Origin of the sequence: Streptococcus suis, from assembly GCA_022354845.1 — a bacterium.
Lineage (GTDB): Bacteria > Bacillota > Bacilli > Lactobacillales > Streptococcaceae > Streptococcus > Streptococcus suis_AA.
This window is the reverse complement of sequence record CP031970.1, coordinates 807,403-865,073: the sequence shown is the minus strand read 5'-3', so window position 1 is coordinate 865,073 and position 57,671 is coordinate 807,403. Positions and strand designations below refer to the sequence as shown.

Annotated in this window: 53 protein-coding genes and 11 pseudogenes (1 of these 64 running past the window's edge); 8 read left to right on the top strand and 56 right to left on the bottom strand. The window is 37.3% G+C overall.

Going from position 1 to position 57,671, the window contains the following annotated elements:
* Positions 1-116 precede the first annotated feature (116 nt).
* The 12 genes and pseudogenes from D2A30_04595 to D2A30_04540 all read right to left on the bottom strand — a co-directional run bounded on the left by D2A30_04595 (position 117) and on the right by D2A30_04540 (position 13,246).
* On the bottom strand, positions 117-1,067 hold the full coding sequence (locus D2A30_04595) for a 2,6-dichloro-p-hydroquinone 1,2-dioxygenase (protein ULL20920.1): 951 nt from the start codon (positions 1,065-1,067) through the stop codon (positions 117-119).
* Positions 1,068-1,198: 131 nt separating this feature from the next.
* Positions 1,199-1,906, bottom strand: a complete 708-nt coding sequence (locus D2A30_04590) for an aquaporin family protein (GenBank protein ID ULL20919.1) — start codon at positions 1,904-1,906, stop codon at positions 1,199-1,201.
* Positions 1,907-1,919: 13 nt separating this feature from the next.
* A complete protein-coding gene (gene glpO / locus D2A30_04585; protein ID ULL20918.1) occupies positions 1,920-3,749 on the bottom strand; it encodes a type 1 glycerol-3-phosphate oxidase in 1,830 nt (609 codons plus the stop codon).
* A 75-nt stretch (positions 3,750-3,824) separates the two neighbouring features.
* Positions 3,825-5,339, bottom strand: coding sequence for a glycerol kinase (gene glpK, locus D2A30_04580; protein ULL20917.1), 1,515 nt, complete (start codon positions 5,337-5,339; stop codon positions 3,825-3,827).
* 212 nt (positions 5,340-5,551) lie between these two features.
* Positions 5,552-7,018: an HTH domain-containing protein gene (locus tag D2A30_04575; protein ID ULL20916.1), complete on the bottom strand. Its 1,467-nt coding sequence runs from the start codon at positions 7,016-7,018 to the stop codon at positions 5,552-5,554.
* Positions 7,008-8,357, bottom strand: a pseudogene (locus tag D2A30_04570) (NAD(P)/FAD-dependent oxidoreductase). Before D2A30_04570 ends, D2A30_04575 begins: the two are co-directional and overlap by 11 nt.
* Positions 8,358-8,806: 449 nt before the next feature.
* Positions 8,807-9,742, bottom strand: a complete 936-nt coding sequence (locus tag D2A30_04565) for a 4-hydroxy-tetrahydrodipicolinate synthase (GenBank protein ULL20915.1) — start codon at positions 9,740-9,742, stop codon at positions 8,807-8,809.
* 70 nt (positions 9,743-9,812) lie between these two features.
* Positions 9,813-10,889, bottom strand: coding sequence for an aspartate-semialdehyde dehydrogenase (locus tag D2A30_04560; protein ULL20914.1), 1,077 nt, complete (start codon positions 10,887-10,889; stop codon positions 9,813-9,815).
* A 287-nt stretch (positions 10,890-11,176) separates the two neighbouring features.
* A pseudogene (locus D2A30_04555) lies at positions 11,177-11,468 on the bottom strand (DUF1905 domain-containing protein).
* 8 nt (positions 11,469-11,476) lie between these two features.
* Positions 11,477-12,129 (bottom strand): annotated as a pseudogene (locus D2A30_04550) (DNA alkylation repair protein).
* A 1-nt stretch (position 12,130) separates the two neighbouring features.
* Complete coding sequence (locus tag D2A30_04545) at positions 12,131-12,628, bottom strand: N-acetyltransferase family protein (protein ULL20913.1); 498 nt, start codon at positions 12,626-12,628, stop codon at positions 12,131-12,133.
* Complete coding sequence (locus D2A30_04540; protein ID ULL20912.1) at positions 12,629-13,246, bottom strand: DUF5052 family protein; 618 nt, start codon at positions 13,244-13,246, stop codon at positions 12,629-12,631.
* Positions 13,247-13,577: 331 nt separating this feature from the next.
* Here D2A30_04540 and D2A30_04535 point away from each other — a divergent pair, with 331 nt between their 5' ends.
* Positions 13,578-14,354, top strand: coding sequence for a hypothetical protein (locus D2A30_04535; protein ID ULL20911.1), 777 nt, complete (start codon positions 13,578-13,580; stop codon positions 14,352-14,354).
* A gap of 233 nt (positions 14,355-14,587) precedes the next feature.
* On the opposite strand, the gene D2A30_04530 is transcribed toward D2A30_04535, so the two are convergent.
* From D2A30_04530 to D2A30_04515, 4 genes are all read right to left on the bottom strand, one after another.
* Positions 14,588-15,766 carry a restriction endonuclease subunit S gene (locus D2A30_04530; protein ULL20910.1) on the bottom strand — a complete coding sequence of 393 codons (1,179 nt, stop codon included), beginning with the start codon at positions 15,764-15,766 and terminating at the stop codon, positions 14,588-14,590.
* Positions 15,759-17,375 carry an SAM-dependent DNA methyltransferase gene (locus D2A30_04525; protein ID ULL20909.1) on the bottom strand — a complete coding sequence of 539 codons (1,617 nt, stop codon included), beginning with the start codon at positions 17,373-17,375 and terminating at the stop codon, positions 15,759-15,761. Before D2A30_04525 ends, D2A30_04530 begins: the two co-directional genes overlap by 8 nt.
* 4 nt (positions 17,376-17,379) lie before the next feature.
* Positions 17,380-20,433, bottom strand: a complete 3,054-nt coding sequence (locus D2A30_04520; GenBank protein ID ULL20908.1) for a type I restriction endonuclease subunit R — start codon at positions 20,431-20,433, stop codon at positions 17,380-17,382.
* A gap of 290 nt (positions 20,434-20,723) precedes the next feature.
* Positions 20,724-22,394 carry a formate--tetrahydrofolate ligase gene (locus D2A30_04515; GenBank protein ID ULL20907.1) on the bottom strand — a complete coding sequence of 557 codons (1,671 nt, stop codon included), beginning with the start codon at positions 22,392-22,394 and terminating at the stop codon, positions 20,724-20,726.
* 191 nt (positions 22,395-22,585) lie between these two features.
* Between D2A30_04515 and D2A30_04510 the strand changes: the two genes are divergently transcribed.
* From D2A30_04510 to D2A30_04495, 4 genes are all read left to right on the top strand, one after another.
* On the top strand, positions 22,586-23,287 hold the full coding sequence (locus D2A30_04510; protein ULL20906.1) for a phosphopantothenate--cysteine ligase: 702 nt from the start codon (positions 22,586-22,588) through the stop codon (positions 23,285-23,287).
* Complete coding sequence (coaC, locus tag D2A30_04505; GenBank protein ULL20905.1) at positions 23,280-23,828, top strand: phosphopantothenoylcysteine decarboxylase; 549 nt, start codon at positions 23,280-23,282, stop codon at positions 23,826-23,828. Before D2A30_04510 ends, coaC begins: the two co-directional genes overlap by 8 nt.
* On the top strand, positions 23,815-24,384 hold the full coding sequence (locus D2A30_04500; GenBank protein ID ULL20904.1) for an ECF transporter S component: 570 nt from the start codon (positions 23,815-23,817) through the stop codon (positions 24,382-24,384). The genes coaC and D2A30_04500 overlap by 14 nt, the downstream gene beginning before the upstream one ends.
* Positions 24,385-24,474: 90 nt before the next feature.
* Entirely contained in the window at positions 24,475-26,193 is a 1,719-nt protein-coding gene (locus D2A30_04495) for a phospho-sugar mutase (GenBank protein ID ULL20903.1), read from the top strand.
* 154 nt (positions 26,194-26,347) lie between these two features.
* On the opposite strand, the gene D2A30_04490 is transcribed toward D2A30_04495, so the two are convergent.
* The 10 genes and pseudogenes from D2A30_04490 to D2A30_04445 all read right to left on the bottom strand — a co-directional run bounded on the left by D2A30_04490 (position 26,348) and on the right by D2A30_04445 (position 34,175).
* Complete coding sequence (locus D2A30_04490) at positions 26,348-27,262, bottom strand: magnesium transporter CorA family protein (GenBank protein ULL20902.1); 915 nt, start codon at positions 27,260-27,262, stop codon at positions 26,348-26,350.
* Positions 27,263-27,776: 514 nt separating this feature from the next.
* Positions 27,777-28,742: a DNA/RNA non-specific endonuclease gene (locus D2A30_04485; protein ID ULL20901.1), complete on the bottom strand. Its 966-nt coding sequence runs from the start codon at positions 28,740-28,742 to the stop codon at positions 27,777-27,779.
* 300 nt (positions 28,743-29,042) lie between these two features.
* Complete coding sequence (locus D2A30_04480) at positions 29,043-29,318, bottom strand: hypothetical protein (GenBank protein ULL20900.1); 276 nt, start codon at positions 29,316-29,318, stop codon at positions 29,043-29,045.
* A gap of 549 nt (positions 29,319-29,867) precedes the next feature.
* Positions 29,868-30,101, bottom strand: a complete 234-nt coding sequence (locus tag D2A30_04475) for a copper chaperone (protein ID ULL20899.1) — start codon at positions 30,099-30,101, stop codon at positions 29,868-29,870.
* Between the two features lie 79 nt (positions 30,102-30,180).
* Entirely contained in the window at positions 30,181-32,034 is a 1,854-nt protein-coding gene (locus tag D2A30_04470) for a heavy metal translocating P-type ATPase (protein ID ULL20898.1), read from the bottom strand.
* A gap of 22 nt (positions 32,035-32,056) precedes the next feature.
* A complete protein-coding gene (locus D2A30_04465) occupies positions 32,057-32,395 on the bottom strand; it encodes an iron-sulfur cluster repair di-iron protein, ric (GenBank protein ID ULL20897.1) in 339 nt (112 codons plus the stop codon).
* A gap of 149 nt (positions 32,396-32,544) precedes the next feature.
* Complete coding sequence (locus D2A30_04460) at positions 32,545-33,291, bottom strand: Crp/Fnr family transcriptional regulator (GenBank protein ID ULL21986.1); 747 nt, start codon at positions 33,289-33,291, stop codon at positions 32,545-32,547.
* A 14-nt stretch (positions 33,292-33,305) separates the two neighbouring features.
* Entirely contained in the window at positions 33,306-33,551 is a 246-nt protein-coding gene (locus D2A30_04455) for a hypothetical protein (GenBank protein ULL20896.1), read from the bottom strand.
* A 15-nt stretch (positions 33,552-33,566) separates the two neighbouring features.
* Positions 33,567-33,791, bottom strand: coding sequence for an XRE family transcriptional regulator (locus D2A30_04450; protein ULL20895.1), 225 nt, complete (start codon positions 33,789-33,791; stop codon positions 33,567-33,569).
* Positions 33,792-33,933: 142 nt separating this feature from the next.
* Positions 33,934-34,175: pseudogene (locus D2A30_04445) on the bottom strand (site-specific recombinase).
* A 437-nt stretch (positions 34,176-34,612) separates the two neighbouring features.
* Between D2A30_04445 and D2A30_04440 the strand changes: the two are divergent.
* A pseudogene (locus tag D2A30_04440) lies at positions 34,613-34,849 on the top strand (IS3 family transposase).
* 166 nt (positions 34,850-35,015) lie between these two features.
* Here D2A30_04440 and D2A30_04435 read toward each other — a convergent pair.
* From D2A30_04435 to D2A30_04400, 8 genes and pseudogenes are all read right to left on the bottom strand, one after another.
* On the bottom strand, positions 35,016-35,963 hold the full coding sequence (locus D2A30_04435) for a DUF1722 domain-containing protein (GenBank protein ULL20894.1): 948 nt from the start codon (positions 35,961-35,963) through the stop codon (positions 35,016-35,018).
* An 18-nt stretch (positions 35,964-35,981) separates the two neighbouring features.
* On the bottom strand, positions 35,982-37,397 hold the full coding sequence (locus D2A30_04430) for a deoxyribodipyrimidine photo-lyase (protein ULL20893.1): 1,416 nt from the start codon (positions 37,395-37,397) through the stop codon (positions 35,982-35,984).
* Between the two features lie 74 nt (positions 37,398-37,471).
* Positions 37,472-38,272, bottom strand: a complete 801-nt coding sequence (locus D2A30_04425) for a tryptophan-rich sensory protein (GenBank protein ID ULL20892.1) — start codon at positions 38,270-38,272, stop codon at positions 37,472-37,474.
* Positions 38,273-38,398: 126 nt separating this feature from the next.
* On the bottom strand, positions 38,399-38,623 hold the full coding sequence (locus tag D2A30_04420) for an XRE family transcriptional regulator (GenBank protein ID ULL20891.1): 225 nt from the start codon (positions 38,621-38,623) through the stop codon (positions 38,399-38,401).
* A 143-nt stretch (positions 38,624-38,766) separates the two neighbouring features.
* Positions 38,767-39,000 (bottom strand): annotated as a pseudogene (locus D2A30_04415) (recombinase family protein).
* A 156-nt stretch (positions 39,001-39,156) separates the two neighbouring features.
* Complete coding sequence (locus tag D2A30_04410) at positions 39,157-39,300, bottom strand: conjugal transfer protein (GenBank protein ULL20890.1); 144 nt, start codon at positions 39,298-39,300, stop codon at positions 39,157-39,159.
* 671 nt (positions 39,301-39,971) lie between these two features.
* Entirely contained in the window at positions 39,972-40,202 is a 231-nt protein-coding gene (locus D2A30_04405; protein ULL20889.1) for a hypothetical protein, read from the bottom strand.
* Between the two features lie 622 nt (positions 40,203-40,824).
* A pseudogene (locus D2A30_04400) lies at positions 40,825-40,893 on the bottom strand (adenylyltransferase).
* Positions 40,894-40,982: 89 nt separating this feature from the next.
* Between D2A30_04400 and D2A30_04395 the strand changes: the two are divergent.
* A complete protein-coding gene (locus D2A30_04395) occupies positions 40,983-41,180 on the top strand; it encodes a hypothetical protein (protein ULL20888.1) in 198 nt (65 codons plus the stop codon).
* Here D2A30_04395 and D2A30_04390 read toward each other — a convergent pair.
* The 4 genes and pseudogenes from D2A30_04390 to D2A30_04375 form a co-directional block, all read right to left on the bottom strand.
* Entirely contained in the window at positions 41,148-41,807 is a 660-nt protein-coding gene (locus D2A30_04390; GenBank protein ULL20887.1) for a RibD family protein, read from the bottom strand. The genes D2A30_04395 and D2A30_04390 overlap by 33 nt on opposite strands.
* A 110-nt stretch (positions 41,808-41,917) precedes the next feature.
* Complete coding sequence (locus tag D2A30_04385; protein ULL20886.1) at positions 41,918-42,325, bottom strand: WYL domain-containing protein; 408 nt, start codon at positions 42,323-42,325, stop codon at positions 41,918-41,920.
* The gene (locus D2A30_04380) at positions 42,298-42,513 is read right to left on the bottom strand and encodes a WYL domain-containing protein (GenBank protein ID ULL20885.1); all 216 of its coding nucleotides are present in this window, start codon (positions 42,511-42,513) and stop codon (positions 42,298-42,300) included. The genes D2A30_04385 and D2A30_04380 overlap by 28 nt, the downstream gene beginning before the upstream one ends.
* Positions 42,411-42,870 (bottom strand): annotated as a pseudogene (locus D2A30_04375) (HTH domain-containing protein). Before D2A30_04375 ends, D2A30_04380 begins: the two are co-directional and overlap by 103 nt.
* Between D2A30_04375 and D2A30_04370 the strand changes: the two are divergent.
* Positions 42,850-43,038, top strand: a pseudogene (locus D2A30_04370) (hypothetical protein). The pseudogenes D2A30_04375 and D2A30_04370 overlap by 21 nt on opposite strands.
* 107 nt (positions 43,039-43,145) lie before the next feature.
* Here D2A30_04370 and aph(3')-IIIa read toward each other — a convergent pair.
* From aph(3')-IIIa to mef(A) (D2A30_04280), 18 genes and pseudogenes are all read right to left on the bottom strand, one after another.
* Positions 43,146-43,940, bottom strand: a complete 795-nt coding sequence (gene aph(3')-IIIa, locus D2A30_04365; protein ID ULL20884.1) for an aminoglycoside O-phosphotransferase APH(3')-IIIa — start codon at positions 43,938-43,940, stop codon at positions 43,146-43,148.
* Between the two features lie 92 nt (positions 43,941-44,032).
* Positions 44,033-44,580, bottom strand: a pseudogene (gene sat4 / locus D2A30_04360) (streptothricin N-acetyltransferase Sat4).
* Positions 44,577-45,485, bottom strand: coding sequence for an aminoglycoside nucleotidyltransferase ANT(6)-Ia (locus tag D2A30_04355; GenBank protein ULL20883.1), 909 nt, complete (start codon positions 45,483-45,485; stop codon positions 44,577-44,579). Before D2A30_04355 ends, sat4 begins: the two are co-directional and overlap by 4 nt.
* A 32-nt stretch (positions 45,486-45,517) precedes the next feature.
* Positions 45,518-46,252: a class I SAM-dependent methyltransferase gene (locus tag D2A30_04350; GenBank protein ID ULL20882.1), complete on the bottom strand. Its 735-nt coding sequence runs from the start codon at positions 46,250-46,252 to the stop codon at positions 45,518-45,520.
* Positions 46,233-47,102, bottom strand: a pseudogene (locus tag D2A30_04345) (nucleotidyltransferase domain-containing protein). Before D2A30_04345 ends, D2A30_04350 begins: the two are co-directional and overlap by 20 nt.
* 19 nt (positions 47,103-47,121) lie before the next feature.
* A complete protein-coding gene (gene mef(A) / locus D2A30_04340) occupies positions 47,122-48,339 on the bottom strand; it encodes a macrolide efflux MFS transporter Mef(A) (GenBank protein ID ULL20881.1) in 1,218 nt (405 codons plus the stop codon).
* Positions 48,340-48,531: 192 nt separating this feature from the next.
* The gene (locus D2A30_04335) at positions 48,532-48,747 is read right to left on the bottom strand and encodes a peptide-binding protein (GenBank protein ULL20880.1); all 216 of its coding nucleotides are present in this window, start codon (positions 48,745-48,747) and stop codon (positions 48,532-48,534) included.
* A 91-nt stretch (positions 48,748-48,838) separates the two neighbouring features.
* Positions 48,839-49,735 (bottom strand): chromosome partitioning protein ParA, encoded by an 897-nt coding sequence (locus D2A30_04330; GenBank protein ID ULL20879.1) that lies wholly within the window; start codon positions 49,733-49,735, stop codon positions 48,839-48,841.
* A 102-nt stretch (positions 49,736-49,837) separates the two neighbouring features.
* Positions 49,838-50,122, bottom strand: a complete 285-nt coding sequence (locus D2A30_04325; protein ULL21985.1) for a topoisomerase — start codon at positions 50,120-50,122, stop codon at positions 49,838-49,840.
* A 9-nt stretch (positions 50,123-50,131) separates the two neighbouring features.
* Positions 50,132-50,263 carry a hypothetical protein gene (locus tag D2A30_04320; protein ID ULL20878.1) on the bottom strand — a complete coding sequence of 44 codons (132 nt, stop codon included), beginning with the start codon at positions 50,261-50,263 and terminating at the stop codon, positions 50,132-50,134.
* 4 nt (positions 50,264-50,267) lie between these two features.
* Positions 50,268-51,005, bottom strand: a complete 738-nt coding sequence (erm(B), locus tag D2A30_04315; protein ULL20877.1) for a 23S rRNA (adenine(2058)-N(6))-methyltransferase Erm(B) — start codon at positions 51,003-51,005, stop codon at positions 50,268-50,270.
* A gap of 124 nt (positions 51,006-51,129) precedes the next feature.
* Positions 51,130-51,225: a 23S rRNA methyltransferase attenuation leader peptide gene (locus D2A30_04310; protein ULL20876.1), complete on the bottom strand. Its 96-nt coding sequence runs from the start codon at positions 51,223-51,225 to the stop codon at positions 51,130-51,132.
* A gap of 108 nt (positions 51,226-51,333) precedes the next feature.
* Positions 51,334-51,504 (bottom strand): DNA recombinase, encoded by a 171-nt coding sequence (locus D2A30_04305; protein ID ULL20875.1) that lies wholly within the window; start codon positions 51,502-51,504, stop codon positions 51,334-51,336.
* 1,188 nt (positions 51,505-52,692) lie between these two features.
* On the bottom strand, positions 52,693-53,352 hold the full coding sequence (catA, locus tag D2A30_04300; GenBank protein ID ULL20874.1) for a type A chloramphenicol O-acetyltransferase: 660 nt from the start codon (positions 53,350-53,352) through the stop codon (positions 52,693-52,695).
* Between the two features lie 202 nt (positions 53,353-53,554).
* Positions 53,555-54,961: an ISLre2 family transposase gene (locus D2A30_04295; protein ULL20873.1), complete on the bottom strand. Its 1,407-nt coding sequence runs from the start codon at positions 54,959-54,961 to the stop codon at positions 53,555-53,557.
* Between the two features lie 196 nt (positions 54,962-55,157).
* The gene (locus D2A30_04290) at positions 55,158-55,712 is read right to left on the bottom strand and encodes a GrpB family protein (GenBank protein ID ULL20872.1); all 555 of its coding nucleotides are present in this window, start codon (positions 55,710-55,712) and stop codon (positions 55,158-55,160) included.
* 117 nt (positions 55,713-55,829) lie between these two features.
* Complete coding sequence (gene msr / locus D2A30_04285) at positions 55,830-57,293, bottom strand: Msr family ABC-F type ribosomal protection protein (protein ID ULL20871.1); 1,464 nt, start codon at positions 57,291-57,293, stop codon at positions 55,830-55,832.
* A 119-nt stretch (positions 57,294-57,412) separates the two neighbouring features.
* Positions 57,413-57,671, bottom strand: the 3' portion of a protein-coding gene (mef(A), locus tag D2A30_04280) for a macrolide efflux MFS transporter Mef(A) (protein ULL20870.1). The gene runs 959 nt beyond the window's last position; 259 of the gene's 1,218 nt are visible here — the last part of the coding sequence; its start codon lies beyond the right edge, outside the window — the gene reads right to left on this strand; its stop codon occupies positions 57,413-57,415.

The window sequence follows — 57,671 nt, the reverse complement described above, 5'->3', positions numbered from 1 at the left end:
TCCAGCTGTTGGCGGAGAAAGAGCATTGATTCCTTGTTGCCACCTGTACCGTGGAAAAAGACCAAGAGACGGGGTCTGGTCCCTTTGATAAAGCGATAATCCATACAAATTTTCTCCTAATAACGTTGATCGAGTATTTTTTCAATTTCTAATCGTTCTTGCTCTAAGAAACTTGGTAGAAATAATTCAACTTCATCTAATTTGGATGATTGATTTGGCATTGGAGCTTCTTTATCACCATTCATCGTTGCAACCTCAAACATGAGATAATTTGGTGCTCGGAAGTACAAGGAATGCATGAAATCTCGATTGATAATACCAGAGTGCGGACGATTATGAAGATTCAAATGGTCAACCATTTCTTCTAAATCAGATTCATCTAGCACGCCGAAAGCCACATGATGGATACCACCAACACCGATTACACTGATTTTTGATTCCTTATCGACCATAACCTGCACTCGGTGTTGAAACTCGTTATCAAATACTAGTGAAATAACTTCTTGTCCTTGGTATTCAAATCGATTTTCTTCCACAAAACCAAAACGGTCCTCAAGTAATTCAATTAGAGCTTTCTCTTTACGAACCCGCATTTGTATGCCAGCTATGCCTACAATTGCTGCAGCCGCAGGAATGTCCTTGATCTCAACAGGTAGCATCTTTCCTATGGATTCATGGTATGTTAAACCAAGCAACTGACCATCCTCATCTTGGAAATTCAAGATATGCCCGCTTCCAAAAGCCTGAATCCCTTCGTTTACCACTTCAAACTCTGTCAATCTTTTCTGCCAAAATTCCAAGGCAGTTAAATCTTTGACTAGAAAAATGGTTCTCTCCAATCGATTTGCTCCCTCCCGTTGTCGAGCTAGTGTCGGCATATCAAAAATAGTGAATTCCGTTCCAAATCGACCTTCTGCATCTCCAAAAAACAAATGATACATAGAAGAATCGTCCTGATTCACCGTTTTTAAGGTTAATTTCAAGCCTAGAATATGGTAATAAAAATGATAGGCTTGATGAATATTTCCTACCAAGCTTGAAATGTGATGAATACCTGTATTGTTCATAAGAATACCTCTTTGATGATGATACAAGTATTTTATCACTAGTTATTGATATCTTAAACTATCTTGCTTACAATTGTTATCCAAATACCAAAAAACTTCCCTAACCATTGCTGATTAGAGAAGGATATTTCTTAAAAAATGAGACCATATAGGACAGCAGCAAGCAAGCCTCCGATGATTGGACCAACAACTGGTACCCAAGCATAGCCCCAATCCGAATCGCCCTTGTGCTTCAACGGAAGAATGGCATGCATGATACGAGGACCAAGGTCACGCGCAGGGTTTAGGGCATATCCTGTTGGACCTCCTAATGATACTCCTAGAGATAGGATTAAGCCACCAACAATTATGGTACCAAGCCCTGTTGGAAAATCATACTGACCGAAAGCCAATAATCCCAAGACCAAAACAAAGGTTCCAATTGCTTCGCTAATTGTATTGGAAACAAGGTTGCGGATGGCAGGACCAGTAGAGAAAGTTGCCAATACAGCGCCTGTGTCCTCAGTAGCGTCGTAGTGATCTTTGTACATAAGGAAAACTAGGATACTACCGATAAAAGCTCCGATAAATTGAGCAAGGATATAAGGGACTACAGACCCCCATGGGAGATTTCCTGCAAAGGCCATTGCAATTGATACAGCTGGATTGAGGTGGGCAGGTCCCAATAAGCCACTCACAAAAGCTGCCATGGCTACTGCTAGACCCCAACCAATTGTGATTACAATCCAACCAGCATCCTTAGCCTTACTCTTATCTAGTACTACTCCTGCTACCACACCATTACCTAGTAAGACAAGTAAGGCGGTACCCAACACTTCACCGATTAATTCATTTGTCATCATGCACCTCTTTCTATTTTTCTTTCAAATAGGTCAAATCATTCTTAACAAGTGTATCTGCCAACAATTGTTCCTGTTGTGCTAGTTCTTCTTCTGACCAAGCATAGTATGCAGCCATCTCTTTCAAAATGTCTGGTGCCACCGCATCCAACTGCTCACGCATAAAGAGCATGTAGTTGGTACGACGGAGAAGATAGTCAACGGCAGTCAAGGTCATCTCTTCCTTCATAGCATAGTGAAGGGAAAGCAAATCACGCTTGTTCAAGCCATAAACGGCCTCTACTTTATGGTTTAATGCAAAGACTTTTGGCGCATTTGAGCCGTACAAGTTTGCCAAGTAAAGCGCATCATCATAGACAAGACCTTTCTTCACACCTAGTTGAGCAAGATGTTCGATTTCTTCTGCAACGTTTGCCGGGTTCAATTCACCACCAGAGACTGGATAGGTCTTAGAATTGATGAGTTTAAAGCTGCGACCATGTTCTTCTTTGAGGATGTCTGCAACCTTTTCTATTGCTCCTTCGGCCATCTTACGGAAGTCTGTGATTTTACCACCTGCAAGAGTCAGCAAACCATTGTCATCGCGATCAAGTGCAGAACCGCGTGATACAGCAGATGGATCCATGTGTTTTTCAGAAACACTGCCTTCCAAATGTGTCAAATCTTGCTCCACATCGTCACGACTCTTTTCATTGTTCAAATAGCCTTTAACTGTTTCAATCAAGCTATTGAAGCTCTCATCGCTGAGTTTTCCGCTGTTTCCACCGTTGTAGTCAGAAGCTCCATTTCCAGACAAGAGGGGACGAAGACCTGCCCAACCGCTCTCAATGTCATCCAAGGTCAAGTTTGCTTCTGGGAAGCGATTGTTGACAATATCAAGCAGATAGTCAACGTCTTCTTGGGTTACCATCGGATTCGCCAAATCGCCAGTGTAGTCTGTATCTGTTGTACCAAAATAGGTTTTATTTTCACGTGGAAGGACAAAGACCATTCGACCATCTGCGTGACCAGTATCAAAGTAAGTTGGCTGAGGAACAGACAAGCGAGTGCTATCGACAACTAGGTGTACACCTTTGGTTGGACGCATCTGGAGAACGCCTGAGCCCTCGCCACCCAGATTACGCACTTCATCACTCCATGGTCCTGTTGTATTGATGACCAAACGAGCATGAATTTCAAAGGTGCTATCTGTCAGCAAATCACGAGCAACAATGCCGATAACTTTACCTGACTCATCCTTGATAAATTTCTCAGCTTTGACACGGCTGGCAATCAAGGCGCCGTCTTTGGCTGCACGTTTGATGTTCTCAATGACCAAGCGGGCATCATTGTTGCGGAAGTCGAGGTAGACACCGCCACCAATCAATCCTTCTTGCTTCAAGTTTGGTTCACGTTCAATGACTTCTTCTTTAGTCAAGACCTTATTGGCCATTGCAGTATTGTTGACACCAGCTAAGAGGTCATATAAGTCCATGGCTACTTTCAAACGGAAGAGGCTGAAGGTTGAACCTGGCTCATCATACACTGGTAAAAGCATTGGGTCTGGCTTTGGAATATGTGGGGCAACATTTTGTACTACAGTACGTTCAGATACGGTATCGGATACCACTTCCACGTCAAATTGTTTCAAATAACGTAATCCACCATGCACCAATTTTGTTGAGCGACTGGAAGTTCCTTCTGCAAAGTCTTGCATTTCAATCAAGGCTGTTTCCATGCCACTTGCTGCTGCCTGTAAAGCCACGCCAGCACCCGTAATACCACCACCGATAATGAGGAGGTCTAGTTGACGATCCTGCATTCGTTCAATGGCTATGCGTCTTGTTTCTTTTGAAAATTCCATTCTATTCACTTCCTAACTTTCGAATAGGACTGTCTAGCAAGAGGAAAGCCTTCTCTCCCCTCGCTAACAAGTCCTTTATTGCTCTTCATCCACTTCTGCAAATAGTTGAGTTGCTGCGACAGCTTTTTTCCATCCCTTGTAAAGTTTTTCTTTACGAGCTTCGTTCATGGTTGGTTGGAAAGATTGGCCGACAGCGTTGAGTTCTTTCAATTCATCCAAATCTTTCCAGAAACCAACTGCTAAACCTGCCAAGAATGCTGCTCCAAGAGCTGTAGTTTCAAGGTTTTGAGCGCGTGCGATTTCAATACCCAAAATATCTGCTTGGAATTGCATGAGGAGGCTGTTCATGGCTGCACCACCGTCAACCTTCAACACAGAAATATCAATACCCGTATCCAATTGCATGGTATCAATAACATCACGAACTTGGTAGGCAATGGATTGAAGAGTTGCTTTGACGAAGTCTTCTTTTGTTGTACCACGTGTCAATCCAAAAACAGAGCCACGCGCATCTGAATTCCAATACGGAGCTCCAAGTCCTGTAAAGGCTGGAACAACATAGACTTCATCATTGCTGGTAGATTTGCGTGCCAACTCTTCTGACTCAGGCGAGGTTGTCACCATTCGCATGCTGTCACGGAGCCATTGAACCGCCGAACCAGCGATAAAGATAGAGCCTTCCAAAGCATAGTATACTTTACCATTGATACCATAGCCAATCGTCGTTAATAGATTATTACGAGACAACTGCATCTCCTCACCTGTATTCATCACGATGAAAGAACCAGTTCCGTAAGTATTTTTCACCATACCTGGCTCAAATGCCAGTTGTCCAAATAGGGCAGCCTGTTGGTCACCTGCCATGCCAGAGATTGGCACTTCTGCGCCATAGAAATGGAATGGAGCTGTCTTTCCATAAACTTCAGAGTTTGAACGAACTTCTGGCAACATGGCTTTTGGAATGTTGAGAAGAGATAAAATTTCATCATCCCATTTCAACTCTTCAATATTGAAGAGCATTGTACGAGCTGCGTTTGAATAATCTGTCACATGCTGTTTGCCATCTGTTAACTTCCACACTAACCAAGTATCAATGGTTCCGAACAGAATCTCACCTTTTTCAGCACGTTCCTGCGCTCCAGGGACTTGGTCCAAAATCCAACGAACTTTGGTTGCTGAGAAGTAAGCATCCACTACAAGGCCTGTTTTTTTATGAATCATATCTGCGTGACCATCCGCTTTCAGCTGGTCAGCAAGATGAGCTGTTTGGCGAGATTGCCAGACAACGGCATTGTAAATTGGAAGACCTGTTTCCTTATCCCAGACCACCGTTGTTTCACGCTGGTTGGTAATACCAATTCCTTCAATCTGATCAGGACGAACACCACTTTCGATAAAGGATCCTGCAATGACTGACTGGACCGAATTCCAAATTTCATTGGCGTTATGTTCAACCCAACCTGGTTTAGGGAAAATTTGCGTAAACTCTTTTTGGTAACTGCCAACTTTCTCACCTTTTTTATTAAAGATGATGGCACGTGAACTTGTAGTTCCTTGGTCAATAGCCATGATGTATTTTTCAGTAGACATAGGTCTCCCTCCTGTTTGTTTATCTTTTTTTGAAAACGCTTCCGTTTTCTTGGTAACTCTATTCTAACCCATTCTCGGGAAAGTATCCTATCAATTTTTTTAAAAAAATAAAAAAATTTGATATAAGTGAGCTAGAAAGTCCAGCCAATCAACGAATATCAAATTTTTTCAAGCAACTATTTTGTTCCTGCTAAAGATATTTTTTCAATCAGTTACCGATGTTCTATTGGAAAAGGTGTTTGAGTTGCAATTTTTTCTGATTGTCTTGCCTTTTGATTGTACAGCTCTTGTATAATAGATTTCAATTGTACAACATCATACATTTTTAATTGAGTTCCTAAATAATAAATAGGGCATGACGATTCGTTAAGGTAGTCAGTGATAATGAAATCATAAGATTCTCCATTCTGATAGGGGTCTATAAGCACCTGACGATTGCCTTCAAGCTTTTCTCTCAACTGCATTAATAAAGGATAGGATAAAACCTCATGCAAAGAAGATGCGAAACCAATTTTGACCTGTATCGGCTTTATCTGACTAAAATATACATATAAGGCTTTGATTTTTAGAGAATAGCCAGCCATTACCTGATCAGCATGTAGACTTCTATGAAAAGCTGTTTTAAAGACATTTTTTAATAATTGGGCTGATTCGTCTTCAAATGAAAGTTCTTGTACCACTTCAAGTTCAAGCGAAGATTGAAAGAAATACAATTGACTCATGGTCTGATTCAAATGATAAAGGGCCTCTTCTGAAATCGACAAGGACTCTCCTAGGTGTGAACGAAAAACGTGCAAAGCAAGTGACGTTGCTTGCATAATTGGACCCCCAAAGCCCAGAACCTGTTCCAACTGATGTGGTTCTAAAATAAAGTGACTAAACAAAAATGCAAATAAAGCCATGATATCCCCTTCCTGAAAGGAAGCAGATTGTTGTTGTCCCACTGTCAGATACATCTTCCGCAATTGTCGATAAAATTTATGGTCCTGATAAGGCCTCATGAGGCTATACAGTGCCTTATAATCCAACTGTTGTAACTTAGAACGTTGTTGTGAAATCATCAACCATAATAAAAGACGATAGGCCTGTTTAGGATTGAGTTTTGACTGATAAAAGCGTTCAAATAAGGGTAATAAGGCGTCCAAATGGCGTCTGGCAAATTCCTCTTGGTATTTGGAGCTAACAGTTGTCAAGAGGAGGACTTGATGTAAGAAATATCGTATTTGAAGCTCGCTTCCTTTCAACCGGCCGCTTTTAATGGCAATGCCGAATTCAGCCAGTAATTGGTTTAGTGATGCGAGATGGCGATTGAGCGTTGCCTCACTAATTAGTAATTCTTGAGACAATGTCTGTAAAGAAACATCTTCTTTATCTAATACAAATACAATAATCTGATACTTGATACTAGGCTGAAAAAGATAAGATAATATTTGTTGCTGACTTAGTCGAGCATCTTTTTGTAAAGAAACCTTTTCTTCCTCAAGGTGAAATAAAAGACCCAATTCTGCAGCATGCGACTCTTCATTAAAAGAATCTATATAGCGCAATAAAGTTGATTTTGTCAGATCTAAATGGCGACACACATCTTTCAGCAAGGGAGCATCTTTTCTGTTTTCCACAAACAGGAGCAACTGATAAATAGCTCGTTCGCGTTTTTCCAATAGGGAATCAATCTGCATAGCCAACCTCCGTATGTGTTAGGTTTTCTTGCCGAATGTATTCCTGAGCTGCTTCTACCATCATTGGCACCAAGGGAGTCTTACCTGGAAGACATAACCAAGATTGTTGGACTAGATCAAATACTGTTAAACCATTTGAAATAGCAAGTGAAAAGGCATCCATTTGTTCAATATGATCGACAACCGAAACGAGTTGACCTCCTACAATCCTTCCATTTTCATCTACAATCAATTTAAAATCAGCCATTTCTGATTCCCATTGACTGTATGGGCTCCTCATCCGAATCGACTTACACTTCAGCCATAAATTTGCTTCACTTTCTGTTAACCCAATACTAGTCACATAATAGCCAAACAAGCGACTCGATACAATCCGTTGGGTTTTCTTCAATGGAATACTCTGCATCACTAAGTTCTGAGCAGCTAGTCTACCAGTTCGGATAGCATGATGAATCATTGGAAGATATGCTTGGCCAAAATATTCTACTGGTAAACTAACCAAATCTCCCACAGCAAAAATATTCTTCTGGCTGGTTTCAAGATACTCATTTACCCACACAGTACCTTCAACGTTTATTCTCAGAAGATTTTTTACCAATTGAATATTGGGTATTAAATTCGTTGATGGAAGAATAAAATCAGCTCGATACTTTCCATTTACAGTCCGGCAAGTAACTTGCTTTTCCTGCTCATCTATCTCAATCTGATTCACAGTTTCGGATAAATGTATTAGAATTCCTCTTTGTTCCATTTCCAGACGAATGGGCTCAACCATCTCCTCATCAAGATACTTCGCCAACAGGGAATCTTGCGCTTCGAACACATGTAACTTCAAATTCATTCGACTCAGAGCATCCAAACTTTCTAATCCAATCTGCCCTGCTCCAATCACTGCAATAGTTTTTGCTTGCTTTATTTTTTCTAGACTTCTTTGCGCTTGAGTAAGGGTCTTAGACCGGATCAAGTAGTCTTGAAGTTCTTCCTGGCCCCATTCCCACGTTTGACTGGCACCCATAGCTAAGATCAGACGATCATAGCTTATTTCACTGATGACATTTTGCTGTCTTAATTTAAGCCGACTCGTTTCAGGATTAATGGCTAAACACTCAGTTTCAAAGAGACAGGTAATGGTAGTCTGCAATAGTTCCTTTTACAGAGAAATCCTTGCTTCCTCCCATTCAGTCATGCAATCTGACAATTTCCAGTTTAAGGCATTTGGAAAAAAGGCAACATCCTTTTCTCGATCAATCAATGTAATCTGATCATCTTTATACAATTTTCTACACTCCAAAGCTGCACTCAACCCAGCAAATGAAGCACCGATAATAACAATTTTCATACTAGCTCCTTCATCCTTTTTTGTCATTATAACAAGAAATTAACAAGAATGGAAAGGCTTGCAACTGGAAAATGGAGAATAGAAAATGATTTTTAGAAATGTTGTGCTTTCTAATATTTGTTTATCTTAGAAAAAAATAAGAACACGGATTTTCAAATTACTGATTTAAAAATCTGTGTTCTTTCTTATAATTTCAGAAAACAAACAGTCATTGTTTATTTATTGTTTCTCGGCTCGGGTTAAAACACTTCGCTTCTGGGTTTTCAGGCTCAGGCTCTGTGGTCACTTTCGTATTTCTTGGTGACCAGCTGAAACAGTTCCCCAAACTGTTTCACTCCACTGGACGTGCTCACTTTCTTGTTTTTAGGCTAGCGTTAAAACACTTCGCTTTTGGGTTTTCAGGCTCAGGTACGAATAGTTCACTGAACTATTCGTATCCCCTGACTGTTTTAATAATCCGGTCTGACTACTCCTGTGACGGTGGCTTTTGTTGCTTCATAATCGCCGTCTACAACGACCTTGATGATGCGTTTTGCATCTTCAATAGGACATGGTACGAGTGGTAGGCGAAGCGGCCCAACTTCAAATCCTAGATAATTTAATACTGCTTTCACCGGTGCAGGGCTTGGATATGAGAATAAGGCATTGACTTTCGGAATAAATTTCCGTTGAATAGCTGCTGCCGTTTTGATATCTTGCTGAGCGATAGCGGAAATCATTTCGTACATCTCATCACCATTAGTATGGGACGCGACAGAGATGACCCCATCAGCTCCCAGATTCATTGCATGGAAAGCATCACCATCTTCACCAGTGTAGACTAAGAAATCTTCTGGTTTGTGCTCAATCAAATAAGCCATATTGGCAAGGCTAGTACACTCCTTGACACCGATAATATTAGGATGTTCAGCCAAACGCAACATGGTTTCAGGAGTCATTTCCACCACTACGCGTCCAGGAATATTGTAAATAATGATTGGTAAATCAGAAGCGTCGGCAATAGCCTTAAAGTGCTGATACATTCCCTCTTGAGATGGCTTATTGTAATAAGGCACAATAGCCAAACCAGCTGCAAAACCGCCAAAAGCTGCAACTTCTTTAGCAAACTCAATTGAGTCACGGGTATCGTTGGTACCAATACCAGCAATTAGAGGAACACGGCCATTGACAATTTTTTGAACTGCGCCAAACAACTCCAATTCTTCTTCGTGTGTCAATGTCGGACTTTCGGCTGTTGTACCTGCTAATAAAATACCTTGCGTATGATGTGCCAACAAATGCTCAATTAATTCTGGTAAAACGTCAAAATTGATAGAACCATCTTCTTTGAAAGGGGTGATCATCGCTGTGAAAATTTTTACATCACTTAAATCTTGAATAGACATCGTACTTCCTCTCTTATTACTGCTAAAAAAGGCTGAGCGTAGCCTTTTGTGTACTTCTGTTAATAAGTTCTTATTTCAATTCAAATTTCAGCTCTGCAGTTGGACGAACAAGACCACGTTCATGTAGTGTTTCTGCGATTTGAACTGAGTTCCACGCAGCACCCTTCAGCAAGTTATCTGAAACAACCCACATATGGATGCCATTTTCCTTGTCCAAATCCTTACGAATACGACCAACAAAGGTATCACGACTTCCAACAGCATTGACTGCTTGAGGATAAATTTGGTTGGCAACATCATCTTCGAGAACAGCACCTGGGAAATCAGCGATTGCTGCTTTGACTTCATCAATCGGAGCAATCTCTTTTGTCTCAATGTAAACAGATTCTGAGTGAGCTGACAAAACTGGAATACGAACACAGGTTGCAGAAACGGCAATACTATCATCTTCCATGATTTTCTTCGTTTCCTTCGTCATTTTCATCTCTTCGTAAGTATAGTCATTTTCAGTGAAGAGGTCAATTTGAGGAAGTGCATTGAATCCAATTGGGTAATGTTTCTTATCACCACCAGAAGGAAGAATGTTTGCTTCAACAGCTTTTGGCTCAACACCATCATTCAATACATCTCGAAGTTGAGCCTGCGTTTCTAGGATTGCACCCATACCTGCACCAGATACAGCTTGATAAGTTGAAACGATAATCCGTTCCAAGCCCCACTTCTGACGAATTGGTTCTAAAGCAACCATCATTTGAATAGTTGAACAGTTTGGACAAGAGATAATTCCATTATGTGCATCCAAAGCATGTGCATTAACCTCAGGAACAACCAAAGGAACATCAGGATTTTGACGGAAATAAGAAGTATTATCTACAACAACTGCACCCGCCTTAACCGCGTATGGAGCGAATTTAGCAGATGTAGAACCACCAGCTGAGAAAAGCGCAATATCAACACCTTCAAAGGCAGTTTCAGTTGTTTCTTCGATAACAATCTCTTGTCCTTTAAATTGAAGGGTTTTTCCCGCAGAACGAGCAGAAGCTAATAAACGTACTTTTTCGATTGGAAGAGTTGATGCTTCCAACATTTTAATCATTTGCGCACCAACTGCACCTGTCGCACCAACGACAGCCACTACATATGCCATAAGTATCTCCTTTAGATCAATTCTTCAAAATTTTCTAAAAATTTATTATTTCTTAATTATACCACATTTTATATAAATGAAAAGTATAAAAATGAAAAAAAGCCCACCATAAATGGTGGGTAAGGGCATCATTGCTGATGAGAATAGCAGGTTCACAACAACTATTCAAGGTCCGCTCCTGCGTTTCAATTAAATGAAGACCTCCCTAGCGTCGAATGTGACTAAGTCACTACTCGGCTCATCGCATAAACCTATTCTATCATAATTTGACAGTTTTGCAAGTCTAATTACTCAATACGCTCTCGAATAGTTACGAACACCGTATCTCCAGGTTGCTTACCTACCGATTGCAGCGCTAATAGCCTTTTGGATACCGAGGATATAACAAATATTGCCTACTTCATCCTTCATTCCCATATTGACAATAGAACCATCATAGGGGTGCCCATCAAAAGTCGCATGTACTTTTACTCTCCCCTTCCCGAATTCCTGACGGATATCATATGGGAAAATAATATATGCTTCACCCTTATCTGGTACAGGATGGATAACTGCATGAAATTCATATACTTTTGTCATCATTCAACCTATAAATACTTACTTGCTTCACGAATCGATAAACTTGCCATTTGATGTTGGTATTTTCCCAGAAAGTCTCGAACCCAATGAGGATTAGTCTTCAAATAATCACGCAAACTCCAACCAATCGCTTTAGTGATAAAAAATTCAGTCTGATTGAGATTATTGACGAGGATCTTCTCCAATAGTACTATATCTGTCTTTTCCTTTTGCAAAAGCTGATGGTCAATAGCAATTCGCCTCAACCAGAAATCCTCATCCAAACTCCAGTCAATCATCACCTGCTTGGCCTCTGGATTGTCCAAAATAATTTTGCCAACGAGTTTGTCCAATCCGTCAATACTATCCCACCAGGACTCCGTCTGGGCAGGTTTTTCAAGCGGGGTAAATCAGCTAATACTAGGTTTTTCTTATGAGCCACGAGGTAATCAATAGCGACATATTGAAATTCACGGTAGGGTTGGTCCCAACAAGCCTCTACAAAATCCCAGTCAAGTTCTGGCGTTTTGAAGTCTTTGAAAAATTGTTTGGCAGCTTTTCTACGATCTGGACTACGAACACCTAAAAACTCAAAGTTGTTTTTCATATAGGCTTTCATTGGCTGGGCTAGACCTTTTTCTGCCAGGGCCAACAATCGTTTTTCCAATTCTACAAAATCCATTTTAGTCACCTACAAGAGACTTTTGGAGCCAGACGATATCATGCCAAATGCCAAATTTGTATCCAACTTTTTTAAAATGAGCCACCTGCTCATAACCTCTCTTTTCATGCAAGGCAATGGAAGCAGGATTTGGTAAGGCAATGCAAGCTAAAAAGTTTTTGAACCCACGCGCAGTCAATTCCTCCTCCAAAGCAGTGTATAGCAAGGTTCCAACCCCTTTTCCACGCGCTTCTTTTTGAACATAGACCGACAATTCCACCGTCCAATCATAGGCTGCACGAGCATAATAGGTCGATGCGTAGGCATATCCCACTATCTGTCCTTCTTCTATTGCGACCAGATAAGGGAATTTTTCCATAGTTTTTTTAATTCTATTTTCAAAATCTTCTACTGTAGGTACTTGTGTTTCAAAAGTAATGGCAGTTTTTTCAACATATGGGGCATAAATGGCCACCAAATTTGCCGCATCTTCAAACTGCGCATTCCGAATCTCTATCATTTAATTCTCCAATAGCTCCCTGTCATAAATGGTATAGTCACAACGATAGATAATCAACCGTTTGCCATCCACTAAAAGCTCAGAAGTCTTTGGTGCATCTGAAGCATATAGTGAAACTTTATCTCCAACATACGTTGCCAAAGGTGTACCATTTTGTGACCGAATAAGTACCACCTTTGCCTTTCCGGTAAAATCATTTTTCAAACTTGAAACCATGCGATTCACCAAGGGAATCGAACGGTCATAATTCGCAATATCTACCGTAGTTTGGTATTTGGCATAAAGATCCTCCAGACCTTCTTCTGCAGCAATTAAAGAAGAGCCTACATGGTCGATTTCATAATTACCGAGCGTCACTTTTAATACCGAAGAATCAGAATTCGAGTAGCCTTCAGCATCCACAGAGTCAAACTCTTGGTTGCGAGAAATTGACAAGGACTTCCCAGACATTTCATCAATTAATTGAGAATTTTCATCAAAAGTTCGAACGGTCATTTCTAGACCAATCCATTCTTCCTTGGTGTTCTTCCACCAGTTCGTAATCGATTGACAGGCTGATAAGGAAACCAAGCTAACAAGCAACACAACAGACAATAAAATCTTTTTATTCCATCTCATATAACACCTCCAAAGTGTGATACCTTATTGTAACATGGAAAAGTTTAGTTGATATAAAAATTTAACTGTCTTTTATAAATAATCAGGCAACCATAAACAGTATTGCCCTTTTTCAAATTGAAAAAAGCTACCGAAATCTGATTTACATCAAAAAACTTTTTAAAAATTGTAAAAATAAGTCTGTGGTAACTTTTAAAAGTTTAAAACGTATCATTTTGTTTGGAATACTACTTTTAAACTTTTAAAACTATTTTTCAAATTTTGTACATTTTTGGTTTACTTTAACGAATAAATAGATAACCGGATAAAAAAATAAAGCGAGGTATATTAAATGAAAATCCGCATTCCACTATACGCCCAACATTTGAATCAGGCAGAGTTTGTTCAACTCATGAGTAGCACAGTTGATACTCTAAAACAGTATCGTTCTCCAAGCAATGATCCTATGGTTGCTGACCTGACGCAACGTTTAGAAGACTCCTTACCTTTGATGAAAAAGAGTCTCAAACAAAAACGAGGATCTGATTTGACCAAGGAACTGAAGCAAGCTCTTAAAATCCGAAATATTGATTTTTCGGCTTTTGTAGGTGGTCTCAAACTCTTTCAAAATGCTCGAACAGTTGAAAAGTTAATGGCTTATCGCCTGTTACAAGAGCTGGTCGAATTGTATAAGACTGCTCCAACTGCAAATATGCAAGAATCATCTGCCTTGATGGATTCCCTGCTTGCTCGACTCGCACAGCCACCCTACTCCGAAGCTGTCACTATGCTGATGTTAGAGGAGGCTGTCGCCAATCTGCGTGACAGTCAAGAAAAATCCTATAGCCTTTATCTCCAACGTTGTCAAGATACCAGTACACGTGTCAAGATTGATAGTGCTAAAATCCGTAAAAATATGTTCAAAGATTATTCTCTTCTGTATAACCACTTGGTCAATAAGGTAAGTTATGATGCCAACGCTAGTGAGAAGGTCATCTTACAAATCCTAAACGATATTCGCCAAGATTTTTCAGAGCGAAATAGACAGAAAAATAAGGTAGAATCTAACCCTTCCACCATTGAAATCAAAACTGTTTTGCCACAAGGAAAAGAATTGGAGACAACATAGAAAATATCCCCCTCGTCGAAATGATTAGGGGGATTTAACAATAATACAATATCGACACTTTAAAGAGTCTAACAACTACCAGAAATTAATAATGCCTATTATTGATATTACAATCCAGAGAAATGAAACAGGAATTGAAATCTTAAGAATATCTGACTCATCATCTTCGTGGGAGATTGGTAAATTTTCTACATCCCCTGTACTAATTCTAAATAACCATTTTCTTACAATTTCTATGTTTTATCCTCCACCCTAGCCTGCCCATTCATCAGCATGGGCAAGAGCCAATCACGGAGTTGGGTCAGTTCTTGGTTTTGTTGTTTCAAATCCAATTGTTGCTTCAATATAGGGGATATGCGATTATGAATCTCATCTATTAAATCATTTGGAGGAACAATTATCATAGCTTGTTTCAGATGATCTTGAGTAATATGACCCATAGTTGTTTTTCTAAGTTCAGCAATGGTTTTGAACACTTTCAAGTAACTTCTTAACTCATTATAAATAAAAGATTTTGGATATTTTTCTGAGGTGACTTTAAAAATATGTTGATTTAGAGCCCCTTTCTCCCCTCCCCAAAGTATAACTTCTAAAGTTGCTGACCATGAGAATAAAATATCACCAGCTTCAATAATAGCTTCTTTAGGTATAGCTGTGCTTGCTTTTTCTGTATCTTTTGAAAAACCAGAAAACATTTCTCTGATTTTTATTACTGGAAGACTTTCATCAGTTTCAGAAGCTGGTCGAAATTTTTGCATAGCTAAACCATTATAAAAAGTAGCAATATTCCATAACGAATCCACTCCCCACCCTTCTGGGATTTCCCGTTTGAGTTGGTCGTTATAAACCATTTTACCACCAGAGGACTTGTAGGGCTTGCCATTTTCATCAGGGAAATCAAACTGCACAAACCAATAATCATAGAGGGTCTTAGCCATAGCCTCCAACTCTTCGTTAATATGGTTATTCAGAGCGATTTTTTGGTCAAGAAATTTAAGTAATTTAGAAATTTTTTGCTGCTCATCAATAGGTAGAACTTTGATAACAAAATCATTCAGAATGGTCATTGTCAAAAATTTAGTTTGAGATCCTTGTGATTTTTTTGAAAAATATATCAGATTAAGCTTTAAGTAGTAAAAAATATAATCAATGTCAAAATTAGATCCCGCAGTTATCACATACGTTCTCTGATATGCGTCAAATTTTCCGGAATATCTTTGACAGTGAAAATTTCCTGCCGCGTTATTTCCAGCTAATATTATTACATCACCCTCAAAACTAAAAGAGTTGATTCTATGTGGTTTCGGAGCACAAGTAAAAAATGGATAATTTCCTTCAGGCTCCTCCATATTGGAATCCAACTTACCAGTTCTAATATTACAAGCATCTAACAGACTAATCCACTCACTCATACCTCACCCTCCTCATCTGCTCTGCTATTTCCTTTTCCAATTCATGGGATTGGGCAAAGAGGCTGGCTAGGCGGTCTTGGTAGCCTTGCATTTTTTCTTCAAATTCTTGTGGGCTAATATCAACGTAGTCAATCTTGATGTCAAAGTACTGACCTGCACTGAGGGAGTAGTTCTTATCCTTAATCTCCTCATAGCTGACCTTGACAGAGAAGTCTTCGACAACTTCTTTCTGGATAAAGGTTTGGATGATTTTGTTCTCTTCATCAGGGCTGAGGACTGTCTTTTGGTTCTTGCCTTCCTTGACCTTAGTGCCAAGATTAGAAGCGTCAATCAAGACCACATCGTCCTTATTCTTCTTATCAATAAAGAGGATAGAGACATTGGTACCTGTGGTCGCAAAGATATTGGACGGCATGGACACAACACCTGCTAGCATCTTCTCATCGACCAGGTGCTGACGGATTTTCTTGTCAATACCTGACTGGGCGGTGATAAAGCCCGTCGGCAAGACAATAGCAGCCTGTCCGTCTTCCTTAAGACTATAGATGATATGCTGGATAAAGAGTTGGTAGATGGCCATACTCTCTTTTTTCTTGTTGGGAATCTTTGGCACACCGGCAAAAAATCGCTCACTGCTATTTGGCAGGCTTTCTACCTGATCCCGCCATTCTGAGAAGTCTAACTTGAAGGGAGGATTGGACACGATATAGTCCATCTTCTCCACATGACGATTGTTGAGAATGGTATTTCCCTGTACGATATTGTGAATGGAATGCTGCAAGCCATTGAGAATCAAGTTGAGACGCAAGAGATTGGAGGATTTTTGAGAAATGTCCTGACTGTAAACGCTGGTACGGTCGGTACCAATCTGACTGGCCAGGTTCATCAAGAGAGTCCCCGAACCAGCAGAAGGATCATAGATTTTTACGTTACTTGGCTGGTCATTTCCCACCAAAATCGCCGCAATGATTTTAGCAACGGAGTGGGGAGTGTAGTATTCCGCATACTTTCCACCACCGTCTTTGTTATAGTCCTTAATCATGTACTCAAACAAGGTGGAGAAAAAGTCAAAACCCTGTGAAAAAATCTGCTGGTCAAACTTAACACGCGCCAAGAGATTGATAATAGAAGCTGCCACTTCATTTCGCTTGCTGGCATCTGAAATCGTATCCGTAATCAAGCGTTGATCAAAGAGACGAATATCTGTTCCACCATCCGTATGAACAGAGAAAATAGCATTGTTGTCAATGGCAATCTGATTGAGAGTCTGTTCAAAAATCTCAGCAAAATCTGCTTGGTTCTGTTGACGGTGTAAGCTTTCAATCAATTGTTCAGGTTTTAGATGAGCGGTTTTAGTCCCAATATCATCTAAAAACCAGTCATAATCTTCTTCAGACAAGTCCAAAAGACCTTGATAGTCGTAGTGATTGTCAACAATCAAGGCTTCATACAAAAACTTGTCATTTAAGAACTTGTAGAGGAAGGACTGGGTCAGAAGTTTATACTCCCCTGCCTCTCCTCCAAGTCCTGCATGGGTAAATACTGCTTTTAGGTCATCCACCAAGCCTTGGACTTGACTTTGCACCTGCACGATATAATGTTCTTCCATTTACTTAATATTCTCCTTCATAGACTTCCATTAGGGAACGAATCAACTTATCATAATCGACTCGTTTGAGTTGCTTCCCTACTTCTGTTTTCATCATTTCTTTACGGGCCAGTTGCCTGATCTGCGCTACCAAATAGGCTTCGTTTTCCAGAATGCCTTGATTAAGCCCGATTTGATAATCAATCATAGGTTTGGCACCTTTTAGAACCTGGTAAATAGCTGGGAAGTCACTGACAACTGTTGATTGGGTAATGTGCTTAAAGGCACGGGCAGACATGGTATCTCCACCAAAGTTCATGGCCAAGCGATTCATTCTTGTTTTATAGTCTTCTACTGAATCGAATAAACTTTGATAGGCTTGTTTGGTTTCGTTAATGGTTGAGAGACTATATCCTTCTACTTCCTGTGTCATGTGCTTGTTTAGGATGCGTTGAAACTCTTCATAAAGACTTACCCATTCTGGATCTTTTTCATCCCTCCGCAAATTGATACCATTGGCCACACGGCGGCGGATATCGTCCAAATCATTGGCTGCCAGTCGTAGTTCCTCTTCCTTTATCTTGGTAAAACTAAAGCTAGTTTCAGACATGGCTAGATTCAATAGTTGCTGACTAGAAAAACTATCTGGTTTTTCTAACAAGCTCAAAGTCAAGAGGCGGCGGGACAGCATATTTAAAAGGCTAGCAATTTCTCCCATATTGACCTGTTTGACAATATCGTGGTAGCCATACAAACGTGCCATGTTGTAGTATTGACGAATGGTTTCAAGAGATTTTCGGAGGGCGATTAACTCTTTCCTATCCTTGACTTCATCGATGGCTCTTCCGAAAAATTCTAAGTTATCTGTCGGATAGTTCATTAGAACTCGGTTAGAGCTCGCTAGCTGTTCCTGGACTTCTTCTGGGGACACAAAAATAGTTCCAAAAGGATTATCTCCGTCTTCTTCTGTCAAAGCTGCCTGGTATTCCCGATTGAGTTCTTCCAGATAGGCTTTATTGGTCTTGTCAAATTCCTTGGAAATGTCCGCAAAATCAATGATATAGCCAAAAGCATAATCCTTGTACGGACGGTTGACACGGGTCAAAGTCTGCAAGAGATTATGGGCCTTGATTTTCCGTCCAAGATAGAGCCGTTTCAGCCTTGGTGCATCAAAACCAGTCAAGAGCATGGAGTAGACGATGACAAAATCTGTCAGACCGTCCTTGAATTTATCCACTTCTTCTTTCTTGTATTCCTTATCCCCTGCATCATGTAAAATCAAGGTTGAAGTAAACGATGTAAGCCCTGCTTTTCTGCGTTCTTCTAACTGTTTGTGCAATTCTCGTGCTTGTTCTGAAGAATCACAGACCACCATTCCACCGATGGACTGGTCGCCAAATATGATCTCTCGTGCTCTTGTAAAATCATCAAGAATAAAGTCTAGCATTGGTGAGACATAACGTGGGTGAGCAAATATGGATTTCTTATCCAGCGTCCCCTTTTGAATCTCCTCATGCACCACTTGTAAGGTTTCTTTATAGGAGGTTTCGATATCTTCTCGTATCAGTCGCAGGGTAAAACCGTCAGCAATGGATTGATTGTAGTAGTATTTATGGATATAATCCCCAAAAATATCACGAGTCGTTACAGCTGTTTCCTTGGTTTTTCCGTCAGCCTTTGTCGCAATCAAAGGCGTTCCTGTCAGTGCAATCTTAACAGCTTCTTTATCAGCATTATACAGATTTGGCAGATAGGAACCTTTTTCATTGTAAGAACGGTGAGCCTCATCAATGAAGTAGATATTTTGCCGATTCAAGTCATAGCCTGAATGGTCTGTTAGATCAGAGGATTCTTTGAATTTTTGGATGTTGACAACCGAGATATCGAATTGGTCTTGAATCTGATTTAACTCACTCGGCTTGTTAATGCGTTTTACCTTCAGACCACGTTTGGTAAATTCCTTATAGGCTTGATCAGCCAAATCCAATCGGTCTACCACAAAGTAAAACTGCGGGACAACACCTCTTTTAGCATAAAAGTCTCGTAAGTATCGGATATTGAAAAATGCTAGAGCGGTTTTACCAGAACCTTGCGTATGCCAGATAACTCCTTTCTTGATCCCGTCTTCTAATCCTCGCTCAATCGCCTTGGTCGCAAAATATTGAGGATATCGCATAGCATGCTTTTGAAGTTGAATTTGCCCCTTTTTATCCCGTTCCTCTACATAGACTAAACCATAACGAAGCATGAAAAAGAGTCGTTCTTTCTGATACAGCGAGGTCAGGAATGAGTTACATGGGCTAGCTGATTCTAAGTTGGTTCGAAACTCTGCCTGTGACTTTAATGCAAAGCGATTGACATCTTTGAGAACCAAATCAATCATCTCTTCTGTTAAGCTAGACAGGCTAGACTGTACTTGTCTCTCCTGCTCTTCCTTGAAAGAGTTGAACTTGGTACCAGAATAGGCATTAGAACAGTAAAATGACCCTTGGAACTGCTGACCTTGACTATCATCGTAGGGCAGATTGTCTGAAATAGCGATGAGTTGAGTGATATTATTAAAGCGTCTGAATTTTTTATTTTCATAGCGGAGCTTGGTACGTTCTTTTTCAGAGTTAATTCCTGTTTTTCCATCACGAATAGCATCTGGTTGCTTGACTTCGATATAACTGAGAGGGAGGCCGTTGATAAAAACGGTGATATCAGGCCGAAACTCTTCCTCACCATTTTGACAGGTGACTTCTAAGGCTATATGAAAGGTATTCTCCTCTATATTATCCCAATTGATATAGGTGTAGCCAGAGTCTGCATGGACACGGTTGAAAAAACTACACCCGATATCATCTTGTTCTAGTTCTAAACGGATATTCTCAAATTCTCTTTCAAAATCAGCTTCACTTGCGTAATTATTGAATGTTAAAAACTGTCGCTTAAAAATCGATAGAAGGATATTGGTTGAATAGTCTCTGTTTTTTATTTCTTCACTTGTAGCCGAAAGATAGTCATATCCAAGACGAGTCAAATGCAAAGCAGCTGGCAACTGAACTCTTGTAAACTCATTGTGTTCCTTTCTTATCATACAGATCTCCTAGTCTTTTCTTAACAATCATTATACCATATTTACAAGTGCTCACCGACAAAAAACCGCCCTATTGGACGGTTACAGAACGTAGACAAACTCCTAAAAATATAAAAAATTGGAGAAGTTTGTAAAAGATGACAAGTTATTGAACTCTCATAAATGTTGATATTTCAATGTTTCTAAGAGCTTTTATTTTCTACACAAAGAAAAAGATTGAAGAAAATTGTCCAAAATGGACTTTTTCTTCAATCTGAAATCCGCGTAAAAAACGGATTTTTTGTTTCATCTTAGAACAATCCAATTGCAGTGCCGTCTTCTGCTACACCCATATTAAGTGCGGCAGGTACCTTTGGTAAGCCTGGCATGGTCATGACGTCACCAGTTAAGGCAACAATGAAGCCAGCTCCCAATTTTGGAACAAATTCACGAACGGTGATTGCAAATCCAGTTGGAGCACCCAGTGCAAATTGATTATCTGAAAAACTGTATTGGGTCTTGGCCATGCAGACTGGCAATCGATCCCATCCATTCTTGGCAAATTCAGCCAATTGATTTCGTGCTTTCTTCTCAAAGACAACACCTGTACCACCGTAGATTTCTGTGACAATCTTAGTCACTTTCTCTTCAAGGCTATCTTCTGATTTGTAAAGGCGTTGGTAGTTTGCAACCTGATTTTCAATTGTTGCAACAACTGTCTCAGCCAACTCAACACCACCATCAGCACCATTTGCCCAAACACTTGCCAATTCAACTGGTACACCGATTTCAGCACACAGTTCTTTCAAGGTTGCAATCTCATCAGCAGTATCTGATACAAATTCATTAATTGCTACAATTGCTGGAATACCAAATTTCTTAATATTTTCAACGTGGCGTTTCAAATTTGCAAAACCAGCTTTCACAGCCTCTACGTTTTCAGCAGAAAGATCTGACTTAGCTACACCACCATGCATTTTAAGGGCACGAAGTGTCGCTACAATTACCACAGCATCAGGTGCTTTTGGAAGATTTGGAACTTTGATATCTAGGAATTTTTCTGCGCCAAGGTCTGCACCGAAGCCTGCCTCAGTCACAGTATAGTCTGCCAAGCGCAGAGCTGTTGTAGTTGCAAGAACTGAGTTACAGCCATGAGCAATATTCGCAAATGGTCCACCATGAACAAAAGCTGGCGTGCCATAGATCGTTTGGACTACGTTTGGCTTGATAGCGTCTTTCAAAATGAGGGTCAAAGCACCTTCCACCGCCAAATCATGCACATAGACCGGACTGCGATCGAAACGATAACCAATAACAATATTTGCCAACCGTTCTTTCAAGTCATTGATGTCTGTCGCCAAACACAAAATTGCCATGATTTCAGAAGCTACGGTAATATCAAATCCATCTTCACGAGGAATACCATTGAGCGGACCACCCAAGCCAACAGTTACCTTACGAAGAGCGCGGTCATTTAAATCAACAACGCGTTTCCAGATGATACGGCGTTGGTCAATACCTAATGCATTTCCCTGATGGAGATGGTTATCAATCAAGGCTGAAAGAGCATTGTTAGCCGTCGTAATGGCATGCATATCGCCAGTAAAGTGCAAGTTGATGTCTTCCATCGGCAAGACCTGCGCAAATCCTCCACCTGCAGCGCCACCCTTGATCCCCATCACTGGACCCAATGAAGGCTCGCGTAACGCAATCATGGTTTTCTTTCCAATTTTAGAAAGAGCATCAGCCAAACCTATGGTAATGGTCGACTTACCTTCACCAGCTGGCGTTGGGCTGATAGCTGTTACTAAAATCAACTTACCAGGCGCATTTTCCTTGACTGCATAGATTTTATCGAAAGACAATTTTGCCTTGTATTTTCCGTAAAGTTCAATATCATCAAAGCTGATACCAACTTTTTCAACGATTTCTGTGATTGGTTTCAAAGTTACACTTTGTGCAATTTCGATATCTGACTTCATAACTTCTCCTATACCCTTTTATATAGATATAGTATAGCACAGATTTCGTAAATCATGTATTATTTCAATATCATCGGTTAAAAACGTACGTATTTTACTAGTCTTATTTCCAATATAAATGATTTATTTGGCAATTTCCTAATTGAAAACGGTCTCTAAAACTTTACTAAAAATAGAAATTTTAGTAAAATATGAATATGAAATTATTGATTACTTCTGGTGGGACTAGTGAAGCCATCGATCAAGTCCGCGCCATAACAAACCACGCCTCTGGTCATTTAGGAAAATTGATTGCTGAAAAAGCCTTGGATGCAGGGCACGAGGTTACTCTGGTTACGACGAAGCAGGCTGTAAAGCCAGCGCCTCATGAGCGGTTAACCATTGTCCAGATTACAAATGTAGAAAGTTTGAAAGCTGCATTAGAACCTTTGGTCAATACACACCAGGCTCTCATCCATAGTATGGCTGTTTCTGACTATAAACCTGTTTACATGACTGGATTAGATGAACTTAAAAATACGGATGACATTGCTAGCTTGCTGGATAAACAAAATACAGAAAGCAAGATTTCCTCCAACGATGAGTATCAAGTTCTTTTTCTGAAAAAAACACCCAAGGTTATATCCTATGTTAAGGAATGGAATCCGACTATCACGCTGATAGGATTTAAGCTTTTAGTTGGTGTTCCAAAAGAAGAATTATTTGCGGTGGCACGTCAGAGTATTGCTCGTAATGGTGCTGATTTTATCCTTGCAAATGATTTGAACGACATCAGCGAAAATCAGCATATTGGATTTTTAGTGAGTCCGACTACAGAATTGCAGGCAAACACAAAGGAAGACATTGCCCAGCTGATTTTAGATACACTAGAAAATGGTGAACAGAATGGCTAATATAACACTTGCCGTGACAGGCTCTATTTCAGCCTATAAGGCTGCTGATTTGACCAGTCAATTAACAAAACTTGGCCATAAGGTGACCGTGCTCATGAGTCGCTCTGCTATCGACTTCATTACTCCACTTACACTTCAATCCCTTTCCAAAAATCTTGTCCATACTGATGTCATGGTGGAAGAAGATCCCAGTCTCATTAAACACATTGATATTGCAAAAGAAACGGATTTATTCCTAGTTGCGCCTGCTTCAGCCAATACCATTGCAAAATTGGCCCACGGTATGGCTGACAATATAGTTACGGCCACAGCATTGGCTTTGCCAATTGGAATCCCAAAATTGATTGCCCCCGCTATGAATACTAATATGTACCTCAATCCTGCAACTCAGAAGAATTTGAATACCTTAGAAGAGTATGGATTTGACGAGGTCAAGCCACGGGAAGCATTGCTCGCCTGTGGAGATTTTGGAACTGGGGCCTTGGCTGAGGTAACTGATATTTTAGAGAAAGTGAGTAACACCCTTGATGAAAAAAAATAAATCGAATCAAATTGCTACAATTGCAATCTTCTTTGCTGCCATGATTGTCATCAATATATTGAGTTCAATTATTTTTAATATATTGCCTGTTCCAATTAAACCCACCATCGTACATATTCCAGTCATTATTGCTTCTATTATATACGGCCCACGGGTTGGGGCTTGCTTAGGGGCTCTCATGGGCTTGATGAGTATGACCCATAATACTATCATCTTACTACCAACCAGCTATCTTTTCTCGCCATTTGTTGAGAATGGTAATGTTTATTCAATCATCATTGCAGTTGTCCCTCGTATATTAATCGGAATTACACCTTATTTCATATACAAATGGATAAAAAATCGCAAAGGGTTGTTCATTGCTGGTGCAGTTGGTTCAATGACCAATACTATTTTTGTACTTGGGGGTATTTTCTTCCTCTTCTCCTCTGTCTTTGATGGAAATATTCAAGCAATGTTAGCAACCGTTTTAGGTACCAATTCAATTGCAGAAATGATCATTTCTTCTGTGTTAACTGCAGCGCTTGTTCCAACTTTACAGAAAATCCAAAAATAAATATCAGAAAATCACGTGAAAGCGTGATTTTTTCTTTCAAAAATGGTATACTGAAAGCGTTTAATAGAAAAATTTTAAGGAGACACTACAATGACTTATCAAGAATCCTATCAAACTTGGCTCGACTTTGCTGATCTACCTGACTATTTGCGTGAAGAATTGGTCGCAATGGATGAAAAGACAAAGGAAGATGCATTTTACACAAACCTTGAATTTGGTACTGCTGGTATGCGTGGTTACATAGGTGCTGGTACTAACCGCATTAACATATTTGTTGTCCGTCAAGCTACTGAAGGTTTGGCCAAGTTGGTAGAATCCAAAGGTGAAGAAGCTAAAAAACGTGGTGTTGCAATTGCTTATGACTCACGTCACTTCTCGCCAGAATTTGCCTTTGAATCTGCTCAAGTTTTGGCAGCACATGGTATCAAATCATACGTCTTTGAAAGCCTTCGTCCAACTCCCGAACTCTCATTTGCAGTTCGTCATTATAATGCTATCGCAGGTATCATGGTGACTGCCAGCCACAACCCGAAAGAATTCAACGGTTACAAAGTATATGGTGAAGACGGCGGACAAATGCCACCAGCAGATGCTGCTGCTTTGACCGACTATATCCGTGACATTGATAATCCATTTGCTGTTGAATTGGCTGATCTTAAAGCAAGTAAAGAAAATGGTTTAATCACCGTTCTTGGTGAAGAAACAGACGTAAAATACCTTGAAGAATTAAAAGATTTGAGTATCAATCCTGAATTGATTGCTGAATATGGTAAAGATATGAAGATTGTCTACACACCTCTTCATGGTACTGGGGAAATGTTGGCTCGTCGTGCTCTTGCACAAGCTGGTTTTGAATCTGTGCAAGTCGTAGAAGCTCAAGCGACTCCAGATCCTGATTTCTCAACTGTTGCTTCTCCAAACCCAGAAAGCCAAGCTGCTTTTGCATTGGCAGAAGAATTAGGTCGTGAAGTAGATGCTGACGTTCTTCTTGCAACAGACCCTGATGCGGACCGTGTTGGTGTTGAAGTACGCCAAGCAGATGGTTCTTACTGGAACCTTTCTGGTAACCAAATCGGTGCTATTATCGCCAAATATATTTTAGAAGCTAACAAGCAAGCGGGTACACTTCCTGCAAACGCTGCCCTTGCTAAATCAATCGTATCAACAGAGTTGGTTACTAAGATTGCTGAAAGTTACGGCGCAACCATGTTCAACGTCTTGACAGGTTTCAAATTCATTGCCGAAAAAATTCAAGAATTTGAAGAAAAACACAACTACACTTACATGTTTGGTTTTGAAGAAAGCTTTGGTTACCTTATCAAGCCATTTGTACGTGATAAAGACGCTATCCAAGCCGTTTTAATCGTTGCTGAGATTGCTGCCTACTATCGTTCTCGTGGCATGACCTTAGCTGATGGTATTGATGAAATCTTCAAAGAATATGGATACTTTGCTGAGAAAACTATTTCAGTTACTCTTTCTGGTAAAGATGGTGCAGAACAAATCAAGGCTATCATGGCTAAATTCCGTGATAACTCACCAGAACAATTTAACGCCACAGATATCGCAGTCTTTGAAGACTTTGCCCTTCAAGCCAAGACTGACAAAGATGGAAATGTTGAAAAACTCACTACTCCTCCATCTGATGTTTTGAAATATACCTTGGCTGATGATTCATGGTTTGCAGTACGTCCTTCTGGAACAGAACCAAAAATCAAATTCTATATTGCGACTGTCGGTGAAACACTGGCTGAAGCAGAAGAAAAAATCGCCAATATTGAAAAAGAAATCAACGTATTTGTTGGTTAAGTTGTTACGATCAAGATTACTTAAAATGAAAATAGCGACCGGTACAGGACTAACTACTCCGAAAGTTCTGTATCGTTCGCTTTTTTGTCTTTTGCTTTTCATATTTGAATTATCGGTGAATTCGACTTTTGATGTGCATACTTATCTAATTAAGCTAATTTCTTCTTGACATTATCCAGTTTAATAGTGTTGTAATAATGAAGAGCAGTACCAAAGACATTATTACAATCCAAATCCATGCCAGTGGCTCGTTTTGCCATGGTAGCTGAACGTTCATTCCAAAGAATCCTGTTATTACAGCTAAAACAGCGAGTAAAATGGAGATGACTGTTAGAATGGTAAGCTTGTCATTCAAGTTATTGTTCAAGATATTATTGTAGGCACCAGAAAGTTGTCGTAGAATCTGAGAATCCAATTGTGTCATGGCTGACAATTGCTCCGCTTCAATCAATGCATCATCTAATTGTTCAAGTTCGATACTACCAAGCTTCTGAATATGCGGATAGTTTCTCAATTGTTCTAAAAGCAGAACATTTTGGTTTGCCGCTGTCAGTAAATAGACTGAACCTGTTTCTAAGTCCGATAATTCAAATAGCAGTTGCTTAGTTGTTCTCTTCCTTAGTTTGAAATTAAGAATCTCTTTATCACTTTCCAATTGATCTAGTATGGGAAAATATTCTTTAGAAGTTAAGGTAAGGGCTGCAAAAAGAAATTGAAAACAGGACATAACGGAATGGTCCATCAAGTACTTTTCTAATTTTTCCAGGAAATAGGCATTTCTTGCATTAAAAATTGTGATAAATTGATTCTGTTGCACGATAAAGGCCATCGGTGTTGTTTCATAATAATTATCCTCTTTTGTTATATCTAATAGATTAAAAATCAATAACAATCGATCGAGTTTTGCATTGTATTTTAAATGAGCCCTTTCATTTTTGTCTAATGCATATGAGACCAATTCTTTATCTAATCCATAATCTTCGACTAATTGTTTGTCTATCATTTCTCTTTCTGAATGGATAATAATCCAGCTCAGCTCATTATTGTTGCCAAAACGTTTTTCAATCACAAATTTGTTCCTCCACACTGATTTATCTCTATTCTATTGTATCATTTACGGATTGGCAAGCATGATTAAGAAAAATAAATATTTCTTAAAAATTATTACATCGACAACCCTTCCTATAAACTTGGAAAAATAGCATTCACAGCGATACTTGCGAGTGAATCACACTCTCACAAATAACCTTCCAAATTTCTTTCTACTAGATGATCAGTGTATTTAAAATGGAACTGTAGGTCAAGGAATAGTAAGGAACGACTCGAATAAATATCTTCTTACTCTTTGAGAATCAATAATACTCTTCGAGAACCAAAATCAGACGTTTTTTACTTGATTTGATGTACTTCGGTTCTATTTGCATCTACGTCGCCTATTGTGATTTTGATTTTCATTGAATATAAGACTACATAACACTCAACATCATAAAACGCATAAAATCATGTTTCAATCACATCAATTTTATGCGTTTTTTATATATCTTTAGTTCTTTTTACAAATTCTATCCAGTACAAGAGTTTAACTATTCTTTCGTCGTATGACGTTTTCCTAGACTGAGTGCTTTCTCTTCTGACATCTCAATAACTTTTGACAAATTTGTATTGGATGGCATATTTTCTTTTGAATACCAATAGACATCTGCACTTCCGTTCCTTGCAATATACACAACAGTTGCCAGCTGAGTGGCTGGTTGTGATGCTTCTACACTCTCACTACTCTCACTTGGTTGCGATTCAACCGCTGAGCTAGAAGAGGATGACTGACTACTCTCCTCAGTTGGAACCAGGGACGGTGTTGCAGTTCCTTTCAAGTAATCAATTGTGGCATTTTTAGAGTAATTCTCTAAAACGACCGTAGTAATTCCATTGCTATCTACAGATTCTTTTGAACCGCTGAGTTGAATATTGATCAGATTCCCTGACTCATCAAGTCCAACATACTGAAGAACTACTTGACGCGGTATCAATTCATTTCCAGTATAAATCGGTTTTACTTGATAGTCTAACCAAAAATTGGGATGAGTCGCCAGCCAACTGTCCAGACGTTTCTCATAGTAGAGCATTCCTTCGCTGTTATTGGAATTCGTCCCCTTATAATGACCGCTATTGGTCCAAGCAGTCAACGGAACCAGATTTTTCCCCTCATCTTTCAGGCCACTAAACTGATATCCTATCAGGTGGCCCCTATTAAATAACCATGACTTCTTGCCTTGATTCCCATAAGCTAGTTTATAGTTATGCCAACCGACGGGATTGTATTTTATTTTGGGTTCTCTCCGTTTTTTAGGCTCATCTTTATCTTGTAACTGAATGTGAGCTGATGTAGCTCTACCTAGACTATCAAACTCTCCAAGAACCAGCTGTTTTTCCTTTTTAAAGGTAAGCAAGTTAAGACTTGGGTAATCAATATTCGTTTGATTAGCATGGACTGGAATACCAGAAAAAACAAAGACTAAAATAAGAAGGCAAATAATTCGTATCTTTTTCATAATCATAGGAATCCTTTGAAAACAGTGACATATAAGGATATATTACAAATTGGATAGCAAATGAGGAGTGAACAAAACTTTCCATCACTTACTTTCTCCAACACTCATAGTATATCATTTAGAATATAAATATACCAATGATTTATATCCGTTTTTTGTTTCTAGTATCAGATTTTTAATTGCCAAAAGTTAATAGAGGAGAGCATTGGAACACCGACCAATAACGGATGAGAGAGGTAATTAAAATGCTAGACATTTGCTTGACCACCCGTCAAACGGACTATTGATACCTCTACACCTTCAAAGTAGATAATGATTATCTTTGTTGGCAACTTCTAAACTTCTTAATTCATAGGTTTTACAACCAGAATGGATAAACGGGTCACTTTCAGCAATCAAAATAGCCTGGTCATAACAGTCTGCGTTAAAAACAACCATACCACCAGGATAATCATGAAGAGATCCACATAGAACAAGCTTATTTTCCGCATCCAGTTGCTTCAAATGTTCAACATGGCCCTTAATCAACTGTTCAGTCAGTTCATTCTTATTTGTCATTAAATACAAATAGAGCATAGCACACCTCCTTGTGGTATATCCTTAATATTTGTTTTTGAAAGTAAATGCCTACACTCAACTGACTCAAGTTAAACTTATTCAGTTATTTCATTGAAATAAGAAAATTTAAAAACATTTTTCGTTCAGGATAGATAAGCCAGATTGATTTCCATGTAGACTGGGAGTGGGAAAGAACTCGACCAGTCTAAAAAGAGTTCGTCCTATTACTTCTACTCATTCCTAAAATTTTCTCACTTTGATACTTCCCCACCCAAAAGAAAAAAAGCCTTACAATCAAGGCTTTTCATTATCCCTTTCGTTCAAAGGTTTCTAGGCTTTCACCAGCAGAGCACCTACCTCAACATGACTTGAGCGGAAGTTATAGCTGTCAAATACTAGTAACCAAAATATTTTTATCAGAAATTCTCTTTGTGAGAACATATCCACTGTGGGCTTTCTTGTGTGGGAAGATATCAACGACACTATAACTTGGTAACTGTGTCCTTTACCGTAGATGACATTAACCAGCATCTGATATCATTAAAACTAAACTTATTCCCTCTTATTTTATAAAGCTTTTACTTGAGATTTCATAACTTCATATCCTAATTTATCGATGGCATTTTCAATATCTTTTATAGATACTTTTTCATCGTCAAATTCCACCCTCACCTTGCTTGAATTAAATAGTACTTTTAAACTTTCTTTACTTACCCCGTCCAAAGATTTCACACCATTCTCTATTTTTTGCATACATGATGGACATGTTAATGTTTCTAATTGAATTGTTGCTTTTTGCATTTTTCATCTCTCCTTTAGTCTATGTTAATTGTATTATATACTATTATTATCTATAATAAATTGATTTAAATCAAGAATTTTATTTTCTTAATTTATAGTGAAGAAGTCTCATACCATTTAAAATCACTACTAATATACTTGCTTCATGTACTAACATACCGATTGACATGTTCATCCATTCACTAAAGAATACGCTGGCAAGAAGGACTAATACAACCCCTACTGCAATAATAATATTTTGAAGCATGTTATTAGCGGTTGCTTTTGTTAAACCTAATGCATGTGGCAAGCGGCTGAAATCTGAATTCATTAAAACAACATCTGAAGTTTCAATTGCTACATCTGTTCCATTTCCCATAGCAATTCCAATTTGTGCTAGAGCTAGTGAAGGACTATCATTTACTCCATCTCCAACAAATGCCACGATTTGACCTTTTTCTTGTAACTCTTTAATATATGTTGCTTTATCTTCTGGCAACATATGTCCATGAGCTTCTGTAAGTCCTAGTTCACGTGCTACTAAATCAACTGTTCCTTGGTTATCACCAGAAAGAACTACTAGATTTTTAACACCAAGTTTTTTCAACTTTTTAAGATCATCTTTTACACCCGGGCGAATTTGATCACGAATACCCATCAATGCTTTTAATTCACCATCAACTGATGTTAAAACAAGTGAATTTCCATTTTTCTCAAATCTGGCAATATCTGCACGAGCTTTTTCACTTAAAAGAATATTTTCTTGCTCCATTAGTGCCACATTACCGACTGCAACTTTATGACCTTCTACATGAGCTACAATTCCTCCACCTTTTACAACATCTGTTTTTTCAACTGTATATAATTTTATATCTCCAATGTATTCTACAATTGCTTTTGCTAATGGATGATCTGATTCCTTTTCAACACTTGCTAGATACCCTAATACTTCATCTACATTATCTGTATAAATTTCTTTATCAGCTACTTTGGGATTTCCTATTGTTAATGTGCCTGTTTTGTCAAATACCATGGTATCTAGTCTGCTAAAGTCACTAATAACCTCGCTACCTTTTAGAAGGACTCCATGACGTGCTCCATTGCCAATCCCCGCGACGTTTGAAACGGGTACACCGATTACCAATGCTCCTGGACATCCTAAAACTAATATTGTAATTGCAAGTTCAATATCCCTTGAAAATATCCATACAATAAAAGAGAGAACTAAAACAGCTGGTGTGTAGTATTTAGAAAATCTATCAATGAAACGTTCTGCTTCTGATTTTGAATCCTGTGCTTCTTCAACCAACTCAATGATTTTACCAAAAGTAGTATTCTCACCTACACGATCAGCAGTGATTTGAATAGTTCCATTTTCTAAAATTGTTCCGGCATATACCCCAGAATCTTTCTTTTTACTTACAGGAACCGCTTCTCCTGTAATACTTGCTTCATTAATATGCCCTTCTCCTGTTAACACTGTACCGTCAACTGGGATTTTTGCACCCGTTTTAACAAGCAAAATATCTCCTACATCAACTTCATCTATTTCTACTTCTTCAAACTCACCATTTTCCACTTGTTTTAAGGCACTTTCTGGTGCCATTTGAGTTAATTCTTTAATTGCAGAACGTGTTTTATTAAGTGTCCTTTGTTCTAGAAAAGCTCCAAATAGAAATAAAAATGTAACAATTGCTGATTCTTCGTAGTTTCTAACTATAAAGGCTCCGATAACTGCAATGGTAACTAAAACATCAATACTAACTACTTTGACTTTTAATGCTTGATACGCTTGAATCGCAATAGGTGAAACTCCCAAAATTGAAGCAATTACTAATGCCCATATGGCTATTTGTTCGTTTTCGAAGCCTAATTTACTGACAAATGCAATTATTATTAAAATTGCACTTACTATTGTAATATGGTTTTTTCTTCCTAATATAAAATTTTGCATATTCATACTCCTCCCTATTAGATTATTTATATCTTTTCATTGCTTTGTTTGTTTTCTTGTATGCTTCATATGCTTTATCTAATTCTGCTAACATGTTATATACTGCTTCATAACTTTCGCATACATCACCTGGAACTGTATAATTATCTGTGATTTCACGTAATTTTACAAACTCCTCTTTTAAGTCCGGCTTTTCTACTCCCGCATCTTTTGCATTCTTTGCAAGTTCATCATATACTTTACGAACCTGGTAGAATTCTGGATGATTTCCTCCATGAACTTTTGCTACAACTGGAACATATTGTGCTAATGTTTTTAAATGAGTTTCCTTTACTTGATTAAAATTTAATTCTCTTGACATATTTTTTTCCTTCTTTCTTGTTTTATTTTTTCTTTATCTTGGTTATATAATACTATAGATTGAACGAAATTAAATTGATCTAAATCAAGTTTAGTCTTTTTTAAATGTTTTAATAATTATTACTACTATTTTACTTTATATTATCACATCTATACCAACAACAATCCATCTAAATCCAAAATCTCAATCTTTCTACCTGATTTTTGTTTTATACATCCTTCATTTTCAAGGTCAGCTAACTTTCTACTAATAGTTTCTGGAGTAGTTCCTAGATAAGAGGCTAAGTCCTTCTTACTCATTGGCAATTCAATTTCCATTGGAACATCTCCGCTTTCCATGCATTCTGCAAGAAACAGTGCTAATCTAGTATCTACCTTCTCTGTGGCAAATCTAGTTGTTTGTTTTTCTGATGTTTCTAATCGGTTAGAGAATTCCGATAAAATCTTCAAAGATATAGTAGGGTACTTTAATAAAAATTCTTGTAAATCATTTCTACTAATCATACATACATCGGTATCACTCATTGCTTCTGCATATGCTTCCTGAATTGATTCGCGGAACAAGGCAAGCTCTCCCGTGAAATCGCCTGGATTTAATATTCTCACTAATTGTTCTTTTCCTGATTCAGACAAACGGTAAATTCGAATTTTCCCTTTACTTACAATATATAACAAGTCGGATATATCTCCCTCTCGGTAAATTACTTCACCCTTTTTAAAAGAGGTCGATTTCGTTACTTTCATAATTTCATCCATCTGTTCTCCTTCTAAATGATTAAAGATCGGAACTACAGTGATACATGAAGCGTGTGAAGCTGACTCATGTCCTTGATGATGAGTGTGAGTAACATCGTGATACCCTTGTTTTTCTATACATTGATTTTTAATTTCATGCATCAAATCTTTTTTTTTCATTTGAATGCCCCTTTCATATTCTCTCTTAAGGTCTCTTTAGCTTTTTCCAAGTACCCACGAGTCCAGTAAATGTAAGTAAACTTATCCGGATGAATAATTGCGTTATCATCATAGTCAGGATTTTCCAGTGTACTTTTTAGACGTCGTATTTCTAGCTTAAGTCCTCGGATGGCGGTCATTATTTCTTCCTTTGTTTTTCCTTTGAGATACTCTTCATAGTAACTTTCCGGACTAATCATCATATTAGACCGCCTCCTTTATTCGTTAGATATTTTTATTTCTTCTCCGTCTGGTAAAATAAAAGACTGCTCAAACCTGACACCCAGTACATCTGCGATGGTTTTCAAATCATCAAAGGTTACTGTTTCTCGCTTCAATTTCTTGTTGAAATTTTGTGGTGTCTGACCAATACGTCTAGCAAGTTCGGAAACACTTATATTCATTTGCTCACACAGTTCTTTATTCATTTCTGCCGTAGTCATACAGCATCTCCAAGTTTACGCTAATAATATTATAAACCCATTTGGTTGATAAGCACAATAGTTATAAAAATATTATTATTGTCAACAAGCAAAGAAAACCCACAACTCTACTGTAGAGTCATGGGCTATTTACTTCTGGTTTTCATATTTCAATTTCAATACCAGATTTAAAGGATATGCTAATGGATATGCAAAGTGTTCTTCATAGACTGTAACACTCTGGATTATCTTCCTTACAAGCTTATCATCGTACTCTAAGGCACGGAATTTGTTCTTGCGGATAAATTCAATCAGCTCATTGATTCGCTCGTTCTCGCTACTGAGGGAGGCATCTTCTACTAAAAGGGTCTGTCGCTTGTCTCTCAGCTCATCAATCTTATCTGCTGTGCTTAATCATTAGACTCAGAGTATCTACAGTCTAGCATAGATGAAAAGGTAGCACTGATGAGCTCTTACTTCTTTCGGCGTACGGCGAAAAAACCGAGTGCCTCCTGTAAGATCTCATTGGAATGTTTGAGTTACGCATTTTCTTTTTCCAGCACCAAAATACGCTGCTCTTTGTTATCCGCAGATATTCTTTTATGGCCACTGCCAACATAAGTATCTGCTCCATATTTTTTTCACTGATTTCTCTAAGTGGAATAGTATAGTAAGGGATTCCAGTTGATTTGCAACTGCTTTTACGCCGATTTCATCAAAAAGTTTAACGGCCTGTTCTTTAAATGATTATTCATATTGCGTATTGTTCTCACCTTTCTATGTGCTTTGATAATAACATATATTTGGTGAGTTTCATGACTCTACTTTAATGTTAGCACTCCACTAGTGAGCTCTACCGAAAAGCAATAGGTAAATATGGCATTCTCCAAAGTATGAATAGTGTAGGTGGCAGATGCCATGATAATGCACAATGCGAAAGCATGTGGGCAAGGCTGAAAGAGGAACTTCTCTATAATCGCTATGATACCACTAAAATGAAAGTTAAAACTGTTAAAACTCTCATCAGGAGATATTTCATCAGCTATTGGAATAACAGGAGAATCTGCTCTACCAACTGAGGGTTACCTCCTATGGTTAAGAGAAATCTGTACTATATCTCATCACAGAGTGTTGCGTAGTTCAAACATCCTTGAGTCAAAAGTGTAAAGAGATATTAACAATATCAGTCTGAACTGATTTCATTTATTTTTCTGTATAAATTTTGTATTTCTAACCTGAGACATCTTAAAGCTTACCACTATCATTTAGTGAAAGTAATTCTTCTGGAAACGGCTCGAATATAGTTTGTCCTAACAAGTATTCAATATTATATTTTATAGAGTAAACTTTTAAAATACTCGCTATGGCAGATTTGTCAATCTTTCCATTTCTGTATTTTTCCATTAATTGTAAGATAAACACTTTTTCTTCTTTGCTCGCGAATTTCGAAAAATACCCAAATATATGTTGATAAGCATTAATGTAATTCTTTTTAGAAGGTAGTTTCGAAAATAATTTTACCATTTCTTTAAAGTAATTATCTAACACTATATTTGTTTCTAATTTTTCATGATTTGCAACAATTAACCCTAATTTGTTTTTTAATGTTTGATTATAAGCAAAATATAAATATTTATTTTTTGCATGATAATCCGCTAATTTTTTTATAGATTTATTTTGTGCCATTTTTTTAAAATTAAAAATCGCATATAGTTTTGTAAAAAAATGCTCTCTTATTATCAGGTTTGTTAATCTCCCTTCTTCTTCAATTGGCAAATAAGGGAAATGCTTTTCCATCTCAGCCGCAAATAAACCCATACTTTTGCCGATTACAGGAGATTTTTCCATACCCGAGTATACTTTAGCATCTTTTATCCCACAAGATGGTGATCGTCCTTTTAATATAATTCCATCTATATCGGAAATATCTTTAAGAATCTCTTGGGAATATTTTTTCATATCATACGTTAAATATTTTTTAGATTTAGGTTGAACCAATTCTATACCGTCTTGCACTTTAATTAAACGCAGACTTTCTCTTGGTAATCCTAAACCAATTTCTATCTCAGGGCACAGTGGAATAAATTCAATTTGATCTTTCATTTTATCTAATAGATCGAATTGTACAATAGAACCATCATATCTGCAATTATCAAAACCTAAACACTTACTAATTAAGATTTTTGGTTTCACTTCATTTCCTCCAAATATTTATATATTAAACATTTCTAACGCTTTTTGTCTTTGCGTTTTATGATCTACTATAGGGCTTACATACAATTTTTTTATATCAATACCGTAGTTTTCTTCTAGTTGTTTCTTAAATTTAAAGGGTTCATGTATATATTGTATTGGAATATCTTCCAATTCCTTTACATACCTTTTTATAAACTTACCTTCAGGATCGTACTTCTTACTTTGAGTGATTGGGTTAAAAATCCTAAAGTAAGGGACTGCATCAGTTCCTACAGATGCGGCCCATTGCCACCCGCCAATGTTAGAGGCAATATCATAGTCTATGAGCATTTCAGAAAAATATTTTTCGCCTAGCCTCCAGTCAATCAGTAAGTCTTTAATTAAAAAAGAAGCGGTAATCATTCTAAGACGATTGTGCATCCAACCCTCTTCTCTAAGTTGGCGCATTGCTGCGTCTATTATAGGGAATCCCGTTAGTCCAGATTTCCATTTTATAAAATTTTCCTCATCATATTCCCAATTAATATATCTATATTTTTCAATTATCTCTTCATTGTGCTGATTTGGATGAAAATAGTATATCATATTATAGAAATCTCTCCAGGCTAGCTCTTTAATAAATATTTCTTGTCCCAGAGAAAAAGGCATCATTGTTGCAGCATTGAATACTTCTCTGACAGACAACTGACCTGTTGTTAAATAATGCGATAAACGACTTGTTCCATCAAGAAACGGATATTCTCTATTTTCGTTGTAACTACAAAGTTTAGAGTTCATAAAATCAGCAAGGCATTCTCTAGCATTCTCTTCTCCTGTAAACATAGAAAAGTCAATATTCAAAAGTTTTCTTAATTCAATAAACTTTTCTTTACCAATAAGATCTTTTTTACTGAAATCGCTTAATATAATCTCAGATAGTTTAGCATAATCAATATTCTGTTCTTCAGGTTTTTTGCTACTCATCCATTTATTATAATAATGTGTAAAAACTTTATAATGAGAATTGTCCTCTTTCAATACTTTGTTTGCTGAGTGTAAATGATGGTCATAAAATGAGAAAACTTCAACGTTTTTTCTTTTTAGGAATCCATTCAACTTTTGTTCTTGAGATTTCCCATATCCGCATTCAATAGTATTATAATAAATTTTGTCTATGTTACTAAATTCATTGAGAAGTGTATCAAAACAAGTTAAAATTTCTCCATATAAAAAATAAATATCCAGACCTTTTTTTAAACAACTTTCATAATAGCTATTCAACGAAGAAAAAAAATAAGCATAACTTGTCGTTTCCATCTTTATTAGCTCAGGATCTAAATGATATATAAATATAAGATTTTCATTATCCTTTATGTCATTGATAGCATTAATAAGCGCGGTATTATCATGAAATCTAAAATCATTTCTTATCCATAAAACAGAATTTCCCACGTTGCCCTCCTTTGCCTATTCGTTTAGGCTTGTATTGTATTATCTTATTAAATATGTTAATAGAAAAACTAAGTTTAAGTGGTAGGAATAATTTTGTAATTGTTTTTATAAAATCTAAAAATTGATATCATTATAAGTAAAATCATCCCTACTATAGATGCTTTTTCTAATATAGGATACGATCCCGAAAAGCCTTGGCTTGATTTAAGAAAATTATTGATTCCAAAATAAGCCCAGGCTATCGGTAAAGGGAATACAGCGTTTTTATTTTTTACGTTGACTAGAAATACAATCACTACAGCTACTATTAAGATTGTAAAAGCCCACAAAGTGTCAGATATTCCAAATCCATTCCAGTTGAGTTTAACCAAAGTTACAGATATGTTTACAACTGTTGCTATAAAAAGCCAACCGGCATATATTCCAAATGATAAAGGTATTATAAAATGCCCTTTAGATTTTATTGATAATAATTTTTCTAATATTAATGATAGCGAAAATAAAAAGGCAACAATAAAAATAACTGACAATTCTAATTGTAGATAAGAAAATGATATAATCCATAATATGTTGAATAAACTAGAAAAGCGGAAGAGCGAAGTAATTCTATTTATAACGTTTTTATAGTAATCATTATCACTTCTAATTACCATTAAAATACATGATAAAATTACAAGAATATAAATTATGCTCCAAATACTGAATGTAGTTGGGCTTGGAGTTATCAGGGTCAAATATCTGTCAGATACCTCTTTTTGTGAATAGCCATTGATTAGACCGAGGGCTCCGAGGGCATTTATTACAAGTGTTAAAAATAATAGTAATATATTTATAATTGCTTTTTTTCTTTCTTTCATTTTTATACTCCTATTCATATATGTTTTTTTGATAAACTGAAAATAACTATTAATTCCTTTTATCTATATTGTTTTATATTTAGACAATTTTATTATACTCGTGCTTCCAGTTCTTTTTATTAATCCATAAATTGACTGCCTCCTTTATTCATTAGATATATTTATCTCATTCCCACCTGGTGAAATAAATGCCTGCTCAAACTTGACACCTAGCACATCAGCGATGGCTTTCAACTCATCCAAGGTTACTGTTTCTCGTTGTAATTTTTTATTGAAATTTTGTGGTGTCTGTCCAATACGTCTAGCAAGTTCGGAAACACTTATATTCATTTGCTCACACAGTTCTTTAATCATTTCTGCCGTAGTCATACAGCATCTCCAAGTTTACGCTAATAATATTATAAACCCATTTGGTTGATAAGTACAATAGTTATAAAAATATTATTATAATCAACAAGCAAAAGAAAACCCACAACTCTACTTCAGAGTCATGGGCTATTTACTTCTGGTTTTCATATTTCAATTTCAATACCAGATTTAAAGGATATGACAAAGTGGTCACCACACACCGTAACATTTTGGATGATCTTCCTTACAAGGGTATCATCATAGAGTAAAGTCCGATATTTATTGGTGCGGATAAATTCAATCAGTTCGTTGATTCGCTCGTTCTCACCACTGAAGGAGGCATCTTCTACTAAAAGGATTTGTCGCTTGTCTCTCAGCTCATCAATCTCCTCTGCTATGCTTAATCATTAGACTCAGAGTATCTACAGTCTAGCTTGGAAGGGTTCTCTTCTATATAAAATGATAGGTATATTCCATTTCTTCTACCTTCTTCATAATCTCACCTCACTTTTGTATTCTTCTATACAATCCTATTCTACCGCGACTAGTAAAATTTAGCAGGTCAAATCTGAAGAAATATTATACCTTTCCATAAGAAGCTTTTTAATATTAAAGTGTTCTTGCTTGTTTATTAGCTTTTCACTTAATAATTGCCTGAGCATGGCAAGCTGAATGCTATATTCTAATATGTCCTCCATCAATTCTTCCTCCTTTAAAATTTTTACCAAGACTTTCTTTATTCTCATAGGACTACTTAAGTCCCCCTATATATAACAGTTAAAATATAACCCGCTTGATTCGCTATTTTAAAAAAGTTTTTAGAAGATTAAATAACTCTATCAATCTAACTATACTCTATATAGTTAGGTTGTCTTTTAACAAGTCTAGACTTTTCATGTTTGCCATTCTAGAATTATCAAAATCACCATTCTTGACTTGCCCTTTTGACAAGTCTGAAAGCATAAATGCAAAAATCAGCAAGTTTTTTAATCCTTGCTGATTCTTAACTGCCCTTATTTTCTTGTATCTCCACTAACTAGATCAACCACCACTGAAACATTGAAATACCTTTTCAGCACCTTTTTCTTAAAATTATGCTCATCTTCTTCGAAGGCAAAATAATCGTGAAATAGCTTGAATCTCAGGATTTCTACGAAATTTCCTTTTGTAGTAACGCTATGCACTCCACATGCCTTGAGGTGACAATAAATATGCCATGAAGACCCAGTGGCTCCTTGGTGTCAGCTTATTTCCCATAAATCTCCACTTGAAAGCATAAATATTGGTATTAGCACGAAAAACAAAGTATGAAAAATCTGTCCAACAAGGCATTTTATTTTCGGAATACTTTTTTAATACATCACACTGCTTATGCAAGTGTAAAATATCCCATACAAAGAGCTATAGTTGACAGGATATAAAGAGAAGCCTGTAACCATTCTTTATCTTTTATATTTATAATCACATTCAGGCTTCCAACAACTATAACAGCAGTAACAACAATTAACCATGTGAACATTCCTCTAAGAAAGATAAACTCTAAAGCTGTTAGAGTTCCCACAACTAAAAATGCAATTTGAAAATATTTAGCTACCCTCATAATGATCTCCCTTTCTAAACAAATATTAATTTACTCTAGACTTTAAGTCTCCTCGATACTATTTCAAAAGTATTTTTTTCATAGATATAATAATGATTTTATCACTATTAAACTAAGTCTTCAACAGCCAAGTTGTAACTATTGCTAAATAGTTTTCTGATGTTTTCATCAATCTAAACATATATTAATCTCATTCGAACACATCTATTTATAATTTTAATTAGATTTTGATTATTTTTTACTTTTTTAAAATACAGTGGCGTGGCCGACTCATTGTAATTAGCAATATCAACCTTATATTCAGCAACTGTATAATTAGATACTAGCCCATTTCCATCATAATGTTTCTAGATATCCTTCTTCTATAAACATTATGGCATAATTTTTCCAGCTTCACAACTGCTTCAACATGCCTTGAGTGGGCAAAAACGATGTCGCACCCCACTGGTATCCCCTTGGCGGAAGCCCATATTTCTGAAACAGTCGCCTGGATAGGCTATTTTTCATTGATTTGGTGCCTGCTTTTGCGTTACAATCCAAGTAATTGTAAGCAATAAAGCCTTCAAAAGCATGTTGTCCTCTTGAAGGCTTTATTCGGTACAACTTTAAAATTGGTTTACTTATCTTTATCTTCCTCTCTAAGATACTTAACTAGCCCCGGATAATTGCTTATCCTTACAGTTCGGATCAATTAGAATTAGCCGAAAACGGCGGCGAAGAAACGAACCACCGAGAAGCACCGCCGCATTGCCGAGCTTGATACCCTCATTGAACGACTGTATGCGGACCGGAAAAGGCGCGGTTGACCGCCTTGCCCTCAAAGGCTTAGGGGCATATCAACTATATATTGGGGCCGAGTGCCGTTACTTTAACACCGCCGCTAGCCATGAGCTTATGCTTCCTTTAGGACACTGTCCCAACAGACACTTTTTAAAGTATGCTGCACTAATCCTTATTTTTCACAGCATAGCGCAATGACAGACAGCCATGTTCTGCATTCTCTGTTCCCTGCAATTCCAAATTAACTTTTTCAGATAACAGAAGGTTATCAAATAGTTGTTTTTCTTTATTACCTACAAAACATGGTGATATCACAAGACTGATTTCATCAATAAGTCCGTTTTCTAATAATTTGTTGGTTAATCCACCGCCACTGTCTGTCCGCATGTATTTACACCCATATTGCTCATGCAGGATCTGAAAGGCTTTTTCATAGTCCACATGATCATTTCCTGACACAATATATGGGTAATGCCTTTCCTCCAAATAATTCAAATATTCCTTCGGAGTGGCAGTTGATACCAGAATGACAATTTCCTTCAGATATCCAAGATTTCTTAAGCAATGAAGACTTCTCAAGATACCTCTGCTGTCAGGTATGACTCCTATTGGTCTGGGGTCCTCCGGGCTTGTTATGATTTTCTCAAAATCAGCCTCTGTTTCAGCAGGATATTTTTCAAATGCAGTAAAAACAGTATTGGACCCAAACAGCACCGCATCCGAATGAATTCCCCCGGCAACCTGGTAGTAAACTTCCGGATTATCAAAGCCTTTAATGCGGCCATCAAGGCTAATTTGTGTGTGCATAATTATCTTTGGTTTCATATTTTTCAATCCTCCTTTTTGATAGTAGAATATCATAATACACTGACAGCTGTATGTCAGCAGGGGATATGAAACCTTACAAAAAATACATAACAGACCAATCGCTTTCTCTAAATCAAGTTTAGGCAGTGATTCGTAATTTGTGCCAGGTGTTTACGGGTTATGCATTTTAACTCATCAGGTTGGACTATTTCAATGCCTGATCCATATTCAATCAGCTGCTTGCTCAATATCTCAAAGGAATCTGTCTGGAATTCGATTTCCATTTTACTTCCCAAATCGGTTTCTTCAAGGAAGCCGAGAGAATACCTGTTCTTGATAGAATTGTATGTCTCCCCTTTTTCAGCTCTAAGAATTACATTATATAGTTTTTTATATGAAAGCATTTGTTTTAATATTTGTTCCAAAGAGCCATCATGGCTTTGACAGAGCTCTTCTTCTATGCAAATGCTTTTAATCCGATCCACACGAAAATTCCTATATTCATTTCTTAGCCTGCAAAACCGATTAAGTACCAGTTCTGTTCATAAAACCCCAGTGATATAGGCTCTATCATTCTGCTTTCCGGTTCTTGCCCTCCTGATGCAGGATATTGAATTGATATTACCCTTTTATTGCAGATTGCAGTCTGAATTGCTGCAATAACGTTATCCGCCAATGTATTTTTCTGTCCAGATGTGCTGTACACGTTAATACTGTTCTCCAACTCCTGTGCATAGTTTTTTTCACCATGCTTCAAAATAGATTTGATTTTATACATAGCTGAATCAAAATCCTTTATAAATGATTCATCTCCATGGCAATTTAAAAATTTCCCTGCTGTAATCAATGCACCCACTTCCGCCGCTGTAAACATTACCGGCGGAAGTAGGAAGCCCTCTACAAGAAAATATCCTTTTCCGGCCTCAGATCCAATTGGTATTCCGGCTTCTTCAAGTGTCCGGATATCTCTGTAAACTGTCCTTAAGCTTATATTAAATCGCTGTGCAATTTCTTTGGCAGGAATTATTTTTTTTGATTGCAGCTGAATAAGAATAGAGGTTACTCTGTTAATCCTGTTCAAATTTTATTCCTCCTCTGTGACTTCCATAAAAAGTATATCCTATGCGTTCTTAAGCTAGCTGCTGTTAGTGCTTCTCATTGCACCCTGGTTATAAAAGCCATACTCACAAACCTCTTCACCAAAACTCTTTACATCTCTAATATAGAACTCTATCTAGCGAACTTTTAGAAAAGATATAAAACATCAGAGTATGGACAGTTGCGGATGTACTTCAGAAAAGATTAGATGTCTAAAAAGCTTGTAGTTAAAGCTTTTTAGACATCTAAATCTAGGTACTAAAACAATTCATCCAGTAAAATATAATATTTTATTTTCTCCCAATCAGGCTTGATCCCCAGTAAGTCAAAAAATAGCTCGACATACTGTTCTTCCCCGATATCCTCCCTGATCGACCGGACGCAGAAGGCAATGTCATACCACTTGTCCGCCCTGCCGCTTCTCCCAAGATCAATAAAGCCACTTACTTTGCCATCTTTCACAAAGATGTTGCTGTCTCCCAGGTCGCCGTGGGAAAAGACAAGTTCCTCTTCGGGCTTTTCCGTCTTTAAAAAATCATACAGCTCGCGCGGATCTTTAAATGGAGTGTCTTCTTCCCAGTTTTCGCAATCCACATCGGCCAGATCGTTATTCAGTAAGTAATCCAATTCGGCTAAGCGGCTGTCTAAGCTATTCGTATAGGGACAATCCGATATGTCGATGGAGTGAAAGAGCCTGATGCACTCCGCATACAGCTCGATAATCTTTTCAGGGCTTTGTTCATCTTCATACTCTTCCGAGCAAAGGACGCCATCGGCCTCACTCATGAGCAGATTGCTCCAGCCATCATGCCGTTCAAAGTGCAGGACCTTTGGAACAGGCAGCTTTCCTTCCAGCCATAGCATCATGTCCTTTTCCCGTTCCACATCATAGGTGGTCCCTTTATACCGGCTGTCCGTCATTTTTAAATATAGGTTTTCATTTTCTCCCACCAGCTTATATACCTTAGCAGGAGACATTCCTTCCGTATCTTTTACGCAGCGGTATTTTTCGATCAGTTTTTTCAATTCCGGTGATATTCTCATTTTAGCCATTTATTATTTCCTTCCTCTTTTCTACAGTATTTAAAGATACCCCAAGAAGCTAATTATAACAAGACGAACTCCAATTCACTGTTCCTTGCATTCTAAAACCTTAAATACCAGAAAACAGCTTTTTCAAAGTTGTTTTCAAAGTTGGCGTATAACATAGTATCGACGGAGCCGATTTTGAAACCACAATTATGATAGAATTTACAAGCTATAAGGTTATTGTCCTGGGTTTCAAGCATTAGTCCATGCAAGTTTTTATGCTTTGCCCATTCTATAGATATATTGATAAGCGCGCTGCCTATGCCTTGCCCCCTGAAATCCTTACATACGGCGATATCTTCTATATAAGCGTACCGGTTCCAATTTTTTCGCAGTTTAACTTTTCCGACGCATTTATCGTCTTGGTAGTAAAGATATAATATATTATCTTATCAGTATTGTCAATATATTCAAGGCAATCTGCCTCCTCATCCTCTTCATCCTCTTCGTCTTGGTAGCTTTTTAAATATGGCGCTTCATAGAGTAATTCTGTAAAGGTCCAATTCTCGTTTTCATACCTCGGTATAATCTTACCTATCACCTCAAATGGTTCGCTGGGTTTATCGATATCTTTCAGGTGCCCTGCTTTCATTTCTGTAATCACTGTTCCCGCCTCTCTTCTATATCAGCGGCATATGTGCTATCCAGGCAGCCGGTTTTACCAGTGTATTTTTTATACATGTCCCTGGTATATTTTGTTATATTCCTATCATACTCCGGATAGGCATAATGAAGCCTTTCCGCCACCTCACCGGATACCGCCCTGAACAATTGATGGCATAGAAATAATGCTTCCCATATGTTTTCATAGGAATCCATCCGGTAGGTGGACAAAAGTTTCTCCCACAAATCCTCGGATATATACCTTTCAATAAACTTATAGTTCTTGCCTACACTTAATTTAAAGCCTGTTTCGATGCCGACCTTCCATGATATCATTCTCAGCAGCTCATGGCGAACAATCTGATTAAAATGATCAATAGCAAATAAAATTTCCTTACGGCACAATCCTTTAATAACATAAGGTGTTACATTCCAAAATTCATTGCAGCAATCATCATACTCCCTTGCGCTTGGCTTTCTTACATGATAATCTATATCAGTCGGAACTATGTCCCTTTTAATTCTACAATCTTTATCAATTAGAACCTTTATTAATTTATCGCCCTTTAGGTAATTATCTAACTCTTCCAAGGGCAATAAGGTAAGATCAATTTTATTGTAATCATCAAATAGCATAAGATAGGAAAATCCCTTTTCTTCAGGTGGGAATAATTCCATATCCTCCGGCTTTTGCATCATTATTATATTCCCAAATTGATTAAGCCAGTCATCATTAGATATAAACGGTTCTATATCACTTACAAAATATGTAATATCATAATCCTGAAATTCATCTTTAGGTATATTAATATTTGCGCGTGACCCCTCAAGGGTCACAATTCGAATACGTTCATCCTGTTCTGCTAAAGAAAGTACTAAATCCATCATTTCTTTTTCTGATCTCATTTACATACTCCTCGTTTATTTTTTCTATATTATTACATCTTCTTTTTTGCCGATACAATCAGCATCATTGGGCGTCGCATTTCATCCGCCATCCCCGGAATATCCATCATGTTCTCTGGCGGCTGTGGCTCCACAATCTGATTTATTATAAAACTATTTGAAAGCAGTGTATTTAGATATGTGGTCAGTGTTCTATGATATTTTGTAACCTTTTCTTCCAAAAACATAGCTGTCCGTTTGCCCTCATAATAATAATTGTCCACCGGGAAATGCAGTATTTCTCCTTTTTCGTTATAATACCAGTCTTGTGTTCCATGAGCAGTAAAAACAGGATGTTCAACTGTAAAAACTAAATTGCCACCAGCCTTCAGCATCCTATATATCTTTTTTATTAAATTCTCATAGTCTGCTACATAATGAAACGCAAGCGAACTTAGTATTACATCAAAGCTCTCCTCTGGGAAATCCACATCTTCTATGGCACAGCATTCATATTCAATCTGTGGAAAATGGGTTTTTCCTTTTGCTACTTCGAGCATTTTATGAGAAATATCAACACCTACTACAGAGGAAGCACCGTTTTCCATCGCATATATACAGTGCCATCCATAGCCGCATCCTAAATCAAGCACACGCTTACCCTTAAAATCAGGTAGCATCTTTTTCAAAGTCTCCCATTCTCCCGCACCAGCCAGTCCTTTCTGCGAGCGACTCATTTGACTGTATTTTTGAAAAAATATATTATCATCATATTTGTTTTCTTTCATCTGAACTCTCCTCGTTTAAAAAGTTATTTATCTCCGATACAATTTCATTCACTTCTTTATAAAGTTTCTCGGTCATATCGTAGCATTCAAAAAGAGAAAGACCGAGTACTTCAAAAATATGATTAACTCTTTCGGCATATTTTTCAGGTTTATATTCAAAAGTTTCAAGCAGTTTTATAGCTTTCTTTTCGTTAATGCAATAAGCATTATTACATGCAAATAGTACTTGATTTAAGCATGAAATAATACGAAAAACATGGCCTGCAATATAATATTTATCCTCTACCCCCGCATTTGCTTTTACAAACATTAAAGAGAATTCAGCTTCAAATATAAAAAAGTTCATCAAGCTTTTCTTTAGAGCAGTAGGGTAAATTTCTGCCTGCTTTTTTAATTCGCATAAGCTTTCGTTCTTAGCATATAGTATTTTACTAATCGCTAATTCTCCACGATACATTGCACTTATATAACCATGGGGATGCCCGGTCTGATAATTGGCAGTAACAATTCCTTGCTCCGTATCTTTGATTATTTGTTCTACCCGTTTTATATCACGTAAAATCAAGTCAACATGATACCCATTTATAAATAACCATCCGCCGCCATTAATCCAATCACCCCACGCTCCGGGAGGTACAACAAGGTCGTTTCTATTCTCATCATCCAATTCTGTAGCAATTTGATTAATCGCTGTCAGGTCAAATGATTCTGAATTGTAATAGATTCCGATATCTATATCAGAATCCTATGTATGGGTGCCTCTTGCACGTGAGCCCCCTAATACGATGCCTTCTATATAAGGCAAAGAGGATAATTTTTCTGTCACTGATTGAATAATATTATATATCATACGAACACACTCCTTTATTTTATTTTGCATCTAATTTTCTAATCTCAGTTATCATTGGGCAAACTATTGCAATGCAAATAATTAAAATACCTGATAGTAAAAACCAATGATTTACACCGATTCTATCAGCAAAGAGTGCAGAAAGAATTAATCCAATTGGCATAGCAAGAGACATGATACTTCCAGTTAAAGAAAATACACGTCCTAAATATTCAGGCTTAATTTTCTCCTGAAAAAGAGCTGTTTGCACACCGCTGTAAAACGGAACAGAAAGCCCCATTATTGCACAGCAGACTACAAAAATGAAAAATCCACTTTGGGGAAGTAATCCTGAAATGGTTAAGCTTATCCCCATCATAAAAATGGATGCCGTTATTAATAAGATTCGCTTTTGGTAATTCCCAAATAACCCTAATAATAGACCCCCTATCAACATTCCAGATGCAAAGGAAATTTCCGTAATAGAAATATGCACAGGTGTTCCATTAAAGTAATCCATGCTTATTAAAGGGAATAGTGCATTAATTGGCATATAAACAAACATATATAATGTTCCAACGAGTAATAAGGCAAACAATCCTTTGTTTTGTCTCAGAACGACAATTCCTTCTTTCATTTCTCTTATGAAATTTGGTTCCAAACTTTGCACTCGATCACCCAGCTTAGGAATACGTACAATTGCTACCGTAATAGATGCAATCACAGCACCCAATACATCGATGGCAATAATAGCATTTAGTTCCCAAACGGAGTATAAGAGTGCTGCAACCGCCGGACTAACAATATAGCTTATAGACTGCAAAGACTGACTATAGCCTGCACATTTCGTAAGCTGTTCTTCTGGTACTAAAAGTGGCGTAACCGCATTGAGAGCCGGGGTGTGAAAAGCTGTTCCAATGCTACGGATAAACAATACTATCATAACCATCCAGACAGGTAGCTCCATATAGAATGCAACAATAGTAAGCACCGAACCAGCTGCTGCGATAATTAAATCAGCACCAATCATTATCTTCTTCCTATCATGACGATCCACTAGCACACCAATTGCAGGTCCAAAGACCGCATAGGGTAAAAAACCTAATAGTGAAGCCATAGACAAGACCATCGCGGATCCAGTTTTTTCTGTAAGGTAAAAAATAATCGCCATTTGCAAGATGGCACTAGTGATTAATGATAGTGCTTGCCCTGCCCATATTGTATAAAACTTAAGTTTCCAATTGTTGTATTTTTCCATTTATATTATCTCCTGCATATTATTTTGCTTGAATTTCTATTTTGAATAGCATTCTAGGCAATAAAAAATGCAGGCCAAACCCCACAATGTGGCTTTTGGTCTGCATACATACAATTTGGAAACATTCATATTAAAGACATCTCTATTTCAAATGTTTTTTCATACGTAACTGCCATTTCATTTTCACTCCTTTTAAAGTTTGTCAGGTAAATATTTCCGTATATATTCTTCTAAGGCTTGATCCATAACTTCTTTTACGTTTCCGCCATTCTTTGCTGTTTCGATTTTTATGATATGGTGCAAGTCAGCACGAACACGAACCGTCTTATCTCCCATTATATCTTTTTTTGCACTGATTGGTGTATCATTTCGTTTTGCTTTTTGTGCGCCTAAATTTCCCACAATCACTCACTTCTTTCTATTTCTTCTTATTCTTATTTTATCATCAACAATCACAAATCACAAGTGATTTGTGATTAATCACTTGTGATTTGTGATTCTATTCTTTTTCGTTTTCTAATTGAATGATTCGCTCAAGCATTTCAAAAAATACGTTCTCATACATGGATAAAACTTTTTTGTCATAGCCTTTGTGTTCTGTAATGCCGTTTTTAGACCAGGTACTTACTTTATTACTTCGCTTGATAATATTTTGGAAAACCAAGTTATCTTCTTTATGTTGCTTGTACAGTTCTTCCAGGTTTGATTTTATCGTTGCGCTGTCCGTATCAACTAAATAAGGAACAAAACCGATCATATCTAGTCCAGGGTTAAACTGTTCTTGTAAATCAATCAAATAGGAAATATAGTTTTGAATGTTGTTTGTACTTTCTTCTTCTGCTTGTAAAGGGATCATAACGTAATCACTTGCCACGATTGCATTATTTGTATAAACGCTTGGCGTTGGTACAGTATCAATAATAATGAGATCATAGTCACTTTTTAAAGGTGCTAAAAGAGTAGCAAGCAATCTACTTTCATTTTCAAACGTCCATGAGCGAGTTAATTTTGGCAGTAACATCAAATCAAACGTGCCAGGGATCAAGTCTAAATTATCAGTCAAATGAATAATAGAAGAAGCCAAGTTTCCATTTTTCAAGCCTTCATAAAAATTGACACGTGGCAATTCTACCTTAAATGTTTTTGCTAAGTCTTTTGTCAATGTTGCTTGTAAGTCCTTATCGATCATTAAAACTTTTAAATTAAATTTGTCTGTCAAATAAGCAAACATAGTCGATAATTTTGACTTTCCAACACCACCTTTAAAATAATTGTTTAAGATAACAATTGCTTCATTTTTACTGTTTAAAATACGTCTTAATTCTTCAAGTATTTTTAGTTCTTCCTTCACCATAACTACGCCCCATTCTTTTTTTGTATAGTAATATTGTATCATTAGGAATCACAAATCACAAGTGATTTGTGATTAATCACTTGTGATTTGTGATAAGTGATTTGTGATTAATATATAAAAGCCCTCTTTAAAGGGCTTTTATGCTTATTTTGAAAAAGAGATAAAATCAATATATCCCTTTTCTCCGATTTTTACAACGGCATTGTAGGACTTTCTATCTTTCGTTTTGATTCCTTTTACCAGGGTTTCTTTTCCCTCTAGTAATTCTTTTACATTTGTTTTGGTGAGTTTTTTCTTTCTAAAATGTTCAGCTAAAGTGAAGGTACATTCAGGATAATTTGAACAACCATAAAACGATTTTTTTAATACAATATTGTTGCCACACTTAGGACATTTTCCTACAAGGGGTCCCGAGCGCTTAGTGGGAATTTGTACCCCTTATCGATACAAATTCCCCGTAGGCGCTAGGGACCTCTTTAGCTCCTTGGAAGCTGTCAGTAGTATACCTAATAATTTATCTACATTCCCTTTAGTAACGTGTAACTTTCCAAATTTACAAAAGCGACTCATAGAATTATTTCCTCCCGTTAAATAATAGATAACTATTAAAAATAGACAATACTTGCTCATAAGTAACGGTACTTAAATTGTTTACTTTGGCGTGTTTCATTGCTTGATGAAACTGATTTTTAGTAAACAGTTGACGATATTCTCGATTGACCCATTTTGAAACAAAGTACGTATATAGCTTCCAATATTTATCTGGAACATCTGTGGTATGGCGGGTAAGTTTTATTAAGACACTGTTTACTTTTGGTTTAGGATTAAAGCATTCCGCTGGCAGCTTAAGCAATTGCTGAATCGAGACTTGAGTGTGCAAGAGCAACCCTAGTGTTCGGTGAATATCCAAGGTACGCTTGTAGAATCCTTCTTCAACAATCAGATAGATGTCAGACGCATGGCTTTCAAAAACCACTTTTTTAATAATTTGTGTGCTTAAATGGTAAGGAATATTCCCAACAATTTTATACCTCTGTTTGTTAGGGAATTGAAACTGTAGAATATCTTGGTGAATTAAAGTGACACGAGTATTCAGTTTTAATTTTTCTGACGATAAGTTGAATAGATGACTGTCTAATTCAATAGACGTTACCTGTTTACTTATTTTAGCCAGTTTCGTCGTTAAATGCCCTTTACCTGTTCCAATTTCGTAAACGGTATCGGTTTCTTTTAAATTCAATTGTTTTATTATTTGGTTGAGTACTTTTTCACTCGTTAAAAAGTTTTGAGAATATTTTATATTTTTGTTCATGTAATCACTCCTGAAGTGATTACACCTATAAACAAATACAGAAGTTAAACGATTTGTTTGTAATTTTAGTTATCTGTTTAAAAAGTCATAAGATTAGTCACTGGTAGGAATTAATCTAACGTATTTATTTATCTGCGTAATCACTGTTTTTAGTCTGTTTCAAAACAGTAGATGTTTTATCTACATAACGCATTTGATAACGCATTTGGAATACCAACATGACGAATCCCTCCTTCTTAATTACAAATTTTTAGCATCTAATTTAACTTCAATTTATAGTATAACACAACAAGATGATATGTTCAATATAAAAGTTATGGAATGAGTCTCATACTTCCAATTCGATGCCAGATTTAAAGGATATGACGAAGTGTTCTTCATAGACTGTAACGCTCTGGATTATCTTCCTTAGTAGCAAGCGATTAGCTTTCACAAAATCTTCTGTTTGTAGTTTTAAAAATTCATCAGGATTTTCTAACTCAACCTCAAAATATTTCATTTTACATTCCCTCATTTCATTTATTGATAAATTGAGTTTACAAAAAAGAGTGGACAATTTTTGTCTACTCTTAACCTTTAAAATAGTTTTTTTTAATCGATTTGAAGTTGCCTAAATTATTACTTATTCGGTAAAATGAAGTATTGCTTTCAACAGATTTCCTTCAACTACACTTCACTTGATTCAAACAAGGTGGGTACATTTCTATTCCCACAAACTCCTTGTCAATGGAAACAAACACGTACCCACAGGGTAAATGGAAATAGAATTGGATAATTTCTAGCTATCACTTCTACTCCCTCCAAAAAATTACTCACTCTGATACTTCCCCACCATAAAGCAAAAAGCCTTGCAATCAAGGCTTTTCATTATCCCTTTCGTTCCAAGGTTTCTAGGCTTTTACGAGCAGTGCGACACACTCGACGTGATGCGTATTTGGGAGTTCAAAGGTCCAGTGGACCTTTGAAGCAGCTTGCCAGAAAACAGGTACGCAAGCTGGACAACCTAAATGCATTTTTCTAACAAACCGACTACTTCTATATGATGCGTATTTGGGAGTTCAAAGGTCCAGTGGACCTTTGAAGCAGCTTGCCAGAAAACAGGTACGCAAGCTGGACAACCTAAATGCGTTTTTCTAACAAACCGACTACTTCTATATGGCTCGAGTGTTCATTATTGATGTCAGCGTCCATGGGAACATATCAACCGTTTTTTAGCTGTTTCGAGGTTTAGGGGAACATATCAACGGTTTTGGGCGTTTGTGGAAACATATCCACTAATTAAAATGATGATACGTATTATGATAGAAATTAATCTGCTCAAGAGAAGGAACATGATACCCATCCTCAACTCCCAGCATATCACCGGCAATTAGTGTTTTTGCTCTGCTTAGGATAAATAGCACCAAAATAAAAATTAAACTCGTGATTGTCATATTAAATTCTTAGGATAAAAATACCTAGAAAAAGGATTAGATTTCTCTAATCCTTTGAAATGATGGTTCTATAATGAATGAATATATTACTCCACTTAGCTCAGACTCCTTCCAATCGGTCTTCGCTGTCACTCGCCTTCTCGGGAAGTCCTTGCATAGATGGAACATATACTTCTTCGGTCGCTTTGCTTCCTCACGATCTTAACAATATTTTCGATCTTTGTTTATAACTCCCGAGCACAAGCATTTTAATATTATTTTTCTCCTAACCATGTCTCAAAATTTGAGACTAATTCCTGTACCTCATTAAAAAATCTGCTGGTATGGTAACCGTCGCAAACCGCATGATGCACCTGTACAGACATAGGTAATAAAATTTTATTATCCTGCTGAAAATACTTACCCATAGTAAAAATAGGGATTAGATATGTTGCATCATTATATATATTCAAGTTGAATCCGGTAAAATTCACCCAAGGAATGCTGGACACATTAATTGTGTTAGCAGGTTGACCTGCCTTAGGCATGAAATTCATAACGTCGCTATAGTTTCTGATATCCTCAAGGTAATTATAGTAGAAACGTGGGAAGTTCTCGTCATACTCTGTCCAAATACTTGAAAAAGTTTCGTTATCCTTATGAAAGATAGTATAACTTGGGTTCATACTATCCCAGTATCCTAACTTACCGTTTTGATCAAAACTGGTGCGGAACTCCTTGTGACGATTAACTACAGTTGTGATGATATAAATAAGCGTAGGGTACAGTTTCAGGCCCTTAAGTTTAATTTCACGCAGTAAACTAGTTATCTCTAAATTTGCAGTCATACTGTAAGTGCACCTTACCGCATTTAAATAATGCTCAAAGTATGGCTTTCTATTCCAATCCTCTATATCTATCAAATTAAATTTCATAAATTAGCCTCCTAAAATTTTATTATTTAATTTTAGAAGGCTAATTTAACTGCCATCATCATCTTGCAACCTCCTGCTATCCAAGCATCTATATTTATAAGCAAGTCCATTATACCATATAGAATCATGTAAATCAAATAGGGTCATAGAATAGATCGTGTCAATTTACTGTTGGTTGAAATGAAAAATTATTTATCCAATGTTATGCGTATCTAATCTGTTTAAGCAACTTGTACATGTTTGTTCGTTTTCCAGTTTTCAATATTGTGATATTACTTGAGAATCCCTGAATTGCCTTTTTCCTGGATTTAAGGGATTTTATATTGCATTTTATTTCAGTTTTTTCCTCTGTGAAATCTTCTCTACCGGTTTTTAAGAGTCGAAGAATAGAGCCACCATTTTGTGTGTATACACGCAACTTGGCTATATTTTCACTTCCTTTTTTACTCCAAGACAATGGGCGAGAACTCAACCTATGTGAGAGCATGTGGCTTACATGGCCTTCTGCACTGCATTCTACATAGCCGTCTTTATGCCTATTTTGAATTTCATCCCAGTTCCCTAAGATATAGCTTTTACAGCTCGCAAAACGCTTTAGTTCTTCTGGGGTATGGTCATTTCCTTCTATACTGTCAAAATAAGCCTCAACCCACTCTTTGTCCCCTGAATACACCGCTCTCTTGAGCTTACGCTCAAAGCCTGAATAGAGCGTTGTGGCGCTCTTGATGTACTTCGATAAATGGAATCCATCGATGACAAAATGACACTTTGGCAATATATCACTACCAGCTCGGATCCATGGAGCCCCATCCCCTGAGAGGAAGATTCTTTCCACATAATCCAGATCATAATGTTCTTCCAAGTAATCTAACACTTCAAACCATAACTCATCATTCTGAGGATACAGCCCTGTTATATATTTTGATTCAATTAAGCGCATACGCTTTCTTTTTGCAGTAGTCACGACTTCAACAGCCTCTTTGCCATCATGAATATAAGCTAGCTTCATCAACATTCCTTTTCCTTTTTGTTGGTGCACATGATCTTCATCGGCTTCGATATAGATGACAGGTACTCTTTTCTTTTCTTTTGGTTTCTCTATGCTTCCTAATCCAGCTGTCTCCATCGGTGCTTTATGGATTACATTTTTAACGGTAGTCCTGCTGGTGATGCTGATGTTGTCGTAGCTATCAATCACTTGCTGATAGGACATTTCCTTCGCTTTCTTATGCATATCTTCTTTTAAGCCCAGATCAATTCTTTCGTGAGGCTCCACTTCCAAGAGATCATCTACCAGGTGCCGGAAGGCACCAGTTTCTCTATTCCTGTAATAAGTGCGCTTATATGTAATATCACCGAGTTTTGTTGCTATGGTCTTTTCTCTATTCTTGATATGCACGTTCCACTCAGCCTTTCTATCCTCGCTGGTTATCAGACCTTCTTCTAGCATCTCAATATAGTCCCTTATGATATCTGCTCCTATTTCCATCATCAAGCCTAGAGTATCCTCTACTGCTCCAGCCAATGCTGCTTGTCCACTTAAAGGTTTATCAGCCAAATATGCCATATGTTTAATGATTTTTCCTGTGATGTCGTTTATAATATTCATGAGAATAGTCCTTTCCGTATTGTGTTATTGGTTTGCAACTTTATCATAACACGGATAGGCTATTCTCTTTTTCTATTCATCCAACAATAATTTTACACTAAGCATAGAATATAAAACAAATACACTTGCTACTACAAATATATCCTTTATTAATTCGTGTTATTCCACCAATACGAATCAGCATGATATGTAATTGTTAGTTATACGGATTATCCTCAGCTGCTTCTTGCAATCCTTTGAGAATTTGCCACCATTGCAAAGCATCTTTCTCTAGCTGCTTTATAAAAGCATTCTTACCAGCGCAGTAGCCTTCAATATCATCTGGAAATCGAAAAGCCAGTTTCATCTTTAATTCACCATACTCTAAAGCGATGTCAGGATGTGTACGCAGAAAGTCCCTTACCGCTATATGCCTATTAATATCTTTGTGATTGCTTTGCTCAAAAATATGAATCTGGTGTGTTCTATTATCGCCACCCTTGCGGAAATATCTCCGTCTTTCAACACCAAATTCACCCATACACTCATATCCAATGGCTACAAATTCTTCGTTATGCTTATCAACCAAACTAATATTTGTCACTACAGGCATTATATCAATGATTGGCTTAGCGGATAACCCTTTAACTGCTGTACTACCAATATGGTAAATCTCCACCAATATATCCTTCAATATGTTCCTTATCATCTGTGATTCATTTTCATACTCTACTTCCCAAAAGGGGTCATACGGAACTACTCGTATAAACAATATAAACCCTCCAATCTCATTCTCAACGAATAATATTTTTAGAAAAAAATCTTTATACTTTTTAACAATGGAGCCGCCAGCCAGAACAGACTATACTGACCAGCGACTACCTTAAATTTAATGTTTCAGATTTATTTTCTTATCTCTAATTTCATAAACTACATCAGCTACATTTTCGAGTAAGCGTTTATCGTGGGTGATAAACACGATAGTTCCGGCATACTCCTTCATTAGTATTTCCAAAGCCTCTAAACTTGGTATGTCAAGGAAGTTACTGGGTTCATCCATTAGTAGGATGTTATATCTACCCATGAGCATTTTAGCTAGCAACAATTTTATAATTTCTCCACCGCTTAAAACAGATAAACTTTTTCCAATATCGTTCTGTTTGAACCCCATAGATGCTAGCACTGAACGAATTTCTGATATATTGTAATCACAATCCTCCTGCATAAACTCCATGACATTCTGATTACTGTTGTACTTGTAACCATTCTGTGCAAAGTAACCTATTTTTGCCTTAGGTGAAATAGAAATTCCTTCTTCATGGTTTAAGATCATTTGGATTAAAGTTGTTTTTCCGGTTCCATTACCACCAGTTAACGCCACTTTTGCTCCTAGAGGAATTTGAAAAGATGCATTTTCAAACAGTGCCTTATCCCCAAATATTTTATTAATTTCCGTACCGACTATAGGGTATGGATTATGGAGCTCCAATGCTTTACTTTGCCTGAAACGAATTCTGCGAATGTCTTCCGGAGCTTCTACATTTCCTAAAGCTGCAATCCTGTGCTCTAGGGATTTAGCGGCATTATGCATCATTTTTTCCTTACTTCCTATTGATTTTTGATGAGCTAAACGCCCTCCGCCTTCAGTACTTTTTTTCTTTGAAGCACCTTTCGCCTTCTGTTCTATTTTACGAGCCTGTTTTCGCTTTTCCTCCGCAGCCCTTTCTAATCGGGCACGTTCCGCAATAAATTGTTCGTATTCTGCAGCTTGGCTCTTGCGTTCTTCCTCTTTCTGATGAAGATAATCAGAATAGTTTCCCCAATACTCAGTGATTTTGCCATCTTTCAGTTCCCATATTTTATCTACTATTTCATCAAGAAAATAGCGGTCATGACTAATAACTAACAGTGCACCTGTAAAATATTTTAGCTGTCCAATTAGAAAATCAATTCCTTCACGGTCTAAATGGCTCGTAGGTTCATCCGCTAAAATACCATGAACCTGTGCCGATAAGGCCTGTGCTATTTTAAGCCTTGTTTCTTCACCACCGCTCATGGTCTGTATATCTAATTGCTCAACACCGAGCTTGCCTACAAGTGCAAAATCTTTTTCCACCTGCAAAGTTACTTCGTCCAACTGGGGAATATAGGCAAGTTCACCCAGACGATTCATTTTACATCCTGGGGGAGTTAATTCTCCTAAAAGTACCCTGAGTAAAGTGCTTTTTCCAGCACCATTTACTCCTACTAAACCAATACGGTCATAATCATATACTTCTAATTCATTTATATCTAAAACATCGCGTCCTTTGAATTCCACACGAATGTCTTTTGCTTTTAATATTAATTCCATAACATTTCCTCCTGTCTATAATCGCATGCTTTCATTTGCTTGTACGCAGGGAAAACCCTGCGATTTTAGCAGGAAGAATTACATGAAAATAAGATACATAAATATCCCTCCAATATTGTTTATTTTAAATCTAATCTTCTAACCTCAGTTATCATTGGGCAAACTATAGCAATGCCAATAATTAAAATACCTGATAGTAAAAACCAATGATTTACACCGATTTTATCAGCAAAGAATCCAGAAAGAATTAACCCAATTGGCATAGCAAGTGACATGATACTTCCGGTCAAAGAAAATACACGTCCTAAATATTCAGGTTTAATTTTCTCCTGATAAAGAGCTATTTGCACGCCGCTATAAAATGGCACCGAAAGCCCC

What these genes read in the sequence shown, in the direction of transcription:
- D2A30_04595 (ULL20920.1), bottom strand. Translation starts at nt 1,067, where the DNA reads ATGAACAATACAGGTATTCATCACATTTCAAGCTTGGTAGGAAATATT.
- D2A30_04590 (ULL20919.1), bottom strand. Translation starts at nt 1,906, where the DNA reads ATGACAAATGAATTAATCGGTGAAGTGTTGGGTACCGCCTTACTTGTC.
- glpO (ULL20918.1), bottom strand. Translation starts at nt 3,749, where the DNA reads ATGGAATTTTCAAAAGAAACAAGACGCATAGCCATTGAACGAATGCAG.
- glpK (ULL20917.1), bottom strand. Translation starts at nt 5,339, where the DNA reads ATGTCTACTGAAAAATACATCATGGCTATTGACCAAGGAACTACAAGT.
- D2A30_04575 (ULL20916.1), bottom strand. Translation starts at nt 7,018, where the DNA reads ATGCAGATTGATTCCCTATTGGAAAAACGCGAACGAGCTATTTATCAG.
- D2A30_04565 (ULL20915.1), bottom strand. Translation starts at nt 9,742, where the DNA reads ATGTCTATTCAAGATTTAAGTGATGTAAAAATTTTCACAGCGATGATC.
- D2A30_04560 (ULL20914.1), bottom strand. Translation starts at nt 10,889, where the DNA reads ATGGCATATGTAGTGGCTGTCGTTGGTGCGACAGGTGCAGTTGGTGCG.
- D2A30_04545 (ULL20913.1), bottom strand. Translation starts at nt 12,628, where the DNA reads ATGATAGAGATTCGGAATGCGCAGTTTGAAGATGCGGCAAATTTGGTG.
- D2A30_04540 (ULL20912.1), bottom strand. Translation starts at nt 13,246, where the DNA reads ATGAGATGGAATAAAAAGATTTTATTGTCTGTTGTGTTGCTTGTTAGC.
- D2A30_04535 (ULL20911.1), top strand. Translation starts at nt 13,578, where the DNA reads ATGAAAATCCGCATTCCACTATACGCCCAACATTTGAATCAGGCAGAG.
- D2A30_04530 (ULL20910.1), bottom strand. Translation starts at nt 15,766, where the DNA reads ATGAGTGAGTGGATTAGTCTGTTAGATGCTTGTAATATTAGAACTGGT.
- D2A30_04525 (ULL20909.1), bottom strand. Translation starts at nt 17,375, where the DNA reads ATGGAAGAACATTATATCGTGCAGGTGCAAAGTCAAGTCCAAGGCTTG.
- D2A30_04520 (ULL20908.1), bottom strand. Translation starts at nt 20,433, where the DNA reads ATGATAAGAAAGGAACACAATGAGTTTACAAGAGTTCAGTTGCCAGCT.
- D2A30_04515 (ULL20907.1), bottom strand. Translation starts at nt 22,394, where the DNA reads ATGAAGTCAGATATCGAAATTGCACAAAGTGTAACTTTGAAACCAATC.
- D2A30_04510 (ULL20906.1), top strand. Translation starts at nt 22,586, where the DNA reads ATGAATATGAAATTATTGATTACTTCTGGTGGGACTAGTGAAGCCATC.
- coaC (ULL20905.1), top strand. Translation starts at nt 23,280, where the DNA reads ATGGCTAATATAACACTTGCCGTGACAGGCTCTATTTCAGCCTATAAG.
- D2A30_04500 (ULL20904.1), top strand. Translation starts at nt 23,815, where the DNA reads ATGAAAAAAAATAAATCGAATCAAATTGCTACAATTGCAATCTTCTTT.
- D2A30_04495 (ULL20903.1), top strand. Translation starts at nt 24,475, where the DNA reads ATGACTTATCAAGAATCCTATCAAACTTGGCTCGACTTTGCTGATCTA.
- D2A30_04485 (ULL20901.1), bottom strand. Translation starts at nt 28,742, where the DNA reads ATGAAAAAGATACGAATTATTTGCCTTCTTATTTTAGTCTTTGTTTTT.
- D2A30_04480 (ULL20900.1), bottom strand. Translation starts at nt 29,318, where the DNA reads ATGCTCTATTTGTATTTAATGACAAATAAGAATGAACTGACTGAACAG.
- D2A30_04475 (ULL20899.1), bottom strand. Translation starts at nt 30,101, where the DNA reads ATGCAAAAAGCAACAATTCAATTAGAAACATTAACATGTCCATCATGT.
- D2A30_04470 (ULL20898.1), bottom strand. Translation starts at nt 32,034, where the DNA reads ATGCAAAATTTTATATTAGGAAGAAAAAACCATATTACAATAGTAAGT.
- D2A30_04465 (ULL20897.1), bottom strand. Translation starts at nt 32,395, where the DNA reads ATGTCAAGAGAATTAAATTTTAATCAAGTAAAGGAAACTCATTTAAAA.
- D2A30_04460 (ULL21986.1), bottom strand. Translation starts at nt 33,291, where the DNA reads ATGCATGAAATTAAAAATCAATGTATAGAAAAACAAGGGTATCACGAT.
- D2A30_04455 (ULL20896.1), bottom strand. Translation starts at nt 33,551, where the DNA reads ATGATGATTAGTCCGGAAAGTTACTATGAAGAGTATCTCAAAGGAAAA.
- D2A30_04450 (ULL20895.1), bottom strand. Translation starts at nt 33,791, where the DNA reads ATGACTACGGCAGAAATGAATAAAGAACTGTGTGAGCAAATGAATATA.
- D2A30_04425 (ULL20892.1), bottom strand. Translation starts at nt 38,272, where the DNA reads ATGAATAGGAGTATAAAAATGAAAGAAAGAAAAAAAGCAATTATAAAT.
- D2A30_04420 (ULL20891.1), bottom strand. Translation starts at nt 38,623, where the DNA reads ATGACTACGGCAGAAATGATTAAAGAACTGTGTGAGCAAATGAATATA.
- D2A30_04410 (ULL20890.1), bottom strand. Translation starts at nt 39,300, where the DNA reads ATGGAGGACATATTAGAATATAGCATTCAGCTTGCCATGCTCAGGCAA.
- D2A30_04405 (ULL20889.1), bottom strand. Translation starts at nt 40,202, where the DNA reads ATGAGGGTAGCTAAATATTTTCAAATTGCATTTTTAGTTGTGGGAACT.
- D2A30_04395 (ULL20888.1), top strand. Translation starts at nt 40,983, where the DNA reads ATGCGGACCGGAAAAGGCGCGGTTGACCGCCTTGCCCTCAAAGGCTTA.
- D2A30_04390 (ULL20887.1), bottom strand. Translation starts at nt 41,807, where the DNA reads ATGAAACCAAAGATAATTATGCACACACAAATTAGCCTTGATGGCCGC.
- D2A30_04355 (ULL20883.1), bottom strand. Translation starts at nt 45,485, where the DNA reads ATGAGATCAGAAAAAGAAATGATGGATTTAGTACTTTCTTTAGCAGAA.
- D2A30_04350 (ULL20882.1), bottom strand. Translation starts at nt 46,252, where the DNA reads ATGAAAGAAAACAAATATGATGATAATATATTTTTTCAAAAATACAGT.
- D2A30_04330 (ULL20879.1), bottom strand. Translation starts at nt 49,735, where the DNA reads ATGATACAATATTACTATACAAAAAAAGAATGGGGCGTAGTTATGGTG.
- D2A30_04320 (ULL20878.1), bottom strand. Translation starts at nt 50,263, where the DNA reads ATGAGTCGCTTTTGTAAATTTGGAAAGTTACACGTTACTAAAGGGAAT.
- D2A30_04310 (ULL20876.1), bottom strand. Translation starts at nt 51,225, where the DNA reads ATGTTGGTATTCCAAATGCGTTATCAAATGCGTTATGTAGATAAAACA.
- D2A30_04305 (ULL20875.1), bottom strand. Translation starts at nt 51,504, where the DNA reads ATGAAATATTTTGAGGTTGAGTTAGAAAATCCTGATGAATTTTTAAAA.
- catA (ULL20874.1), bottom strand. Translation starts at nt 53,352, where the DNA reads ATGAAATTTAATTTGATAGATATAGAGGATTGGAATAGAAAGCCATAC.
- D2A30_04295 (ULL20873.1), bottom strand. Translation starts at nt 54,961, where the DNA reads ATGAATATTATAAACGACATCACAGGAAAAATCATTAAACATATGGCA.
- msr (ULL20871.1), bottom strand. Translation starts at nt 57,293, where the DNA reads ATGGAATTAATATTAAAAGCAAAAGACATTCGTGTGGAATTCAAAGGA.